Below are 55119 nucleotides of genomic sequence, written 5' to 3' on the forward strand. Positions count from 1 at the left end.
TCAGGAGGAGATGCAGCAGCAGTGGCAGCAGGAGTACGAGTGGGTCACCGGCACTGTGACGGCTCGAACCAGCCGATCATCTTTGGCCGTCGACTACCTACTGCCGAGGAGATGAAGAGAGGGCCGTTCTTCGCGGCGCCAGTGATGATGGCGCCAGGCGAGTCGTATGCGGATGCAGTGAGGAACTGGGCGACGTACGTCTGCCGCAGCAGCAACCCCGGTCCTGGATTCTGCGAATGGTCCGAGACGGTCGGCAACAGTCCCGCGGACGGATGGGACGCCGTGTTCGTGGCCCTCGGTGCGGCCAGCCTCGCTTTCGGCGCCGGTGCCGGTGCCCGAGGCGCCGGAGCGGGGCTGCGAGGGGCAGCTGGCTCGTCGCGACAGGCGGTAGGGAACGGCATCCGGGCAGCGGCGCGCAGTTGCAACAGCTTCCTCGGCGACACACAGGTTTTGATGGCGGACGGCTCGACCAAGCGGATCGACGAGTTGAAGGTCGGCGATCAAGTCTTCGCAACTGACCCAGGATCAGGCGAGTCCGGTGCACGGGAGGTCCTCGCGACGCTTGTCAACGAGGGTGTAAAGGTCCTGGTCGAGATCGAGATCGATGGGGACAAAATCACCGCAACGGCCGGGCATCCGTTCTGGCTGGTGGATCACATGCGCTGGGTGGACGCCAAAGATCTGCGCGTTGGATCGAATTTGCAGACCTCGACCGGCAAGATCGTAAAGGTGGTCGCAGTCAAGAAGCGAGTCGCGCTCAAGCGAGTTCACAACCTGACTGTTGACAAAGTTCACACCTACCACGTGCTGGCGGGGTCTACGTCGATCCTCGTTCACAACAGCAGCTGCGGAGTCGGTCGGCAGCTGCTTGGAGAAAAGGCTTCCACTCATATCATTGACAATCACGCCTATCCTGGGTTGCCTGGAAAGGATGTTTTCCCAAGTGCATGGACTCACGACGAAATCCTGGACGCTGTCGCTGAAGTGGTAACGAGTCCAAATAGTACGCGGGTCTGGAAGACTGGTTCTGCCTACCATGCGGAGAGGACGCTCAAGACCAGGAAAGGCGATCCCACTGTTCAGGCGATCGTTGGCGAGGTGCGAGGTGTTACCATTGAGGTTCGCTATCAGCCGCTTAACGATGAAGTTCTCACGGCCTTCCCGAGATAAGGGGTATGAACAGTGGAGCGATACAAGTATCTCCGAGCTCTCATATCGCAACTCCTTGAGGAATCGCCTCTGATATCGGAGGAGGTTATTGCAGATGTTCATCATTTGATGAACGTGGGTGAAGAAGAGTTGGCTTTCGACACGATGTGCTCGTGGATCTACGAGGATGCTCTCCCCATTTCGAAGGAATACTACGAGCGTCTCGTGGTGGCGGCCATGGAGTTGGGTACGCCGAAGTCGGTGGACAAACTGGATGAACTCATTGAAGGTTAGGTGAGCGAATTCGGTTCGCGATGCGGCCTTAATTGCATTGCGCCGGTGTTGATCGGGGTTAGGAGCAATGCTCCAGTGAACGGTCGGCACCCACCCGGTGTGGTGGGTCTTAAGGGGAAGAACATGAGTCTGAGCTCGCGAGTGTTTTGGCGGTGCTTGTGCTTATGGCGACGGCCACGTGCGGTGTCGATGTCCCTGCAGGTCTCGCTGACAAGGTGAACGTGGGTTGTGTCTCAGCGGGGTTTTGGATGAGCCTGACAAGTCGTGTACGGCCAGCGAGGCTGACAGTGGCAAGTTCGCGGTGCACGGTGTGGCTGTGCGATGGGAAATGCGGTTCGCGGTCTACGGGATCCCTGCGAACGCCGAAGCAAGACTGCGTGATCGGCGGCCATTTTCGTGCGATGGCCGCCGATGCGACGCCTGAGAGGTGCTGCTGTGGACGTACCCCTTGTACGCCAGGCGTTTGCACTCTTGGGCGAGTCTCACGCTGTTCTGTGTGGAGCGAACCTCGAGCGCGACGTAGAGCGGAACGTCGTGTAATGGTGCGCGACTGCACTGGACGACAGGCATGGCATGGGTTGACCAAGTAGTTCGCTGTTGTCGCAGGTCAGATGTTTATTCCCGTCAGGCCGGCAGTGTGAGCGTCAACGGCTCGGGTCTTCGCTTTCCGAGAAGAAGGAGTGGATCTTCGGGCCTGCAATCAACGGCGTGCAACGTACTTGATCAATCGTCAAGTGCGTCGAACTGCGATCAACGTATCTGTCTATGCAGGTCAGCGGCTGGTGGATCCGTATCTGGGGGTCAAGGGGGCGCAGGTTCAAATCCTGTCGTACCGACGGTCTGAAAGATGCAGGTCAAGGCCGGGTTCTCCGCAGTGGAGAACCGGCCCTGATTGTCTCCCCGGAGGCGCTGGGGAGAATCTGGGGAGACGATCATGACCCGCTGCTGCCGGGCCACGACTCGAAGCCCCGCTGAGCACCATCCTGACCTGACTTGCTGACCTTCCGGGCACGCGCCCCTCAGTAGCTCGTCGAGCACGCGGACCGGCGAGCGCGGACACATCGCGAGCCGCGCATCCAACGACGCTTCCCAGTCGCGAGTGAGGTTGTCCAGCAACCGGTCCCACATCTCCCGTGTCACATGGGAGTAGCGGCCTTGGACCGAACCGTCGAGATGGCCGAGGCGGTCATCCATCAGCACCGCCCGCGTCCCGTCTCGCGAGGTTCGAGCGGGGCCTTCGTTGCGGCGAAGGAAAAGGCCAACCACAACTGCGGCCCGCCCGGCGCATCGGCTACACGCGAAGGACGGCACTGGCGTGCACGATGCTGCCATGCCGGACTACGGGCTGCGGCCGCCATCCGGCGCAAGCTCGACGAACTGGACCTGACCCAGGTCTGCCAGCGTGTCAATCTGGGCGGTTTCGACTGTCCTCTTCAGACGGTGGTGGGGCGATCGGGAGCGGCATCTTGCGCGACGGAGGAAGCTGCGGGTCGGAGAGGCTGCCGTCCAGCCGTCGCAGGCGCCGGTATCGGCAGCGACCAGATCCGGGCTGGACGCGCACACGCAGCTCTCCGAGCGTCGGCGGCCTGTCCACCTCCTTGCTCTGCAGGAGATCTCCGGATGGCAGCGGCACCGTCCGGGTCAGGTTGGCACGCGTCCACCAGTTCTGCATCGCACCTGGTTTCATCCTGCGGTCTTCGGGCCCTTTGATTCCCTTGACGACGTAGGTGGTCCCGCTGCCGTAGCGAAGGCGGTGACGAACCACCAGATCAACGAACTCGATCTCACCCTCGAGGCGCCCCCAGTTGACGAGCCGCACCAGCGTGGGGACGTTCAACCCGGTGTGCATTGGGGCCAGGACTGGACGATCATCGATCGAGATAGCTCGTCTCCCGGGTTTGAGCGATCGCTCAAAACGAGGTACCGTCCGGTTTGAGCACTCGCTCAAACCGGGGGGAAGAGATGATCGTTGTTGTTGGCGGCGGAATCGGCGGGCTGGCCGCGGCGGTGGCGCTGCACCGGCAGAACAGACAGGTCGTGGTGCTGGAACGCGCCGCGGAGTTCACCGAGATCGGCGCGGGCCTGTCGCTGTGGCCGAACGCGATGAACGCGCTGGCGACACTCGGCCTGGCGGACCAGGTGCGCGCGATTGGCGCCGTGGAGACGGCGGGCGGTGTGCGTGACCGCGCGGGTCGCTGGTTGTCGCGGACGGACAACGCGGAGATCGAACGTCAGCACGGCTGGCCGCTCGTGGTGGTGCACCGGGCAGACCTGGTACGAACGCTGGCTGATGCGTTGCCGCGAGAGTCGTTGCTGCCGAACAGTGAGACGTACGCGGTGCGGCAGGACAGCGACGGCGTGGTGGTGGAGCACAAGGGTGGGCGCCTGCGCGCGGATCTTGTGGTAGCTGCTGACGGGCTCAACAGCAACGTGCGCGGGCAGTGGTGGCCGAGCGCGCCAGGACCTCGTTATACGGGCTGCACGGCGTGGCGCGCGATCACCTCGCCCGTGCCGGGGCTGCGGGGTGAGGGCTCGGTGATGTGGGGGCGTGGCGAGCGGATCGGCTTCACTGTGTTGCCTGACGAGCGCTACTACCTCTTCGCCGCCGCCACGACGTCTCAGGGCGGGGGAGGCGCCGGGCTGCGAGACCGCTTCGCGGACTGGCCGGACCCGATCCCCGCGCTCCTGGCGGCCACGCCGGACGAAGACGTGCTCCGGCACGACATCTACGACATGGCGCCGTTGCCGACCTATGTGTGTGGACGGGTGGTGTTGCTGGGGGATGCGGCCCATCCGATGAACCCGATCCTGGGGCAGGGCGCCTGCCAGGCGTTGGAGGACGCGGTCACGCTCGCGAGCTGCCTGGACGCGGACGTCGACGTTGCGCTGGCCCGGTACGACCGGTTGCGGCGGCCGCGAACCCAATCGATCGTGCGCCGGTCCGCGCGGCTCGGTGCGGTCGCGCAGTGGTCCTGGGCGCCGGCCGCACTGGCCCGCGACCTCGGTGCCCGGCTGACGCCTGCCCGTGCGACGCTGCGCGCGATGGCGCCGGTACTCGGGTGGACCGCCGATGCCTGACTGGACCTACCACCCGTTGCGTGGTCTCGCCGGGACCTTGCTCGGCACCCGTCGGTCCCAGCGAGCCGCGCTGCGCGTCACCGCGGCGGTTGGCTCGCTGCCCGGTGGCGGACACCTGATCGCCAGGATGCTTGGCCATCGCCACCCGCCGGCACATCTGGCCGGTTCCGTCGCGGGTGTCCCTGTGCACACCAGATTGGGTGCTGTCGTACCACCGTCCGTGGCGCGGGATGCGATGCGCGCGTTGCCACTCGTGGGAGCGGGGATGATCTGGGTGACGCCGGTCGGTCTCGACGATGTCCCAGCGATTCGAGAGGCTGCCGCGGGCAGGCGCGTTCCGCTTGTGGTCGGATCCGACGCACCGGACGTGGTCGCCGCGCTGGCCTCGGACGTCGACGCGATCAGCGGCACCGACAACGTCGTCTACGTGACGTCGCCACTGGTCGCACCGGCCGCTGAAGCGCTGGCCGACCCGAACACGGCGGTGCTGGCGGCGCCGTCGGTGTTGGTGGAGGCAGGGCCGGGCTGGTTCGCGAGAGTTACCGAGGCCGCCACGCTCACGGAAGCACCATCACGTGACGTGGGACGGGATCCGCGCCGGTGGCCTGCGTGGTGGTGGGGTGCGCTGGTCGGTGTCGGCATGATCGTTGCCGGGTTCGGTGCCGCCGCGATCACGCTCGGGCCGGTGCTGCTGTGGTACGACCGCGACTTCCTCGGCATGAACCTCGACCAGTTGCACGCCGTCAACCATCACCTCGTGCACTTCCTGCAGCACGACCGGATCACCATGGCGGGCACGATGATCACTATCGGCGTGCTCTACGCGGGACTCGCGGTCGGTGGCATTCGGCGCGGCTGGCCGTGGGCCCGTGAGGTCTACCTCGCGTCCGGCTGGATCGGGTTCGCGTCGCTGCTCTACTTCCTCGGCTTCGGTTTCGTGGAACCGCTGCACACCGCCGTGACCGTCTTGCTGTTCCCGATGTTCCTGCTCGCGATCCGCCGTACGCCGCACCGGCCACAGTGGACTGTTCTGTCAGAGGGGCCAGAACACCAGCGCCGCAAGGCATTGGTCGGCCAGCTGCTGATGGTGTGCACCGGCGTCGGGTTGTTCATCGGAGGTGCGGTCGTGTCGTACGTCGGTCTCACCGACGTTTTCGTGGCGAGCGATCTGGAATTCCTGCGCACCGGCCCGGACGAGCTGGGTCCCCGGCTGATGTCTTTCATCGCGCACGACCGCGCGGGTTTCGGTGGTGCGCTGATGTCCGCGGCGGTCGCGATCACCCTGCTGAGCGCGTGGGGATGGCGGCGCGGCGAGTCGTGGGTGTGGTGGTCGCTCGCGCTGGCCGCGGTGTTCGGCTTCCTGCCGCCGGTGGTGGTGCACGGTGTGATCCACTACATCGACTTCGGCCACCTGGCACCAGTGTTCGTCGGCATGGGCCTCACGGCGGCAGCGCTGACCCTCGCGCGTCCCTACCTGTGCGCGCGGACATGCGGTGGTGCCCATGGCTGACACCCGGCAACGACTGATCGACGGCGCCATCGAGACGATCCGCCACCACGGCATCGCAGGCACGTCGGCGCGCACGATCGCCACCACCGCGGGCGTCAACCAGGCACTCGTCTTCTACCACTTCGGCAGCGTGCACGAGCTGCTCGAAGCAGCGTGCATCGCCGCCACCGAGGCGAGAGTGGCGCCGTTCCTGGCGCAGCTGGACGAGATCACCAGCGTCCGCCAACTGCTGAGCCTCGGCCGAACCCTGCACACCGAGGAACGCGCAGCGGGCAACGTCAGAGTGCTCGCCCAGCTGCTGGCGGGCGCGCAGGCCGATCCCCGTCTCGCCAAGGCGACCTCCGCGGCGCTGCAGTTGTGGATCGCGCCGATCGAGCAGGTGCTGGCACGGCTGCTGGACGGTTCACCGGTGGCCGGGCTCGTGGACATCGCCGGGCTGGCACGGGCCGTGTGCGCGGGGTTCATCGGGCTGGAGCTGTTCGAGGGCATCGACCGCGCGGGTGCCAACCACGCGCTCGACACCCTCGACCGCCTCGCCGTCCTGGTCGAGGTGGTCGACGATCTCGGGCCGGTGGCACGCCGTGCGTTGCGTGCCAAACTCCGGAAGTCAACCGATTAGCACTTCTGGCGGTATGCCCCTGCTTCCAGCGCTTCGGAGCCAGGACCCGAGCGTCTCCCTGTTGCGCTGATCGTCCTCAGCGGACGGCGGCCCACCCGGTGTGGAAGCGCAGACCTGACGTCCAGCTGCCCGCGCTGATCGGCGGGATGGTCCAAGCCAAACGCGATGACAAGCGGTGGGAGCGTTGTGGCACGCCCAGCGGCTCGACGGGACACTCGGACGATTCACTCCATCGCCAGGTGGCGGGAAGCCGCAGACTTGGGTCCGGAATGGCGGTTTCGGTGATGGGCCTGACACTGTCACTTCCTGGCCCCGACGTCGCGATCCCGCTCATAGTGATCTTGAGATCGTGCACGGGCGAGGACGAGTCGTTGAAGACGTAGGACTTGATGGCCAGGGCTTGCCGTTGCTCTGCGACCGGCGGCGCTTGCCCATCCCGACAGGCCGCTTTCCGCCGCGATGATCTGCGATGTCACGGCCGGCGTGGTGGATCACGAACGTCGCGCCGGTGGGCGATCTGCCGTCGAGTTCATCGTGGGGCAGGCGGGCTTCAAATGCGGTACTACCAGCCGGCCGCCGCCCCCTGGCCTCGCAGGCAGCGGCCGCACTGATCCCGCGCGATGATCTCGGCGATCACCGGCACCGCGGGCGTCGGCAAGACCGCTCGCAGAGCACCGGTCGCATCATTCGTGAAGTGTCAATGATCGGGGTGGCGTCTGGGCTTCTGGTCAGTGCGTGCGCTGGTAGTCCTCCCAGGTCCGGATCGGGATCCGGGGCCCGTCGTCGGGGCGGTGGTTGGCGAGGCCGTTGAAGCCGAGGTAGTAGTCACCGACCTGGTTCTGTGCCTGGGTGGCCTGGTCGGTGTCGTTGATCGCTACAGCGTGGATGTGCCACGGCCAGTCGCCCTGGGCCGGGCTGCGGACCCAGGCGGCGAAGCCGACCTGGCGCAGCGCACGGGCGACGGCGGTGCGAGTGTCGGCGGACATGCCGTCGACCTTGATGTCCACGACGCCGCCACCGTCGTGGGTGCCGGCGGAAGTCGGGTCGCCGCCGGGGTTGTAGGAGCCCTGCGACAGCACGAGGCGACGCCCCAGCAGACGTTCGGTCTCAGTGAGCATCGCCTGGGTACGGGTGTTGACGACGTACCCGCCACGCTGAACCGTCGGGCCTGGTTTGATCACGTGGGAGACGGTGAACCGGCCCTGCCCGAGCGTGGCCAGCGAACTCGCGCCGGGCAGCCCGTTCGCGGCCAGTCCGGTGTGTCCGAGCGAACGCTGGTAGGCCGCGTACGCCTTGATCGTCGTGGTTCCGAAGTAGCCGTCGACCCAGCGGGCGTCCAGCAGATTGCGTGCCTGGAGTGCCCGCTCGACGGCCAGCACGGAATCCTTGGCGCCTGGGGTCAGCGTGTTGTCGGCGCGCCGGGGATCGATCTGGGCGGCCAGGACGGTGGCTTCCATGTTGACGACGGGCAGCGCGGCGGCGGTTTCGGCCGGGGCCGGCAGCGCCCGTGGGGCTCCGGCTGAAGCCTGCGTCGCGCTCAACGTCAGGCAGCCCAGGACAGCGAAGGTCGCCAGCGCCGTAATGGCGCCCTGGGTCTTGATCTTTGTCTTCACGTGGTGTTTCTTTCCGTTCGGTCAAAGCCCGGCCACGGCCTCGGTCCAGCGCCGGGAATCGTGTGGGTGCGGCTTGTCATGGAGGTGCATTTCCCTACGGCCAGGGGTCAGCGGGTCAGTCACACCGTTGATCGGTGTGACCGTCGCTGACGTAGGAGCCGTGGCGGCTGTACGAGGCGCCAGGTCAGCAGCGGAGGTCGGTCAATGTGGTGGCGTCCTTGGGGCTGACAGGGTGGAGGCCTGCGCGGTTCCGGCGGCGCCTACGAGGACGGGCACGGCGACGGCCGCGGCAGTGGCTATTTTGGACATGGTTGTTCCCTTTGTTCTGGCAGTGGGGACAGCGCGAGCGCAGTGCCTTTGGACAAGGCTCGGACATGGTGCTGACAAAGCTCTGACACGGCGATGAGCCGAGGCTGTTCCTTCTGCTGGCAAGAGGCGACAGACCCCTGTCGTCGGGAACCGTTCTGCCTGGTGCGTGGTGACGTCGGAGCTCTCCAGGAACGTCCGGAGGTTCGCCCTTGTCAGGGATCGCCGAGATGTTGGCCGATCCCGCGCCATCACGCGGTTTCGCCACGATGGTGCCGTGCGCGCCGCTGGGGTTGCTCGTGCAGGCCAACGGCAACGACGCCGGGATCGCTTTGGTGTCAACGCGAGCCGGCACTTCTGGTGGAACTGGCGGTCACGGCGTAGTGACGCGCCCGGCGACCACCTCGCCGCCCTGGATCACGTGCCGGAAGTTCTTCGGTTCCGCCAGCAGACGCGCAACTGCGCCTTGGGATCGGCGACTCCTTTACCGCCCCGAATTTGAGCCTTGGAGTGCGCCATTCTCGGGTTGTCACCAGGACGGACGTCAATGTGCGTGCCGCTGACGAGGAGCCTGGGACTCCCTCACTGACACTGTGCTCGTGGTAGTTGGGTCGTCGAGTGCGGCTTCGACCAGTGGCGCCTACCCAACATGACTGGCGGACATCATGATCTGGCCGATGTGGGGGAACCGCCAGCGCAGCTCGCTGTCCGAAGACGCCGCGGTCGACACTGTTCTCAAACGCGGCGGGTCAGTCGATGGCGCGCAACAGCCGGCAGATCTCGGTCACGGCGTCGTGGGCACCGTCGCCGTGGGCGCGGACGGTGATGGTGGCGCCGGCAGTGGCACCAAGGCCCATCACGGCGAGGATCCCTGTCGCGTCGACCGTCCTGTCTTGGTGTGAGATCTCGAGCCTGCAGGGCAGTTGCGCGGCCGCTCTGGCCAGTTTGCCCGCGGGGCGTGCGTGCAGGTGTGCGGGCAGCACGACGTCGATCTCGGCCGTGTCGCCGGTGTGCAGGGACGTGTCAGAACTTGGCGGCATGGCGGGCCTCCTGTGCGGCGCTTGTGACAGTGGCGAGGTCGGCGCCGCCGGCGGCCGTGACGGCGGCGGCGACGGCGCCCTCGACGAACGGGGCGTCCACAAGCACCACGTCAGCCTGGGCGTGGTCATCCAGCACCGCGCGGGTGGTGATGACCGAGCTGCCGAGGTCGGGTAGGACGACGACGCCGCGGCCCTGGTCGGCGTTCTTCACGGCGGCGGCGATCGCGTCGTAGCTGGTGCCGATCCGGCCGTCGGCCGTGCCGCCGGCGGCGACCACCGAACCCGGCTGGACACCGAGCTGGTCTAGCAACGCGCAAAGCCCGGATGCCAGCTCCGCACTGTGCGACACGAGTACGATCCCAACAGGTTGCATGAACGAGATGCTGTCATGCTGAATACTGTTCAGCAATACTGAATCGAGGGTGATTGTGGTCCAGTCGGTACAGCGGGCGGTGCAGATCCTGCGACTGCTGAGCGCGGGCGGTCCACGACTGGGCCTGGCGGAGCTGGCCGATCGGGTCGGGGTCGCGAAGCCCACCGTGCACGCGCTGCTGCGCACGCTGGAGGCGGAAGGGCTGGTCGCGCAGGATCGCCAGACCGGCAGGTACGTGCTGGGTCCCGGCGTGCTCACGCTCGGCAACGCCTTCCTGGAGACGCACGAACTGCGGATGAGGTCGCTGACCTGGGCTGATCTGCTGGCGACCCGTGCCAATGAGGCGGTCTGGGTCGCGGTCCTGACCGGTGACCACGTGCTGGTCGTGCATCACGCGTTCCGGCCGGAAGGGGCGGTGCAGATCCTCGAGGTGGGGGCGAGCATCCCGTGGCACACCTGCGCGCTGGGCAAGGCGATCGTGGCGTTCCTGCCGGAGGGGCGGCAGGCGGAACTGCTCGCTGGGGTGTTGGCGCCACTGACCGGCCACAGCATCGTCGATCCGGATGCGCTGAACGACCAGCTGGCACAGGTGCGGTCGGTCGGTCACGCGCAGGAGGACCAGGAGTCCACGCTCGGCGACGCGGGGATTGCCTCGCCTGTTTTCGACAGGTCCGGGCTCGCCGGCGCGATCGGCGTGGTGGGTCCGGTCGAGCGACTGCTGGCTGACGGGCAGAACCAGGACCTGGCCGTCAAGGTGCGGGAAGTTGCCCGTCAGCTGTCCCGTGAGCTGGGGGCGGGCCGCGCTCCGCTCGCTCGCGCGCTCGCCTGACGTCAACCCTTGACAGTGACCTGGGCCACGCCTACCTTCCTCTCGTTCGGTAATGACGAACGGTGTTCAGTAGGCAGGACCCCAGTTCCCCGCCGAGGAGGTGAGCGCCCGCACTGTCGCGGGCGTCGAACATGGCTGACAACACATTCCCCCAAGCACTGGTCGCCGAGGTGCTCGGCACGGCGACGCTGGTCTTCATCGGCGTCGGTTCCGTCCCCGCAACGCTGATCGTGGGCGGCGACGCCCCGTTCACCATGGCCCAGCTGGGCATGATCTCCCTGGCCTTCGCGACCGCCGTCATCGCGATGGTCCACACGATCGGTCACGTCTCGGGTTGCCAGATCAACCCGGCCGTCACGCTCGCGCTGGCCGCGAGCGGGCGGATGCCGTGGCGGCAGGTACCCGGCTACCTCGCCGCGCAGCTCGCCGGAGCGACTCTGGGAGCGTTCGCCATCGTCGCAGTCCTCGGCCGCAAAGCCGTCGACGTCGGACTGGGCATTGCCGCCTACAGCGCCGACGTCGGTGCCGGCCAGGCGTTCACCGCTGAGGCGATCGGCACGTTCCTGCTCGTGCTGGTGGTGTTCGGCGCTATCGACAAACGGGCTCCGCAGGGTTTCGCCGGGGTGGCCATCGGACTCGCCGTCTTCGCGATCATCATCCCGATCGCGCCGGCCACCGGCGCCTCGATCAACCCGGCCCGCACGTTCGGACCGATGCTCACCGGACAGCTGTTCGGAGGGACCGTCCACTGGGAACAGCTGCCCGTGTACCTGGCCGCCGAGATCGCCGGCGGACTCGCCGCCGCGGCCGTCTACCACCTCATCGCCACCACCCGGCGCGTCGCCGAACAGCCGGTTCCGGTTCAGGCCGAAGGAGTCCTGTCGTGAAGAAGCTCATCAACTCGTCCGAGTCGGTGCTGACCGACGCACTCGCCGGCATCGCCGCCGTCCACCCCGAACTCCGGGTGGACACGGACAACCGGATCATCGTCCGCGCGGACGCGCCGAGAACGGGGAAGGTCGCGCTGGTCTCCGGCGGAGGCTCCGGGCACGAGCCGCTGCACGGCGGGTTCGTCGGCCCCGGCATGCTCGACGCCGCGGTTCCCGGCGAGGTGTTCACCTCCCCGGTACCCGACCAGATCCTGGCCGCGGCCAAGGCGGTCGACGGTGGCGCCGGTGTGCTGTTCGTGGTCAAGAACTACACCGGCGACGTGATGAACTTCCAGCTCGCCGCCGAACTGGCCGCCGACGAAGGCATCACGGCACGCACCGTGCTGGTCGACGACGACGTGGCCGTGCAGGACTCCACCTGGACCGCGGGCAGGCGCGGCACCGGCGCCACCGTCTTCGTCGAGAAGATCGCAGGCGCCCTGGCAGACCGGGGAGCGGACCTGGACAAGGTCGCCGAAATGGCAGAGAAGGTCAACGCGGCCTCGCGGTCGTTCGCCATCGCGCTGACCGCCTGCACCAGCCCGTCGGCCGGGCGGCCCGGTTTCGACCTGCCCGAGGACGAGATCGAGATCGGCGTGGGCATCCACGGCGAACCCGGCCGCAGTCGCGGCAAGCTCCAGCCCGCCAAGGAACTCGTCGGCCTCGCGATGGACGCGATTCTGACCGACCAGCCTCTGGCAGCGGGGGACAAGGCCATCGTGATGATCAACGGCCTCGGTGGCACACCGCTCATCGAGCTCTACGTCGTGGCGGCCGAGGTCGCCGCCGTGCTCGCAGCGCGAGAGGTGCACATCGGCGCGAGCCTGGTCGGCAACTACGTGACCAGCCTGGACATGGCCGGTGTGTCGATCACCGTCTGCAGGGCCGACGACGAGATGCTCGACCTGTGGGCGGCGCCGGTGGCGACGTCGGGGCTGCGGTGGGCGAGCTGATGACGCACTATCGCCACACCGGGCACGATGGCGGCACTGCCGTCCGAATCGAGGAGGATCCGGTGGACATCGCCATGGTCAGCGCGTGGATCCGAGCCATCGCCGCGGCTGTCGAGGAGCATCGCGACCAGCTCACCCAGCTCGATGCCGCGATCGGTGACGCCGACCACGGCGCCAACATGTCCCGCGGCTTCACGGCCGTCCTCGCCGCGCTTGACGACTTTCAGCCGAGCACGGTCGGTGACGTCCTGGTCAAGACCGGCAGCACACTCATGTCCACTGTGGGCGGAGCGTCCGGACCGCTGTACGGCACGGCTTTCCGCGCCGCAGGCAAGGCCCTGACCGGACCGACGGCCTCTCCGCAGCAGCTCATCGCGGCCTTGCACGCCGCAACTGCCGCCGTGACCCAGCTCGGCGCGGCGACCCTGGGAGACAAGACCATGCTGGACGCCCTTGCGCCGGCGGTCACCGCACTCGAGGAGGCCGTCTTCCAGGGCGCCGACCTGGCTGCGGCGGTCGCGGACGCCGCCAAGGCCGCCGAGGACGGAGCACACTCCACCATCCCGTTGCAGGCCCGCAAGGGCCGAGCCTCCTACCTGGGTCCGCGCAGCATCGGCCACCAGGATCCGGGGGCGACGTCCACCGCGTTGATCTTCACCGCGCTGGCCGGGGTGGTGGCCACCCGGTGAACCAGTCGCGCTTCACCGGGCGCGCGGCCAGTCCCGGCACCGCCGTCGGCGTGCTGCGCCGCACCGACCGGCCACTGCCCACCGCACTGCCCTGGAACGTCATCGGCAATCCAGTCACCCAGATCACCGAGACGTTCCAGGCCGTCGCCGCCGATCTGCTGTCCACATCGGAGCGACTGCGTTCGGACGACCGCACCGAGGACGCCGACATCCTCGAAGTCATCAGCTATCTGGCGATGGACACCGATCTGCGCGCACTGGCCGTCCAGCACGCCAAGAGCGGCCTGCCACTCGCGCTGGCCGTGCAGCGGGCGGTGGACCACCACGCTGCGGCGCTGGCAGCGCTGCCCGATCCGACGCTCGCGGAACGCGCGGCTGACGTCCGCCAGGTCGGCAAACGTGTGATCGCCCGGCTGCACGGCCATGATCACGGCCTCGACACCGAGGGCCCGGTGGTTCTGATGGCCGGCGAGATCGGTGCGGCCGACCTGCTCGAGCGGGCGGCCACGGTGGCCGCGGCGGTGTCAGTCACCGGCGGCTTCAACTCCCACGCCGCGATCGTTGCGCGATCGCTGGGCATTCCGCTGCTCGTCGGCGTTCATCCTGCGGTGCTCGACCACGCCGACGGCGCACCCGTCACCGTCGACGGCGAGCACGGCAAGATCATCATCAACCCGAGCTCAGGCGAACAGGCTGCTGCAGGCGAGGCGATGCGTGCCGCCCGGCAGCGCCGGGAAGCCCTTGCCGCGGAACGACATCTGCCCGCACAGACGCGTGACGGCCACACGATCACCTTGCGCGCCAACATCGCCACCGCCGTCGACGCCCGCGCAGCGATCACCGCGAACGCCGACGGCGTGGGTCTGCTGCGCACCGAACTCCCGTTCCTCGATGCCACGGAGTGGCCCAGCGAGGCCCAGCACAGCAGCGTTCTCCGGCCCGTGCTGCGCGCTCTGGCCGGGCACCCGGTCACCGTGCGCACCCTCGACTACGCCGACGACAAACTGCCGGCATTCTTGTCCAGGGGCAGGACTGGCCGGCTGGGTAGGGGTCTGCCGCTCATGCTCGCCGAGCCCGACGCGTTCGCCCGCCAGTTCCGGGCCGTCCTGGCCACCGCCGGCGACTGCGACGTGCGCATCATGATCCCGATGGTGGCGACACCCGGAGAACTCGATGCGTGCCGCCACATCCTCAACCGCGTCGCACACGACCTCGGCATCGTGCCACCACCGCTGGGCGCGATGATCGAACTCCCGGAAGCCGTCGCCGCTGCCGATGACATCGCCGCCCGCGCCGACTTCCTGTCCATCGGCAGCAACGACCTCACCGGTCAGATCCTGGCCCTGGATCGCCGCGATCCCGCGCTCACACCACAACTCGCCGCACACCCGGCCGTACTGCGCGCCATCGCCGACACCATCGCCGCGGCGCACCGCAACCGCCAACGCGTGTCCGTGTGCGGCGACGCTGCCGCACACCCGCTCGTCGTGCCTCTGCTGGCCGGGCTCGACTGCGACGTGCTGTCGATGGCGCCGGCTCACCTCGACCAGGTGCGCGCCACCATCCGCCGTCTCGACCACACGACGTGCGTCAACATCGCGCACCACGCCCTCACCCTCACCACAGCAGAACAGGTCTGGGATGTCGTCCGTGAACACTGCAGCCCGCGACTTCCCTGATCACACGCCGAAACTGGGCCTCGGTCTCGCAGCGCTCGGCCTGCCCGCGTACGTCGATGCGCCGATGCGATGACCGAGCGGGCCAGTTCTCCTCGGATCCGCCGGTGTCCCCATCTCGGGTTCTCTCTGGCGAGCCGCAGGACGAGCGTCTTGATCGCTGCTCGGGAGGGTGGACGTCCGATGCGTCGTCGCGTGGTGAACCAGAACCGGTCCGCCTCACTGCGGTGATGACTTTTCGAGCGGCACACGATCATTCCGCCTCGCCGGCCCTGGCCGCCTCCGCTACGTGACCAGGGCCGACGACGGCGTGAGGCACTCGCGGGCGATGCTGACCTCATGGCCGACCGCACCTCGGGGCCCGGAACGCCCTGGCCGCGCGCCACGATGGGCTCCTCAGCGAGGACCTTCTTGCCGCGGAACCGGAAGCGACACGTCCTCGAGCGGCACGGGTTCGTCCGCCTGCGGCGAGTCGACGACGAATCGCACGGTCACCTGACCGGTGTTCTCCGCGATCCACGCGGTGAGGGCATCGGCTCGACGGGTCGGTCGCCAGCTCTGCACGATGTTGAGCCGGCGGCCGCGCTGGCGCACCAACCTGATGAAGAACTCCGTCAGCCGAACCCCGTCGAACGGGTCGCGTGTGCAGAGGAACAACACCGTGCCCTGAGTGGACACCGCGTACAACATGGAGATCTCGTGGCCGCCAGTGCCCTTGCAGGCCGACGCGCCATCCGAGTGCAGTTGCGGACCGGCCAGCCAATGGGAGGTCGCGTGGTGCGTCCGGAACGTCTCCGCGCCCGCCAGGACGGTGGAGGGGCTCGCCACCGTCTGATCGGCTCGGCGTCCACCGGTCCGCTTGGAGAGAACGGCCTCGGCGAGCACGCCCCAGCGGATGAGGTAGTTGCGCACCGTTGTGGCCGAGAGGGCGATCCGGAACCTGTTGTTGACCAGTTCCGCCAGCGCCTGGTTCGTCCACAGCCAGTACCGGAGCCCGGCCTCGTCCGGACCGCACGTCGTCACGGTCCTGATCGTCCACAGCTGTTGTGCGTACGACAGCGCCAGTTGCTCACCCCGCTGTCTTCCTCTTCGTCTGTTCTGCAGTGCTTCTTCGCCCCTCGTCCGGTATTCGCGGTGCCAGACGCTGATCGTCTGCCGCGACACGCCGAGCATCCGTGCGACCTGCGTGCGGGAAACGCCGGACTCGACCGCGGCGATGGCGCGGCGACGCAGGGCCTCCAGTACGTCTGGAGACAACCTGCGTGCGTCTTCGGGGTACATGCCTCACCATCCGTTCGTTCGGGTCATCACCGCTGACGCGGTTCAGGGAATGCCCACGGAGACATGCACGATGGCCTCATCGACATCAGATGTGCGCACTTTCAACGACATCTCCCAGCGCCCGGATACGGGCAAGGAGAGCGCATCGGAAATGTAATGTCCTGGCACACCGCTGTAACGCAGCGGAACGGTCAACGGCCCCGGTGACCGCTCGGGGTGGCTCAGCGTCGCCCGCACCTCGGCGACCTCCTTCGGCCTTCCTCCCTCGTCCAGCACGGCCAAGTGCACCTCGCTGCTCCCCGACGCGCCGGGTGTCACGAGAGCAGCGACCTTGCCGCGTCCGGCCGCGCCGCCGGCGTCGAAGTCCGCGATGACGGGTTGGCCGGGCACGGGCGTCACCACCTCGGCCGGTCGGCTCTGCGAGGCCAGTTCCGCGGCTGCGGAACTGGTGTTGACCAGGACCGCCGTGAGCCCCAGCACGAGGGCCGCGATGCCGGCCTCAGCGGCGACGACCGCCCCAAAGCGCCGCACCTGGCGGTGACCGGGTCCGCGTGCCGCCCGGCGCCGGTCCGAGGGTGTGACGACGGGGAAGCCGTAGTGGCGCTGAACCCAGCGGCGCGCCGCGGCACCGAACGCGACGAGCACCACGATCAGCGCGACCTTGACCAGCAGCACCCGCCCGTACGAAGTGCCGACCAGGGCCGAGGGAGTGCCGACGAGCCGCCACGACTGGAACACACCGGTGACGACCAGCACGAGGACCGACATCAGTGCCACCTGGGAGAATCGCAGCACCGCCACGCGCATCGCGGACGCGTCCGCGGACCTCACGACGGCGCCGATCACAACGAGGCCGCCCAGCCACACGGCCATCGCGGTGAGGTGGGCCGCGTCGGCCACCACGGCAGGGCCCGTCAGCGCACCGGCCGCGTTGTGCGAGGCGGCGCTCCAGGTGAGAGCGAGTGCGCAGGTCGCCGCCAGCACCGCGGCGCCACGGCGGCGGCGCTGAAGATCGGTGGCCTCGGCGGGTTCCGCGCGGCGGAGCAACCGCAGGAGGGCGGCGCCCACCAGCCCGAGCAACAGCAGGCGCGCCAGCATCGCCAGGCCCAGCCTCGTGCCGGCCGTGCCCGCGATCAACGACGGGTCGGCCGCGGCGGTGAGCGAACGGCCCGTGGCGTACGGCCCGTACAGCAGCGGTACGAGGACTGTGGCAGCCAGCAGGCTCCACCACCCGCTCCACAACAGCACGCGGATCCGGCGACCGGCCACGGGTGTGGTCTGGCACCACACGACGAAGAACGCCGCCCCTGCCAGCAGCGCCAACCCGGCGAAGGACAACCACCGCGCCGTCCCGTACGACAACTCCACGGCTCGGTCGGTACCGGTGTGCGCCTCGGCCGGTGACGTCGCCGCGAACTTCGACGGCTGTCCCACGCTGAACACGAACGTGCCGCGCACCGGATGGGTGTCCGCGGAGGTGACCTGCCAGTTCACCGTGTAGCTGCCGTCGGACAACGCTCGCGGCACTGAAACCACCAGCACCTCGGGCCTGTCCACGGCGTGGACGGGCGCGGCCGTGGTGATCGTGTCGCCGGCGGGACCGAGGATCCGCACGGTCGCCAGCCCGAGCTCCACCGGCTCGCTGAAGGTCAGCGACACCTCGGCGGGTGACGTGCCGAGCACCTCCCAGCCGGCCGGACTGGTCGAGATGACGATGGCGTGCGCCTGGGCGATGCCCTGGCCGCCCAGAAATGGCAGCAACACCAAGGCGAACGTGATGCACGCACGTACGAAGTTGTTGGTCGCTCGTCGCACCGCTCTTCCTCTCACCAGGGGACGGGACGGGCGCGAGGTCGACGACCGGCGAAGGACCGTCGACCTCGCACGAGCTCAGACCCGGACCGCCTCGTTCTCCGGCGTCTTCTCCTGCACCTCAACGCTGTCCGCCGGTGCGGAGGACCGCCGCCGCGTGGTCAGCGCCAGTCCGACCGCGACGAGAGCGCCCAGGAGCCCGGCCGCACCGAGCACCCGGCCGAGCGTGTCGACGCGCGCGGCGGGTGCGGCGGCGAGCGGCGGTGCGGCCACCGACAGCACCGGAGCCGGGTGCTCGGGGCGGAGTCCGCCGTCCTGCTGGACGTCGATCCACCGGACCACCTCACCGCTGGAGTAGGTCTGCACCGCCTTGAACACCAGCTTGGTGTCCTTCTGCGGCAACTTCCCCATGGAGACGGGGAACTCCTGGAACTGCCCCGCCTGCACCGTCCCGCCTTCCCAGACGATGCCCGTCACGACCTCACCCGACCCGTGCTCGCCCGCCCCCGCTGGCGAGTCCGACTTCTCCTTCCGGGTGGTCGCCGTCCAGCCCGGAACCGGTTGCACGGAAACGGAACTGAACCGGTGGTCGGACGGGAAGGACACCTCCAGCCGGGTCGTCGAGGCGTCCGCGCGCTCGTTCGGCACGCGGAACACCACCCTGGCGTAACCGCCCGGCTCCGCGGTGCCCGGCGAGACGGTGACGTGGGCCGACGCGGTCGACGGGAACAGGAGCATGACGAACGCCGCCAGGACGAGGAGCGCGGTGCTGGGCCGGGACATCGGGTTTCCTTCCACAGTGCGGATTTCGCGATTGCCGGTGGTCGTCGTCATGCGTCAGCCGCCCTGTTGAAGGGGCAGCGGAAGGCCGATCGCGGGCGGATCGACGTTGAAGATGGACACCAGCCCGGCCATCCCGTGGTGGGTCTCGGCGTGGGAGAAGATGTGGCAGTGGATCATCCACTTGCCCACCCTGGTCGGTGTCCAGACGATGTCGTAGGTCTGCCCGACACCGACCAGGAGCGTGTCCATCTGCTGCGGTAACGGGAGTCGCTTTCCGTCCTGTGCAACGAGTTCGAAGTGCCCGCTGTGCAGGTGGATGGGGTGGATCATCTCAGGGCCCGCGCCGATCAACCGGATGCGCACCCGCTCGCCCACCCGCGCCCGCAGCGGCACGGTGGCCGGGAAGCTCTTGCCGTTGAACACGAAGCCCAGCGGGCCGTCCCCGATGATCAGCCGGTAGTCGCGGGCGGCGGTGATGTCGCCGAGTCTGGGCACCACCTCCAGCGAGCCGTAGAGCCCCTTGCCCTCTTGGTCTCCGTGCATGTGCGAGTGGTACCAGTGAGTTCCGGTGCTGATCGCCTTCCACTCGTAGGTGAAGCTCTGCCCAGGCTCGATCTCCGGCTGGGTGAGACCGGGCACGCCGTCCTGGTCGTTGGGCAGGTCCATGCCGTGCCAGTGCAGCGCGGTGGGCTCCGGCAGGTCGTTCTGCAGGATGAAACGCACCTGGTCGCCCTCGTTGATCCGGATCACCGGCCCCGGCACGATCCCGTTGTAGGCGAAGGCCTGCCGGACGTTGCCGGGTGAGACCTCCCACGACGTGGGAGCCGCCCGCAGACGGAACACCTTGACTCCGTTGACCACCTCGTACTGCGCGAGGCGGGTTCCGTCACCGAGATCCTCGCCCGCCGCGGCCGGCAGCACCGGGTCCGCAGTGGACTGTCTTATGACACCTGACGCCGTCACCCCCACCAGGGCGGTCAGGACGAACAGGAGAACCATCAACACCGGCAGGACCTTGCGCTGACTGGACGTCCGCGTCGCACCTGCCGTCAGAAACTCATCGCTAACCAACTCTGTGGACATGGGTCGCCTCCCGCAGGGAAGCCGCGGGCAGGGAAGCCGTCCTCGAACGGCTTCCCCGTCTCGCGGTGGTGGTGTCAGCAATCAGTGGCGTAGGTGAGCGGGTGTCGCTGACGGCAGGTCAGCAGGTCGTTCACCGGATTGCTGGGCGCCTTCTGCACCCAGCCTTCGTAGACGAGCGGCACGGCGAGTACACCCATGCCTCCCATGCCCATGTAGTCCACGACCGGGTCGTCCATCGCGGTCGTGGAGACCGAGTCGAGCACCATCTTGCCGACCACGGCGGCGTCGGCGGGGCTGCCGTCGCCGTTCGGGTCGATGTCGATGACCGCCATCGTGTTGGCGAACTTGCTGGAGACGTAGGCGTAGTAGCCGCCGCCCCGCTTCGCGCCGTAGTTGATGCCGTGGCAACCGGAGTCGCAGGGCAGCCACTTCACGATCTCGTCGGTCTTCGGGTCGAGGACGGTGATGTTGGACGACAACGTGTTGGCCACGAGTACCGCGTTGCCGTCCGGGCTCACCGGCAGCTGGATCGGCAGGCCGCCGAACGAGCCGCGGTCACCGGCCACCGGGTCGTAGTTGCGCCACAGGTCGATCTGTTTGTGGTGCACGGTGGCGTTACCGTCCTTGCACGCGTCGGCCTTGAGCGAGATGCAGGACACCGTCGCGCCCATGAAGTTGGCCTCGTACGCCTTCGCGCCGTCGGGCGTGATGCCCGTGGCGATCGGCAGTTCACCGGTGGCTTCCTTGCGGATGTTGCCGGACGCGATGTCCACGACGGTGGAGTCGTAGGTGTTGACGTTCGGCGTGACCATGGTCTTGCCGTCGCCGGTCATCCAGTGGGCGTGCGGATGCGCGACCTTCTCACCCGGTCCCTGGACCGGAATCCGGCGATCGATCTTCGTGGCACCGGGCGAGAGCTCGACCACCGACGCACCGCCGTTGATCGCGACGTGGAGCTGGTCGGTGTCCGTCCTCGTCATCACGTGCGAGGGGTCGGGCCCGACCTCGATCTGCCGGACGAACTGCCCCGTCGCCCGCTCGAAGACGGTGAGCTTGTTGCCGAACCACTCGGTTTGGTAGATGTACCTCTCGTCCTTGTCGGTCCACATGTTGTGCGGGTTGTTCATGTTGATCTGAGGCAGCGCGACCTTGCGGTCGACCTTCCAGGTGGAGACGTCGACCTTCGTCGCGGTACCGGACTTGGTCTTGCCCGCCGTCCGCTCCTTCTGGGTGTCGATCCAGACCTCGCCCACGCCCGGAGTCCCAGGCCGCTGGGTCAGTGCGGGCAGGGTCTTCGGCGTGTTGAACTTGTTCTTGAGGTAGGCGTCCAGCAGCGGGACGAGCTGAGGTGACCCGTTCGAGTCGTACATCAGGATCGGCGCCGGCGGATACGTGGGGTTCCACGTCCGCTGTTCGGTGTTGCTGAACTTCTGCCAGTTGGCCGGTGCGGTGATGTTGAAGAACTTCTGGACCAGTTGCGAGATGATGTCGCCATCGGACGGGACGTTCAGCCCGCGGCTGTTGACCTTGAGCTTCTTGCCGAAGTCGAGGCCTGGCGTGAGCGGGTCGTCCACGACGACCGCACCGAGCATGTACGGGTGGATCTTGCAGACGAACGCGTAGAGACCCGGTTCGGTCAGCTGCGCGGTCGAGCTGCCGACGAAGGCGCCCGGCTGGTCGAACGGGAAGCCCGCCGCACCCTCCGGCCAGATCAGGTTCGTGATGGTGTGCGCCGACTCCGCGGCCGGAGCCTTGATGTCGAAGTTCACCGTCACGGGCAAGCTGATCGTGGTGGTCTGGACGTACCTCTGGATGTCCTCCAGCACCTTCATCAGTTCCACCCCGACCGGCAGATCGAGCAGCGCGGTCTTCGAGTTGGCAGGCCGGGCCGCCATCTGCTGGGAGAGCTGGGTGATCAGGGTGTTCGCCTTGATCGCCCGCGCGTCCAGCAACGGCATCACCTTGCCGATCGAGGTGCGCAGCTTGTCGAGGCCGAGCAGCTTCGCCGGGTCGACACCGAGGCTCTGGAGCGGCGTCGGGCCGTTGTTGAACTGGAGCTGGGTCAACCGCGACAGATCACCGTTGAGCAGGTTGCTCGCGGCCGAGCCGAGCAGAGCGCCGTTGCCCAGCAACGGCAGCCCGTCCAGGGGCACGCCGGGGACGAGCGGGTTGAGCTTCACCCGCGGCAGTTCGGCGACCGCGAGGGAACGCGTGCCGAACAGCTGGAGGTTCGTGTCGTACCAGGACCCCTGGTTGTCCGTGAGGTGGAACGACACCGGAACCGGCCCGCCGCCGATCGGTAGCCCACCAGAACCCGTGGTCGTCGTCGGGCCGGGCGTCTGGGAGCTGGTGGTGGTCGTGGGCACCGTGGTGGTGGTAGTCGGACCTGTGGTCGTGGTTGTCGGTCCGGTGGTGGTTGTGGGCGACGTGCCACTGACCTCGACCGACCCGAGCATGTCCGGGTGGAAGCGGCAGCGGTAGTTGACGGTGCCGGCGGAGGTGAAGGTGAAGGAGAAGGACTCCCCGGCGTTCACATCCGACGACAGCGGACCACCGGTCACGCTGTGCACGACACCGTTGGTCTCGTTGTTGGTCCACCTGACGGTGTCGCCGACGTTCACGTTCAGCGTTGCCGGGTTGTACTGCAGGTTCTGCATCGACACCGTGAACGTGGCCGCGGTGGCTGCCGGTGTGTTCAGCCCGATCGCGGTCAGGGCGAGCAGCAGCGCCGAGCCGAGCGCGAGTGCTCGTGCTCCGCGTCGGCGCCTCCTTCCCGAGGAGAACATGCGTAATACCTGTGGAGAGCGCATCGATTTCCCTTCTGACACCTATTTCGGCACATCGGAAAAACTCCACGCATGACGAACACGCCCCGTTGAGGTTTAGTTCGCCGCACGAGCGCCTAACCGCGCTGCGGTTCACATCCGCGGTGATGAACCAGTCGTCACGTGAAGGCACCTAAATACATCCACGACCAATGTCCGAAGGATTTCCCGGACGTTAACGATCTGTCAACTGGGTCGCACCCGGCACTGCTCGTCGTTGTGACCAACACCTAACAGGATATTCTGCGAAATCCATGCACGACATCTCATTGTGCCGTCGCGAACCGCCATATGTGCAGGTCATGGCACCTATTTTGGACCTATGCAAGTGTGTGTCGAGTGACAGGTATTTGCTTTTTAAGTTGATACTCGACACCGTCGAGCCGTTCGAGACAGCGGCTCTCAAGGGTCTACCCGAGAGGTTCTGGCCAAAACGCCCGCGCAGCTGCCACCATGACTCACGCACACCGCCACGACCGCGCAGCAATGCGCAAACCCGCTCCAGTGAGAGAAAGTGATGGAACATGCCGTCTTCCAGGGGTACGCGCAAAGACGGTCCGCTGATTTCTCCCGCCAGCGGGCCAGGTCACTGGCGAGCCCGGCTGGCAGGCCTTGCCGCGGTCGTGCTCGTCGTGGCCACGGCCGCCTGGGTCGTCGTCGGCCGCGATCCCGACCCCGCCCCACGAACCCACACGGTCGTCTACGAGATCACCGGGCCGGGAGGCAGGTCGCCCGAGATCAGGTTCGCCACCGAGGGAGTGAACAGCACCGAGAAGGCCGAAGCCGTCGACCTGCCGTGGCGCAAGGAACTGACCATCTCCTCCGGCCCTGGTCTCAGCGTGGCGCAGGTGATGGCGGCCAACGGCCAGGGCGAGTCGATCTCGTGCACCATCACTGTCGACGGCCACGTCGTCGCCAACAACACGGCCAAGGGTGAGCACGCCACCGTGTCGTGCTCGAACATGATCACCCCGGCGGTGGCGGGGCAGGGCTGAGAGGGCTCAGAGCGTGCCGGTGGGGGCGGCGCCTGTCGGTCGCGGCCTCGATCTGCTCGGCGGTGCACGGTGGGTCGAGCAGATCGCCGCGCATGGCGTGGCAGCGGAACATGTCCGCCATGTGGTGCACCCGGTCGGGCAGCGCCAGGGTCATCAGGTGCTTGGGTGACTGCCCGGCAGGCCGGCACGCGCCTGGTCGGCCGGCTGCTCGCCGGCGATGACCTGGGTCAGACTGCCCACAAAGGACAGACGCGGGCTACCTGGTCTCGACCGGTTCGGCCGGCATCATCGGTACGTTTGCCGGCGCCTGGGTGTTCAGCGCGATCTTGATCGACTGTTCGTCGACCAGACCGATGACGACACCCGCCGCGACGATGACGACCGGTGCACCGAGGTGCCACCGGTCCAGCCGGGACGCTGCGAAGGAGCGGACCGCCACGGCGATCGCGATCATGAGGAGCAGCGAGTTCATGTGACCGTGCTTCGTGAAGGCGGCGTGACGGACGGGAAACGCACTGTCCGCAAGACCTTTGTGGACACTCAGCGATTCGTCGTCCCCCAGGTGGCGGGTCTTACCAGGTCACCTGGCTGGAAGGTCCAGCTGGTTCGCCGGTGCCGTGCGACGTGTGGCGTGGCTGATGATCGTGGAGCCGGTCCGCGGCGGCGTTTTCGCCTGCCCGGCTTGCGATTTTCAGCCACGAACAGAGAAGACGGAGTTGTTTCACCGTGCGCACCCCGATTGACCGCGCGACCTGGCGAACGCTTCTGGGGTACGCCAGACCGCAGCGGCTCACCATCCTTTTCGGAGGGGCACTCGTCCTGCTGAGCGGTCTTGCCGCCGCCGCACAGCCGCTGGCGGCCAAGGCGCTGGTGGACCGGCTGGGCTCGGGGGACGGGATCACCGGTCTGCTGGCGCTGCTGGTCGGCCTGGCACTGGCCGGTGCCGCGATCGCGATGGTCGGTGACTACCTGCTGGAACGTGCCGCCGAGTCGGTCGTGCTGGTCGCCAGGAAACGGCTGACTCGGCGGCTGCTCTCGTTGCGCGTGCCTGCGGTGCAACGCACCGAGCCAGGAGACCTGCTGTCGCGGTTCACCGGGGACACGACGTTGCTGCGCGAGGTGTGCACGCACGCGCTCGTCGCACTGGTCACCGGCTCGGTGACGACCGTGGTGATGGTCGTGATGATGGGCGTGATGGACCTCGTCCTGCTCGGCATCACCCTGGCCGTGCTCCTGGTGGTCGGCCTGCTCGCTCTGGCCGGGATGCCGATGATCGAGAAGGCGTCCCACGCCGCCCAGAGCGCTGTCGGTGAGACCGGTGCGCGGCTGGAGCGAGTGCTCGGCGCCTTCCGCACCGTGAAGGCAGCCGGCGCCGAGACGAGGGAGATCGCCGCGATCGAGCGCGGCGCCGACAACGCGTGGCGTGCCGGTGTTCGTTCGGCGTGGTGGGAATCGCTGGTGCACGGCTCCAACGGCCTCGCGGTCCAGGCGTCGTTCCTCGCCGTGCTCGGCATCGGCGGCGCGCGGGTCGCGACCGGAGCGATCTCACTGTCCACTTTGGTTGCTTTCCTGTTGTTCCTGTTCTACCTGCACGAGCCGATCGGTCAGTTGCTGCACGCCGGCAGCAGGCTGCAGATCGGGCTCGCCGCGGTGCGCAGGCTGAGTGAGGTCGACCAGATGGAGGCCGAGCCGCTCGGCACCGGTGACAACGAGGTCGCGGGAGAGGGCGGAGCTCGCCTGACCTTCGTCGACGTCCGGTTCCGCTACGGTCCGGACCGGCCGGAGGTGCTGCGTGGCGTGAGTGTCGACGTCCCCGCGTCGGGCATGACCGCGTTCGTCGGTCCTTCCGGTGCGGGCAAGTCCACGCTGTTCGCGTTGATCGAGCGGTTCTACGAGCTGTCGGCCGGGCGGATCCTGCTGGACGGCTGCGATCTGGCGGACTGGGATCTGGCCGCCCTGCGTGCGGGCATCGGCTATGTCGAACAGGACGCGCCGCTGTTGTCCGGGTCGTTGCGCGAGAACCTCGTCTACGGGCGCCCGGAGGCGACTGACGAGGAGATTCGCGATGTGGTGGCGCAGACCCGGCTGGACGCTCTCGTCGAGCGGCTGCCCGACGGGCTGGACACCGCGGTCGGGCATCGCGGCACCTTCCTGTCCGGTGGTGAGCGGCAACGGGTCGCGCTCGCCCGTGCGCTGCTCAGCCGTCCGCGGTTGTTGTTGCTGGACGAGATCACCTCGCAGCTGGACGCCGCGAACGAGATGGCGATCAGGGACGTGGTCACGACCGCGGCGAAGACGATGACGGTGCTCGTGGTGGCGCACCGGCTGTCGACGGTGACGCAGGCGGACCGGATCGTCGTGCTGGACAACGGAACCGTGCGTGCTGCCGGCACTCATGACGAGCTCGTGCGGAGTGATCCGATGTACGCCGACTTCGCCGCCACTCAGCTGCTCACCGGCGAACACGCCCGATGAGCGGGTGCTCGGAGTGCGCCGATCCGGCGCACTCCGAGCGTGGTCATCCGTGTGCTGTGCCGACTGTCGTGATCGGGAGCCGCAGCCGCAGCTGGAAGCCACCGTCGGGCATGGGGCCGGTGTGGAGTTTCCCGCCGAGCAGTGCGGCGCGCTCCTGCAGTCCGACGAGTCCGTGCTGTGCGCTGGGCAGGGCGAGGTTCGGCCGGGTGGGCCGGGTGTTGGTGACGGTGACGGTGAGGTCGGTGTCGTCGTGGCTGATCTCGATGGTGGCGCCGGCACCGGGAGCGTGCTTGCGCACGTTGGTGAGCGCTTCCTGGATGGTGCGGTAGATGGCCCGCTGCACGGGTGGTTCGAGCCCTTCCGGTGCGGCGCCGACCAGCCGGGCGTCGATCGCGCTGTTGCCGATGAGGCGTTCGAGATCGGTCAGCGTCGGCTGCGGGGTGAGCTCGGTCGACGGTGTGCCCGAGGCGCGCAGCAGATTCACCATGTGGCGCAGCTCGTCGAGCGTGTTCACGGACAGCTGCCGCACGTTCCCGGCCGCCTGCTTGGCGTTCGGATCCGTGGTGCTGACCATGAGCGCGCCTGCCTGCACCGCGATCAGGCTCACCTGGTGGGACACGACGTCGTGCATTTCGCGGGCGAGCTGGTTGCGTTCGCGGGCCAGGATCGCCTCCGCGTCGAGCCGCCGCTCGTGCTCGCGTGCTTCCTTGACCTCTTCCAGCCGCAGTGCCAGCTCCCGCTGCGTGTGCAGGAACTGACCGAGCAGGATCGGCGCGACCGCCGTCATCGTGAAGTAGACGACGCCGAGCAGCGTGTAGGAGTCCCAGATCGACGGCGCGAATTCCGTTGTCGGGAAGACGAAGCTGGCCGCGGCGAGGAGGCCGCACCCCGCGAGCAGCCACCAGTCGCGATAACGGCTGGAGACCGCGTAGAGAGCGACGATCGCCGGAACGATCGTGCCGGGGAACAGCACTGCCGGCAGGGTCGCGAAGAAGGACGGCAGCGGCCAGCGTTCGCGCACCAGGAGGGCGAGCACGGCGATCGCGATCGTGACGAGCCCGTACGGGTCGTTCTCGGCGATCGTGGTCAGCACTCCCTCGGCCACGGCGACCGCGAGCAGCACGGCGTCGACGAGCCGGCTGGACGGGCGGGAGCTCACAGCGGCTCCCCGCTGTCGTCGAGCAGGCCGGCCCGCTGCGCCACCAGGGCCGCCTGCACCCTGCTGCCGACGCGCAGCTTGGTGAGGATGGCGCTGACGTGGTCCTTCACCGTGCCGACACTGACGTGGATCCGGGCGCCGATCTCGGTGTTGGACAGTCCCTCCGCGATCAGCACGAGCACCGTGCGTTCGCGTTCGGTCAGCAGCCCGACCTGCTCGGTGGCTGCCGAGCCCGCACCGGAACCGAGGTAGCCGTCGACGACCGTGCGGGTGACCTTGGGGGAGAGCACCACGCCGCCGCTGACGAGCGTGCGCACCATCTGCGCGAGCTGCTCGGGCCCGGTGTCCTTGAGGATGAACCCGGCCGCGCCCGATCGCAGGGCCATGGCGATGTACTCGTCGGAGTCGAACGTCGTCAGCATCGCCACGACCGGCGGCTGCTTGAGGCCCTGCAGCTGACGCAGGATGGTGAGGCCGTCGACGTCCGGCATCCGGATGTCGAGCAGCACGAGGTCGGGTTTGAGCAGACTGATCTCGCGCACCGCTTGCGCGCCGGTGGGTGTGGCGACGACCTCCATGTCTCCGGCAGCCTGGAGGATGAGGCGGAAACCGGTCCGCACGAGCTCCTCGTCGTCCACGACGACCACCCGGATCATTTCACGCTCCTTTGTGGATCCTGCACGCGTGCAGTCTCGCCGAGACCTCCGCGGAGTCGCCATCCGGGACCTGGCGGGTCGGGCCCGGCCGACCGGCAGGTTCTGACCAGCCGGTCGGCCGGGGGCTCAACGGATGTACTTCGCCGGCTTGGTGGCGAGGTTGAGCAGGTACTCCAGCGGTCCCTTGCGGAAGAAGCGAGACCAGATGAAGGCGAACAGCATGGCGCCGAAGATGAACACGAGTACCGGTGTCCAGGACGTCTGGGACTCGGACCCGGCGGTCACGCCGGTCCCGGATGCACCGGAGGCCCCCGACATCTGGGACGACAGCAGGAAGTGACCGACGTAGGCGGTCAGGGACATGGTGCCCACGGCGATGATCGGTGCGGCCAGGCGCCGCAGCAGTGGCAGGCGGTCGATCGCCATCATCGCGAGCACGATCACGGTGATCGCGACTCCGACGCAGCCGATGATGTCGAACGGCATTCCGCTGTGCGGCCCTGAGGTCAGCAACGACCAGGCCGATCCCGTGGTGTTGGGCGGCATCATGTCACCGGCGGCGCCGAGGTCGCCCATGGCGCCGGGGTCCTTCGGTCCCTTGCCCGTGCCCGAGCCGCCGGGCCCCCTGGCGCTCTGCATCTCCGCGGCTTCCCGCACGCCGTCGATCAGCTGGGCCAGCAGCCAGGAGGTGCCGTAGGCGAACACGGCGAGGGCGGGACCGAACACGGCCAGCCGCTTGCGCACGGCGCCGGAGGACACGTCCAGCCGGCCCAGCGCCATGCCGGCGATGATGAACGCCATCCAGGGGATCGCGGGGTAGAAGCCGGTGAGCAGGAGGTCCAGCAGTCCCGCGCCGCCGAGTTGGGCGAGTGGGTCGTAGGCCTTCACGGCAGCCCTGGCCGGTTCGGTGATCAGGGACTTGAGGCCGAAGGCCAGCAGCGGCCCGACGACGGCGATCCCGGCCGCGATGATCGCGAGCGTCTTGGCGTTCAGGCGCAGCAGTGGCATTGCCAGGAGGAAGAAGAGCCCGTAGGAGGCGAGGATCACCACGTCGCCGTAGAACGTGATCATCACGGTGCCCAGGACGAGCAGCATCACGGCTCGGATCGCGATCCGAGCCTTCGCCTGCCGTCCGGCCACACCGGTCTTCGGCTCAAGGCGGCCGGCGATCAGCATCAGCGAGAACCCGGCGAGCGTGGCGAACAGGGCCGACGAACGGCCTTCCGTCAGGTGCCGCACCCAGGCACCGATGCCGCTCGCGTTGGTCGCCGAGGGGCCGAGGTGCACGACGTACATTCCGAACACGGCCAGCGCGCGGGCCAGGTCCACTCCGACCAAGCGCCCCATCGAGGGTGTGGGTTCTGTTGCCGTCTTGGGCTGGGGAGGCGATGTCTCCGGCGCAGCTGAGGTGTCCTGCGGTGGTGGCATCTGTGTCATGCAGCAACTTTGGCGGCGAGGTGGGTGACGGGACCATCCGTCAGGTCGGGGTGCGGACCCCGCCACCCGGCCGGACTCTCCGGGCCGACCGCCTTGGTCCACTGTGGCCGGTCAGGAGCGGCTGATCATCCTGGCGGCGAGGCGGAAACCCTGTCGTGGGGTGACGTGGGGCAGATAGGCACGGCTGACCGCGTTCGCGATGCGGGGCAGTGCGGCGGAGTCCGGGTAAGCCATGTACATCGGCCGGTACACGGGCTGGAACTTCGCCTTGAACGCGAACAGGGAGCGGAACCCGTAGACCGGTTCCACCACCTGTCCGGTGAGGTCCAGCACCCGCTGCAGCAGGCGAGGACGTTCACCGCGGTCGAGCCGGGCGAGCGGTGCGCCGGACAGGCTCAGGAACCGGGTGCCCTCGTTCTTCAGTTCCAGTGCGGCCGAGGCGATCAGGAACTCCATCGTGCCGCGGAAACCGTTGGCACGGCGGCGCATGAAGTCGAGCGTGTAGCCGATGACCTCGCCGTCGGAGTACACCGGCAGCCAGCTCGTGACGCCGTGCACGGTGCGGTCGGCGTCGATCGCGAGCAGGCACCGCACGCCGTCGCCGGTGAGCTCCTCGAGCCCGCCCAGCGTGAAGCCCATCTCGGGCAGACCCTTGTCCGCCACCCACTCCGCCGAGATCGACCGGATCTGGTCGGTGATCGCGGGTGGTGCGTCGGCGTAGGTGCACCACTCGGCGGTGATGCCTTCCTTGGCCGCCTTGTTCAGCGCGGTGCGCACGTCCTGCCACTTCTTGCCGGTGAAGGCCAGCGTGTCGAGCTCGATCACGGTGTCCTCGGCGACCTGCACCACCGGCCAGCCGAGCGGGGCGACCTCGTCTCTGGTCTCGGCGCTGATGCTGTACAGGCACGGGGTCCAGCCGTTTTCCTGGCAGAAGTCGGCAAATCCGCGGACCGCGTCGATCCGGTCGGGCCCGACCGGGTCACCGACGGTCAGCGCGATCGTGGCCACCACCCGGTACGCGATCACCGTCTCGCCGTCCGGGGTGAACCAGTACTCGTTGCCGCGCCACGTCGTCATGTGCGACAACGACGAACCGCCGTGCCGCCGCACCAGTTCGCGGGCGTGGGCCGCCTCCCTCTCCGACGACGACGGCCACGCGCGCCACGACGCCATCAGCAAACCCGCCAGCACGATCAGCCAGAACACCACGCCCGTGTACTCGAACAACAGCGTGCCGGCGAACCCGTTCGCCTTGAACCGCAACGGCACCAGCCCCAGGTAACCAGGAGGCAGGAACCGCGTCGGCAGGTCGGCGAGCAGCTGGAGAAAACCCGGTTGTGGGGTGAACTGGTCGCGCACCAGGTAGCCGCCGAACAAGTACAGCGCGGACAGCAATCCGATGCTGCCCAGCGTGAACCGCCAGAACTTGCGAATCGCGTGCCGGGGAAGCCGCACGGTGAAGTACTTGCGCGACAGCAGCAGCACGAGGGCGATCGCGAGCGGCGCCAGGATCGGCACGCCGTAGGAGAAACCGACTTCCAGTTCACCGCTGTCCGGGAACCGCGCGGTCTGCGCGACGTACCACCCGGTGACCGCCGCGTACGTCGAGGTGCCGCCCAGCGCCGACCACCAGGCGAACCGGCGGCCGCGGCGCAGCCCTTCCGCGAGCACCAGCAGCAGCAACGCCGGCAGCAGTGACATCACCAGGGCGGGGAACCGTCCGTAGGACAGCTGGATCAGCATCGTGCGGCATTGCTCGGCCGCGCCCGAAGCGCACGTGATGGCCACGTCTTCCGGTGCCGGCTGGGCGACCGCCACCACGTCGGAGAACCACGACAGCGGGCCGTTCGGGAACGGTGACATCATCGCCACCACCGGTCCGAGCGCCGATGCCGCCACCAGAAGGCCGACGAGAACCCGCTTCTCCGCCGAGGTTCCCGGCGTGCGGGCAACGTCCCGGCGGAGGAAGAGCACGCCGATCAGCAGTCCGGCCACGCCACCGGTCAGCCGCAGCAGGTCCTCCAGCCAGCCCGAGTACAACGCGAGCACGAGCAGCGACAGGGCGGTCATGAGCCGGACGCGGCGTCGCCACAACACCGGCATCCGGAACGTGCACGCCAGCGCGAGTCCCACCCCGCCGATCGACGGCCCGGCCGCGACCGCGCCCGTGAGCGACTCCAGCCAGGACCAGCCGAGGTTGCTGCCGAGCAGCACCACCCCCAGTCCGAGGAACACCCCGATCACGTGGGAGGCGAGGAAGATCGTCGCGGTGCGCAGGGCACCGAGTTCGCGTTCGGCCAGGGTGCCGAAGACGAGCAACAGCGCGGTGGTTGCCACGTAACCCGTGAGATCCATGGCCCACAGCGCCGAGGAGAGTGCCGTCCACAACGGACTGCCGGTGCCGAAGCCGATCCGCGCGAGCAGTTCCTCGTTCGGGCCACCCAGCGCGCCGGTCAGTGCGCCGACGGTCCAGAACGCGATGACGAAGAAGACAGTCGTCAGCGGAGCGGTCCGGAACAGCCTGCCGACCAGCCTCGTGATCCGGTCCAGTTGCGTGCTCATGTCTCTCGTTTCCCGGTGGTCCCTGCGGTCATCTGCTCAGCCCTGTCCGCGAGGCGAGCCACGGCAAGGAGTCGTAGAGGCCGGGCCGCCACACGTTCCAGTCGTGCCCGCCCGGAAGTTCCTTCCACAGCACGTCGATACCGGCCCTGCGACACGCCTCGAACACCTCGGCGTCCGCCTGGCGGTAGAGCACGTCGTCCCGTCCCGCGACGACCACGCCCGCCGTCTGCGCAAATCGTTCGCGGGCAAGGATGTCCATCGGGTTGACGCGCACGAACGCCGCTTCGTCCCCACCGAACGCGGCCTTGACCGTCTCGGCGCGAGAGCCCAGCGTCGGCTCGCGCTGTCCGGTGAGGTTGATGAAGTTCCCGTACACGTCCGGCGCGCGCACCGCGAGCTGAACCGCGCACGTGCCACCCTGGGACAAACCCGCGATGGTCCAGGCTTCGCGGCGCTCGTCGACCGTCAGTCGCCGCTTGATCCACGCGGGCACCTCACGGGCGAGATATGTCTCCGACTGCCCCAGCTTCGAGTCCAGGCACAGCGGGTTCGCCATCCGTGCGCCGAGCTGGTCGGCCACCACCACGATCGGTGCCAGTCCGTCGTGCTCGTGGGCGAACGCGTCCAGGCGTTCGGTGAGCCGTCCCGCGTCGAACCAGTCGCGCGGCGAACCGGGCTGGCCCGGCAGCAACACCACCACGGGCAATCGCGGACGAGGCGTCGCCGCGTACGCGGGCGGCAGGTAGATCCACGCCGGACGCGCCTTGAACGCACCGGGTATCGGCGCCTCCGAGACCGTGCCCTTCTCCGGCAGGTCCGCGGGCTTCTGCCAGACATCGGCGAGCTTGCCGCCCGCGGGTACCTCGATCACGCTCGACGCCGGCTTGGCGGCCTCGTCGAGATCCACCCGGTTGTTCGTGAGCAGCTCGAGCACCGCGCGTGAGGTGGGGTAGAAGCCGAAGTGCGCGTTCGCCGCCGTGAACGAGCTCGTCATCACGACCAGCACCAGCACCACGCTCAACAGCCGCCAGCACCACCGCCCGGTCCGCAGCCGCGCGACCGCGAGACACACCGCGAGCAGCGCCGCGCCCGCCCAGACGGCCAGGATCGGGGGAAGCGGCTCCGGCCACGGCTTCCACACGTGGTCGAGCAGGAGCTTCAGCCCTGCCGTCAAAGCGGTGCATGCCAGCACGACGGCCGGCACGATCCGGCTCCACCACGTCCGGTTCTTCCGGATTGCCAGAGCGACCAGCGCGAGCACACCGGCGACGGTTGCGGTGACGGGGATCGGCCCGTTGATCAGCGACAGGTCCAATGGGCTGAGCATCCGTTCCTCGGCAGGGAAGGTGCGTGACAGGCGTCCTGAGGGGGAGTTACGCCTGTCACGCGGGTCTCGTTGTGACGCCGGGTCATCCCTCGTCGTCGCTGAAGAACTCCTCGGCCATGCTGCTGATCGCCATGCCACCGAGCACACCGCCGGCGGCACCGGCCGCACCGGCGGCGAGCATGCCGCCCATGCCCGCCCCGCGCCGCTGACCGTGCTGGTCGTAGTCGTCGTGGTCGTAGCCGCGGCGACCGTAACCAGGCTGACCGCCGTACCCGGGCTGACCGCCGAAGGCGGGGTTGTGGCCGTTGTGGCCGCCGAACGCCGGGTTGTGGGCGGCACCGCCGAACGCGGGGTTCGTCCTGCCGCGCTCGGCGACCTGCGTGAGCCAGCCGCTGATGGCCGCGGCCCAGTCGGTGACCTGCGCCTCCTGGTGGGAGAGCCGAAGGTGGCCGGTCGTGTCGCCACCGGACGAGAACCCGCCGCGGCGCCGGTCGGCCTCCAAGATCACGTGCAGCTCGTTCGCGTTGGCCACGAAGGTCAGCTCGACCTGGCTCACCCTGCCCGCGAACTGGGCCGGGGGGAAGAACTCGAGCTCCTGGTAGAAGCCGAACTCGTGCGGTACACCGGGCAGGCGCCCGGCCTCGACGTCGGCGCTGCGGAACGAGAATCCGAGCTGTCCGAACGCGTCCAGCACCTTGTTCTGCGAGGGCAGCGGGCCGACCAGCACCGGGTCGAGGTCGCCCTTGTCGGGTGCGCCCGCGACGATCAGTTCGGTGCGCACACCCACGCTCAGCCCCGGCAGAGCCGCACCACCGACCGCAGTGATCGGCGTTTCCCACGGCACCGGCAGCTGGAACGGGATCGAGACCAGCTGGCCCGCCGGCACCCGCAGTCCCTGCTGCACGACCATCCGGAAGAACTCCGCGACGTCGCCGTGCTCGTCGTCGCCGCCGAAACCGCCGAAGCCGCCACGCTCGACCTCGACCTGGGTGACCAGCGACAGCACGACCTGGCCGATCTCGGCGTCCGAACTGCCGCCCTGGATGCGGACCTGTCCGGTGATCGGCTGGCCGGGCACGGCGTGCGGCGAGTCGAGCACGGTGTCGACGGACGGGCCACCGATGCCGAAGGCGCTCAGCATTCGACTGAACATGCGAAGGTCTCCTCTTTGGACGGATGAGATCAGTTCTGGTGCAACGTTGTTCAGGAGTTGGAAGGTTGTGTGCCCGCACAGTGCCGTGTCCCGGTGTTGTGGGTCGGGCAGGTTGCGCGGTAGGCGTCGTCGAAGGGGTGGGGCGACGCCTACCGCGCGGGCTCGGGTGCGGCTAGCGGTGCCTGCGGCCGTACAGCCCGGCCGCCAGGCTGACACCGCCGGCGGCGAGGGCGATCTGGATGAACAGCTCGATCCAGTCGATGCCGCGGGTGTCGCCCACGCCGAGTGCGTTGGCGGCGAATGTGCCGATCAGCGCGGCGACGACGCCGATCAGGACGGTCAGCCAGATCGGGATGCGTTGCCTGCCTGGCAGGACCAGCCTGCCCAGCGCACCGATGATCAAACCGATGAAGAGTGCGCTGAAGATGCCGGAAATGGCCATGTTGCCTCCTTGGACGTCAGTTCGGCCGAATGGCCGAAGTCGTTCGTGACATTCGAGGAACTTCATGCGCAGCACCGGACATCATGACCGAGAAGCCAAATCTCATTTCGCTGCAACGTCTTCCCGGAATGCCATGACACAAGTGTTGCGGATGCCGGCGTGGTCTCCCAGCTGCCGGGCGTCTGGAGCGACCCCGCTACCCGGCTGGAGCCGCCCCCGCCGATCGACCGGGTTCCACAATGGACCTCCACGCGGAGAAGGACGCTCGCGCTCCGAGGGTCAGTCCGAACGCGACGGTCAGCAGCTGGACGCGTTGCACCAGCCCGGCGCCAGGCTGGTTCACCAGGACTGCGGACAGCACACCCGTCGTGGCCAGCAGCGAGACCACCACTCTGGCGTGCCACCGGCGGGTGCTCCGTTCGAGACCTGCGGCAGCGGCCAGGGCGCTTCCGAACGTCAGCACGCTGGTGACCTGATGCAGCCGGTGCCCGAGCGACACCGACCCGGTCGCCTCGCGGTAGCGGCACAGCGCGTCCACACTCGCCGCGCAGTCCAGTGACAGCACCGTGTCGGCGAGGGTCGCGGCCGCGAAGACGAGCACAGACGCGATGATCAGGCCCCCGCGCATCCGGCGGGCGGCGAGCACCAGACAGCAGGCCGCCAGGGCGTCGGTGACGCGGAACAACCACCGGTACGGCTGGTCATCCGCGAGCAGCTCGCTCACGTAACTGTCCACGAAGGACAGACCGGTCGGCAGCACCAGCTCGAGGAGCCAGGACGAGTACAGGAGTGCGGCCACGACCAGCCACACGCCCGGCTGGTCGAGCCGGCGAGGAACTCGGCTGGAAGATCTTCTCGTCACCACGCTTCCCTCACCCTTCCGTCATGCTGTGTCTTGTGATCAACGCTGTGGGCTCGAACTTGCGCCTCCTGGCGGACGGACCGGTGGACGCGCCGCCGGTCGTGCTCACCTCGGGGCTGGCGGGCGCGGTTGCCGACTGGGACGCCGTGACCCGGCTCCTCGCACCTGCTGTGCGGGTGCTGCGGTTCGACCGGCCAGGCATCGGTGCCAGCACACCGTCGTCGGCGGTCGTGTCGGCGGGGCGAGAAGTGAGCGTGCTGGACGCGGTCCTGGACTTCGCGGGAGGTCCGGCCGTGCTGGTCGGACACTCGCTCGCCGGTCTGCACGTCGAGGCGTACGCGCGGCTACGACCCGCACGCGTGCGAGGTGCGGTGCTCGTGGACCCGAGCCTTGCTCCGTCTGGGATCGGCCGTCCGTTCGACCTCGGCGCAGTGATCGCGGCCGCTCTCGTCCGGTTCGGAGCGGCAGGTCTGGCGGCTCGGTGCGCCAGTCCGCTGCTCCGCCTGGCCGGCCGACCAGCGGCGAGCCCCGCCGTGGTGGAGGAACTCGCCAGGTACCCCGACGTGGTCGCGGAGGTGGACGCGTTGCGCGGCGCACATCCGTTGCCCGACGTGCCGTGGCAGGTGTTCACGGCGGGAGGAACACTCGGAGGCCCGAGGTCCGCGCGCCGCATCCTCACCGCCCACGAGTCGATGGCGACCTTCTCCTCGCGCGGCGTGCACCGCATCGTGCGCGAGGCGACACACCTGGTGCAGCTGGACAATCCCGACGCGGTGGCCGACGCCGTGCTGCGCTGCCTCACACTCTCCTGACCTGCACGAAGCCGTCGCCCCGTCTGCCGCTTCGTGAAGCGACGGCAAGGTGCCCGTGCTTGACATGTCCTGCATTCCTGTCCTGACCGCACATCCGTGACAGCGCCCACCACACCTGTGCAGACCGTGCTCGTGTCCATGACGTGGTGTCGCGGGTGAAGCCGCGGTGGGGCGGGGTGGGTACCGAACCAGGTGGCGCGGCCCAGTACCCACCCCGTGCCGCTGGATCAGATCAGGGGTCCGGTCCAGCGGCGGCGATCACCATTCCGTCCGGTCCGCTCGAAATGGCACCCGTCCCGCTCGGCGGGGCCACAGCCCGCCTTCGCGGCAGCGCACCTCGTTCGCCGTCCGAAGTCGCCTGGACCACTACATCGCGACGGCCGTCGAACCACCCTCCGCCTACTGGCTGGAACTGCCCGCCATCTGGCGGTGATCAGTGAGCCGTCTGGCGACTGGACTCGCAGCCGCAGCCGGAAGACCGCTGTCGGAGATGAGACCGGTGTGGATCCTGTCGTGCAGCGGCGTGGCCGGTCCTGCAGTCCGTGAGCCCGTGGCGGTCTGATCGCACGACGTGGTCGTCAGGCAGGTTCGCGACCAACGCGCAAGCCCGGCCGATCAGGACGATCGCAGGTCGACGTGCCAACTGGCGTCGCGGCGCTTGAGGACCTCGGCCTGGGTCGGCAGCCCGAAACCCGCCCAGGACATGTCGATCCACCGGTGTAGCGGCCGCTGGCCGCAGTCGTGGCGGTGCGGGTGCCGCAGCCGGTGTGGCGGCCTGGGCCGCGCGCTGTAGGTGCCGTGTAGGTGCGCCTTCCCAAGTTCCTTTCAGGGCGCGGAAATCCGCGTTTCCAATGGCATCAGGAGTGGCGCACCGGGGCGACACGGAGGCCACGCCCTTCAAGGTCGAGAAGGACAGCGACGACCAAGGGGGCGTGCCGGAGTTCCCGGAGGAGTGGAAGGCGTTGCTGCGCTTGCTGAAGGAGGGCTGCACCGACGAACAGGCGGCGCGCCGGCTCGGTGTGTCCACCCGCACCGTCGGCCGGATCACCGCGGAGCTGATGGCACAGCTCGGCGCGCGCAGCCGGTTCGAGGCGGGTGTGCTCGCCGCGCTCAAGGGGTGGGTCGACCAGTGACCGGAGAGGTCTGACAGTGCTGTTATATTAGCGCTGTGACATCGTCTGACCCGACGCGGGCCCGAGGCCGGTGGCTGGCGCTGAAGGAACTGCTCGCCGAGGTCGAGGCCGAGATCGAGGACGTCTACCAGGCCCGCGGCCTGCCCGACATGCGTCCGCGGTACGTCTACCCCCTGATCCGGCTGGCCCACACCGGGCCGTTGACGATCCGCGAGCTCGCCGAATCGCTCGGGCACACGCATTCGGCGATGAGTCAGACCCTGGCGGCCATGCGCCGGGACGGGCTGGTCGACTCCGTGCCCGGTGTGGACGCCCGCACGCGGCGGATCACGCTGACCGAGCGCGCCCGTTCGCTGGTGCCTTTCCTCGAAGCGGAGTGGCGGGCCACCGAACAGGCGGTCGCCGAGCTCGACGACGAGGTCATGCCGCACTCCTTGAGCCAGGCGGTGACCGCCACGAGGGAGGCGCTGCGCCGCCGCGGCATGAAAGACCGGATCTCCGACATCCTCGACGCCGCCTCGCCGGCCGAGCTCGCACCTGTGAAGGAGACGTAGTGCGGAAGGGCCTTCTGGACATCAGTCCGCTGCGGACCTCGCCCGCGTTCCGCCGGCTCTGGATCGGGACGACGGCGATCCGGTTCAGCGGGCAGATGGCCGTGGTTGCGGTGCTCTGCCAAGTCTGGGAGCTGACGAAGAGTCCGTTGTGGACGGGTGCGATCGGGGTGGCGACCGCTGTTCCGACGATCGTGCTGGGCCTCTACGGCGGCACGCTCGCGGACACCTACGACCGCCGCCGGGTGATGCTGCTGACCAGTTCCGGTGCGATCGTCGCTGCGGGATTGCTCGCTGCGCAGGCGATTGCCGGGATCGAGTCCGCGCTTCTGGTCTTGGCACTGGTCGCCGCGCAGACGTCCTGCACCGCGCTGGGCTACGCGTCGCGGCGGGCGCTCATTCCCCGGCTGCTGCCGCAGGAACAGGTTCCGGCCGGCGTGGCGCTCGACCTCCTCGCGTTCCAGGTGGCGATGCTGGGCGGCCCGGCACTGGCCGGGGTGGTGCTCGCCGCCGGGGGACCGAGCTGGGTGTACATCTTCGACGCCTTCGCGATTCTGCTTGCGCTTTACGGGATGTCGCGGCTGCCCGCGATGCTGCCCGAGGGTGGCGCGACGCGGGCGGGGCTGGGCGCCACGGTGGAGGGACTCGTCTTCCTCTGGCGGCGCCCGGTGCTGCGCGGGGTGATGGCGACCGATCTGGCCGCGACCGTCCTGGCGATCCCGGTCGCCCTGTTCCCGATCATCAACCAGGAGCGCTTCGGCGGCGACCCGCACACCCTCGGACTGTTCCTCACCGCGGTCGCCGTCGGCGGCACGGCGGCCGGGTTGCTGTCCGGCGCGGTCACCAGCGCCGCCCGGCCCGGCGCGGTGATGCTCGGCGCGGCCGCGGTCTGGGGGCTGGCCATGGCCGGCTTCGGTCTGTTCGACGGCCTCGCCGCGACGCTGGTCTGCCTGGCGATCGCGGGCGCCGCGGACAACGTGTCGGTGACCTCGGGCGGCACGGTCGTGCAACTGGAGACGCCCGACGGGTTCCGCGGCCGGATCACCTCGGCCCAGTACGCGGTCGGTGCGGGTGGACCGGGAATCGGCGACGCACGGGCGGGGCTCGTCGCGAGCCTGCTGTCGGCTTCCGCCTCGGCCGTCAGCGGCGGACTGGCGTGCGTGCTGGCGGTCGGCGTGATCGCGGGAACGCATCCCGCCCTGCGCCGGTGGCGGCGTCAGGAGCCGGTCACCACCGGGGTCTGACGCGTCACGAGCTCAACGTCGGCAGGTGCCGGCCGATCGCGTCCAGGCCGTCCCGGAGCACGTCGTCCGGCCGCAGCAGCGAAAGGCGGATGAAGTTCGAGCTGCGGCCGGGGTGGTTCCAGTAGAAGTGCCGTCCCGGCAGCACCGCGATACCGGTGCTCCTCAACCCGTCGGTCACCTGCAGATCGCTCAGCCCGGACAGCTCGCAGTCGAGCCACGCGAGCGGCAGGACGACCGCACCCCGCCCGGACGTCGACCGGTACTGGGTCCCGGCGAGCGCGGCGTCCACGCGTGCGCGCCGATGACGTGCCTCATCGAGAATGCATTTCGCGACGCCTTCCTCGTGGGTGATGTCGAACAGCTCCGCGAAAAGTGACAACGCGAAGCCGCTGGAGCACAGGAAGATCTCCTCGTAGATCTGCCGCGCCAACGCGGCGATGTCCGCGGAGTAGGCGAGCAGGCTGGCCTTCAGGTCGTGCGTCGGCCACGTCTTGCCGGTGTCCTCGACGGTGAAGTAGCTGACGCCGGAGGAATGCAGGATCTCGTACTCGTCGTACGGTTCCTCCGCGTAGAACCTGAACGTCAGATCGACCACGAGAAGCTTTCCCAGTTTTGCGCACAGGGTGCACAGCTCGGTGAACTCCGCGCGACTCAGGCGGAACCCCGTGGGGTTGTTCGGTGAAACGAGAAAAACGCATCCGACGCGGTCTTGAACAACTCGGTCGCGAAGCCTGTCCAGGTCGAGGAACTCCGCCTCCGGGATGGGGGTGACGTCCACCCCGCGGCGCCGCATCATGAGGTTCAGGTTGTCGAACGCAGGCGTGATGAGGCCGACGCGGACACCCTCCGACGCCATGTACGCGGCCACGATGTCGACGGAGCTCGACGCGGTCGGCGAGATGGAGAAGTGCCTGGAGCTGCGCAGGGCGTCGGAGTGCAGGAGCCTGGCCAGCGCGTCCTTGAACCCGGCTTCGAGGTCGTGCATCTTCCTCGACGCCGTCTCCCGCCATATCTCCGAAAGTCGGTCCTCGACCGACGCGTACATTTTCGGCATCGCGTGGTAGGGGGTGGCCGTCCGCGAAGTTGAACTCCTCGCCCAGTCCGATCACTTCGTAGCGGGTCAAGCTCTGGCCGTCATTCATCGCATAGAACCCCAACTGTGAACCGGCAGACGAATCGAATCAAACCTCGTGGATGTGAGTACCGCGAGTGCCTGGATGTGTCCGGATCCGGACTGGCAGGAACCGGACAGTGGCTCGGCCTTGTTCTGCCGCAGGTCGTGAACAACTATCGACTGCGGCACTCAGAAACTCATCTGGCGCCGGGGGAAATTAAGGAACTGTGCAATGAGAATCGCGGTCGTCGACGGCTTCTCGATGTCCCGGGTCCTCGTGCAGGAGCTCGCGCAGCGCGGCGCGGAATGCGTCCACGTGTGCACCAGACCGGACTTCGGTGAGTTCCACACCCGGCTCTTCGACGCGTCCGTCTACGCGGCCGACCTCGGCTACGCCGCCGACGCGCGGGCCGCCGCCGAGGCGTTGCGCCCCCTCGGTGTCGACGCGGTCATCCCGGGCGCCGAGTCCGGCGTGATCCTCGCGGACCAGATCGCCGACGCGATGGGGCTGGTGCCGACCGTCAACGACTCGCCGTACGACGTCGGAATCGAGATGCTCTTCGACGCCGCGCAGTGCCTGCGGTTCGGCCGGGACATCCTGGTCAACATCGCGACGGACAACCACCGCCTGGCCGTCGAGTGGCTGGAACGCCACCTGGAGGGCCGCTACACCCTCCACCGGATGCACCGGGTGACCGACAGCCACAACGACAGCGTGGTGCTCCCGCTGCGGCCGGGCACGCTGCTGATCCGCTCCCGGCAGTATCTCGACCACCTGCCCGCCGCACTCCAGAAGTGGGACGTGATCGAGGCGCCGGAGCCCAACACGCAGAACTTCCCCCAGTACGACGAGGACGACGTCATCCTCACCAGCCCGTTCATCGACCTGAACGTGCTGTCGATCGACGAGCGCACCGTCATGATCAACGACTCCTGCCCGGAGCTGGGGCGTGTGCTGGAACAACACGGCTTCGACGTCGTGCCCGTGCGCCACCGTCATCGGCGGTTGTTCGGCGGTGGCCTCCACTGCTTCACCCTCGACACCGTTCGTGACGGAGGGTTGGAGGACTACCTCTCGTAAGCGCTCTGCCGCCGGCCCGCTGATTCTGGGTGAAAGCCCAGGTCGGCGGGCTTTTCGTGCGCGCGAAAAGCCCGGTGTGCCATTCCGGAGTAGTGGCCGAGTAGCCTGGGTGAGTATTGTCTGACGGCCTTCGCGCTCATCTTCCCCATTTCTTTCAGGTCGATTGCGAACCTGCCCCCGCCGTGGTCACGATTGACCCGGTGAGTGACTGATGCTTTGTCGTCGATGTTTCACCTGGGGGTTTTGTGTCGTTCGCCAGAACCGTTGAAGACTTCACCGCGGATCCGTACTCGATGTACCGGGCGATGCAGTCCGAGGCGCCGCTGAGCAGGGTCGGCCCGAACGACTTCGTCGTCACCGATCCGGTGCTGATGCTCGAACTGTTCAAGGATCACGCCAGGTTCTCCAGTGCGCGGTGCCTGGAGGGGCAGGTCCCCATCGCGGACGCGGCCAGGGAGGTGCTCGCGGACACGCTGTTCTTCGGGCGTGCGCTGATCAACGAGGCTCCGCCGGGGCACACCGCGTTCCGGCGGACGTTCGGGAGACCGTTCACGTCGGCGGCGGTGGCGGAGCTGGAACCGCGGATTCGCGAGCTCACCGCCGAGATCTGTGGCGATTTGTCCGGACGTAGTGGTTTCGACGTCATCGGGGATCTCGCTTTTCCGCTGCCCATTCGGGTTCTTGCCGAGATCATCGGCATTCCGGACGAGGATCTGCCGCGGGTCAGGCAGTGGAACGACCAGTGGATCGCGCTCCAGGTCCTGCCGATGGCGGAACAGGACCAGGTGCGGGCCGCGGTGGCGGTGCGGGCCTACGAGGACTACATGAGACGGCTGATCGAGGAGATCGTGTCCGCGCGGCGGCCGTGCTTGCTGCTCGACATGGTCGACGCCATCGACGAGCCGTCCGCCGTGCACGATGTCAACGATGTCATCGTCGCGGTGCGGATGATGATCGGTGCCGGGCACGACGTGGCGTCCGGGTTGATCGGCAACGCGGTGGCGATCCTCGTCCAGACCGGGCGCTGGGAGGCGCTGGCGCGGGACCCGGCGAAGGTGCCGGAGTTCGTCGAGGAGACGTTGGTGCTCGACCCGCCGTTGCAGAGCGCGCCGCGGCTGGTCGAGGAGACCACCGAGGTGCGCGGTGTGACGGTGCCGGCCGGGGCCAGGGTCCACCTCGCCATCGGGGCCTACTCGGCGCTCAACGGCAAGCGGGGCAACGGTTCCCACGCGAGCCGGCACATCGGGTTCGGGTACGGCATCCACCACTGCGTCGGTGCTCACCTCGGCCGGGCGCAGGCTCGCATCGTGCTGTCGCACCTGCTGGCCGTCGTTCCCGCCACTCCCCGGTTCGACGAGGAGAACCCGCCTGTCCGGTTGCCGGGCGGCTACGTCTTCCGCAGCTTCAGCTCGCTGCCCGTCCTGTGGTGAGGAGTCACACCGTGGCCGTCAAACCGCCATTGGTGCCGAATGCCAAGCCGATCGTCGGCCACGCACTGGGCATCTTCAAAGACCAGCTCGAGTTCTTCAGCGAGGCGGCGCTGACCGCACCGCTGTCCCGCCTCAAGATCGGGTGGACGGACGCCTACCTGATCGCCAACCACGAACTGCTCTACCACGTGCTGGTGAACGACGCGAAGAAGTACGACAAGGGCGTGCAGTACGAGCGGGCGCGCGCGTTGCTGGGCAACGGTGTTCTGCTCGCGGAGGGCGACTTCCACTTCCGTCAGCGCCGGCTCATGCAGCCCATGTTCAACAAGCCGTCGATCGACGACTACGTCGACGCCATGCACCGCTACAGCACGGCCATGGTGGAGTCGTGGTCCGGCTCCGGCGTCGTGAGCCTCTACCCGGAGTTCTACCGGCTGGCCACCAGGGTCGTGATCGACACGCTCTTCTCCACCCGGATGACCGACGCCGACGTCGCGCTCGTCCAGTCCAGGATGCCCGTCGTCATCTCGGGCATGCAGAAGCGCGGAGCCTTGCCCACCAAGGTGTTCGACGCGCTGCCCACTCCGGAGAAGCGGGCCTTCTACACGGCGATCGGCGAGCTGCGGGCGCTGGGCGACCGTCTCGTGGAGGAACGGCTCGCCGCGGATCGCGAGACGGGCGCGTGGGCCGACCTCATCGACGTGCTCCTCAACGTCGACGACGAGGTCGCCCGCCGGGACAACGACAGGGCGCAGATCCTCAACGAGTTCCTGACCTTCCTGACCGCGGGCTCGGAGACGACGCCGAGCGCCATGGCGTGGTCCTGCTACCTGCTGGCACGGCATCCGGAGATCCAGGAGCAGGTGCGCGAGGAGGTCGCCGGGCTCGACCTCGTCGCGGAGGGCACCGCGCAGGCCCTCCAACGGCTGCCCCTGCTGCAGGCCGTCGTCAAGGAGTCGTTGCGGCTTTACCCGCCCGTGTGGTTCCTCGGCCGCCGCACGCTCGCGCCGACCACGCTCGGCGGGTACGCGCTGCCGACGGGTTCCCAGGTCTTCTACTCCGTCTACACGATCCAGCGCGACCCGGCGATCTACGACGACCCGGACGAGTTCAAGCCCCACCGCTGGCTCGACGGCGGGAAGAAGTACCCGCGCACCGCCTTCCTGCCGTTCGGGGCAGGGGTTCGCAACTGCATCGGTGAGCACTTCGCGTGGATCGAAACGTCCATCACCCTGCTCAACGTCCTGCAGCGCTACCACCTTTCCCTGGCACCGGGTCAGCAGGTGCGGCCGACGACCATGGGGTCGCTCGTGCCCGCCGGTGACCTGCCGATGCGGCTTGAGAGCGTGGTGAAGCGATGACCGACGACGAATCCGTCGCCGCCGAGCTCTCCCGCCGGGTCCGCGCGAACGTGGCCGAGCTGCTCGCGGAGTTCTCCGACCTGGCCGGCAGCTCCGATCTCGACACCAGCGGCCAGATCTCCACGTTCACGCAACGGCTGGCCGACTTCGTCACGAGGTTCGGCAGCATGCGGCGAACGCGGGTGGCGGCGCACGTGTTGCACGGCTACCAAAGCGTCACGGAGCAGGCGCTGGAGAACCTCGCCCACGCCTGTGCCGCGCTGGAGCTGTTCCACGCCGCGGCACTGGTCCACGACGACATCATCGACGAGAGCGACACCCGCAGGCACCACCCCACCCTGCACACCGGCTGGAGCGTCGCAGAACAGCGCAACGGCGACTCGTCCCCGCCGGCCAGGCTCGGGCTCGCGGCCGGATTGCTCGGCGGGGACGTGCTGCTGGTGTTGTGCGCCCGCGCGATGGGCCGCGTCGAGGAACCCGTGCGGGACCGCATGACCGAGGTCTTCCAGGACGTCCAGCTGCGTACCGTGGTCGGCGAGTTCCAGGACGTCCTGCTCGAACGCCGCAGGGCCAGCGCGGACCGCGGGGCGATCACCAGCATGGCGGTGAACAAGACCGCTTGGTACACCGTGATCGCGCCGATGAGACTGGCTGCCTTGTGCGCCGGCGCTGATGACGACGTCATGCCGTTGTTCGACACGGCCGGATCGGCGTACGGGGAGGCCTTCCAGCTCCTCGACGACCTCAACGGGTTGCTCGCCGACTCCACGACGACGGGCAAGAACCCGTTGGACGACATGAACACGGGCAAGGCGACGCTCCTGCACCACCTCGTCCGCGACCACGCCACCGCCGACGAGCTCGCGGTGCTGCGCCAGGTCTACGGGCACGGCCGCTGCACCGGGCCGGACCTCGCCCGCTACCGCGGAATCGTGCGGGCACACGGAGATCGGGTCATCGGCGAGCTGCAGACGTTGCTGGGGCGAGCCCGGTCCCGGCTGCGCGACGCCGGGTTCTCCGACCGCACGATCGACCACGTCGAGCACGAGCTGATTCCGCACGACCGGCTTCCCGTTCTGTTCACCGAGAGGTTCCTGCCGTGGCAAAAAGTCTCAACCAGGCGCTGAGCGGCGAGTACGTCCTGCTGCCGAGTTTCGGTCACTGCGTGCCCGCCGCCGAGAGGCAGGACAGCGCACAGGTCGTCGCGGACAGCCAGCAGTGGTGCCGGCAGGGACTCGCGAACCTGCTGCCACCGGAGGATCTGACGACACTGCTGGCCGAGCGCGCGTCACTGTGGACGGTCCTCGTCCTGCCCACCGCTCCCTACGAGTTCCTGGTCGCGGCGGCCAGGTACACCGAGTACCTGTCCATTCTGGACAACGCGCTCGTCGACAAGGAACGCCTCGGCAGCGACGCGGTGTACGCCGCGACGCTGAAGGCGGCCATCGACGTGGTGTTCGACGGTGGAGCACCCGGCGCCTCCGCCGACGAGGAGATGGCGATCTGGTTCAAGCCGCTGATCGAATGCCTGTCCACCCTGCGCGGGTACCTGACCGACGAGGTGTGGGGGAGCCTGCACCGCGAGGTGTACCGGTTCTTCGCCGGCTGCGTGGAAGAGGTGCGATATCGCAACTCGGCGGACGTGTACGACTTCGACACGTACCTGCGCATGCGGCGCGACAGCGTCGGCATGGGCATGTACTTCGCTCTCGGGGAGGCGCTCGCACCACCGTTCCCCGGCGGGGAACGCAGCGGTGCGGAGCACAAGGAACGGCTGCTGGCGCACGCGCTGGACCACATCGCGCTGGCGAACGACCTGTACTCGTTCCGGACCGAGGCCGAGGCCGACGACGTCGTGAACGCCGTCGCCACGCTGATCCTCAGCGAGCGGCTCACCGTCCAGGAGGCGTTCGACCGCGTGGGGATCGAGGTGCTGCGCAACGAGAACGCCTTCCGCAAGGAGCTGCGCGACACCATCGCCGAGCTGGGAGCCGGGCACCCCGTGAGCGTCTACGGGGGACTGCTCTGGCACATGATGTGCGGGAACGTCGAATGGTCGTACCGCACCACTCGCTACAACGGAGAAAGGCATGAGTGGGATGGCCGGTACCCGCAGGTCGTTCAGCTTCTACCGGGCAGCACGCGCTTTACCGGCAAGGCTTTCCGGGACCTCGTGGCGGAAGGACTGGTCTGACCGGGCCGCGGGCCACCGCGTCCGCCTGTACCGGGGCGCGAGCCTGACCAGGGCGGTGGTCCGGCTCGCCCGCGACCCGCTGGCGTACGTCGCCTCGCTCAACGACACGGCCGGCGTGCACGTCTTCCACGCGTTCGGCCAGGACCTCGTGCACCTCACGGATGCCTTGCTGGTCAAGGAGATGCTCGTCGACCGGCGCGGGGACTTCGAGAAGGGCGTGTTCTTCGACCGGGTGCGGCGCCTGGTGGGCAACGGGGTCGTGACCGCGAACGGGGCCGAGCACCGCAGGCAGCGGGTCTACCTCGACCGGTTCTTCAAGCGAGAGCACGTCATCGGCCTCGCCGGGCTGATGACCGAGGTGGTGCGCTCAGACCTCGCGGGCTGGGACGGCACCGTCGACCTCGACGCCGCGCTGCACCGCGTGGCGTTCAAGATCCTGGGCGCCACCATGTTCGGCACCGAGCTCGACGCCGCGAAGTTCGACGGCATCCACGAGTGGCTGGCCGTCGTGCTGGAGTCGGCCATGCTGCGCACCGTGGTCCCCGGCTGGTACCTCCGCGTGCCGACGAAGAAGAACCGGTTGCACGACACCGCGATGGACCGACTGAGGTCGGCCATCGTCGCGGCCATGCAGTCGCATTCGGGGGCCACGTCCGACCGGCTGGACCTCGTCTCGGTCATGCGGTCGGTCGACGGTCCCGACGGAAAGCCGTTGAGCTCGGAGGAGATCGCGGACCAGATCGTCTCCGTGACGCTGGCGGGCGCGGAGACGGCCGCCACGGCACTCGCCTGGCTGACCGTGGAACTCGCCGGCGACCAGGCGCTGCAGGACGACCTGCGGGAGGAGCTGGCCGCCGCCAGGGCGCGCGGCGTCGAGTACGGGCCGGATCTCGCCGAGACACCGTTGCTCAAACGGGTGCTCTCGGAGGTGCTGCGCAGCCGGCAGCCGATCTTCGCGATCTCGCGGCGCACGATTCGCGACACCTCGGTCGGGGGCCTAGTCCTGCCCGGTGGTACCGAGGTCCTGTACAGCCCGTGGGCCATGCATCGGGATCACGTCAACTTCCCGATCGGCCCGTCGTTCGACCCGTGGTCCTCAGGGGCGAGCGGTTGCCCGATCTCCCAGGAGACGGCGTTCATGCCGTTCGGGCTCGGTCCGCGGCATTGCGTGGGTGAGCGGTATGCGTGGCAGATGATGTGGATCGTGGTGGGGGAGGTGTTGGCTGCTGTTCGGATTGAGGAGGCTCGGGCGCGTTATCCGCACGGCCGTCCACTTGCGACGGTCATTCCCGGGGCTGTTGACGCGACGGTGCGGCGGTTGGCGCGTTGATCGTCAGCCCTCGGGGGTGTCACTCCGTGGTCGGGGAGGCGCTGGGCGCCGTTGGTGTCGAGGAGGTGCGGGCGGGTTGTCCGCGTGGTCGTCCACTTGCGACTGTCGTCCCCGGGGCTGTTGACGCATCGGTGCGGCGGTTGGCGCGTTGATCGTCAGCCCTCGGGGTGCCACTCCAGGAAGTGGCCGCGGGACCAGCAGCGGCCCACCGCGTCGGCGTGCACCTCCGACCGGTGGCACACCGTCACGCCGAGAATGCTGTGGCCGGAGGCGCGGCGGTCGCCGAACGTCGAGATCGCCGGTGCGACGCCTACGCCTTCGGCCGACACCCACGCCACCGGGCGGTCGGTCGCCGCTTCCTCCAGGTGCTTCAGGAAGCGGTGGCGGCCGTCCACCGGGAGCTTCGACAACGCCCACGTGGTGGTGACGACCGGCAGGGCGTTCGCGGGCACGCGGGTGAGGGCGTCGGGCAGCACCTTGAGGACGTTGCCCCGCAGCAGCGTCGGAGGCGCTGTCGCCGCCAGCGCCATCTCCGCTTCGAGCCTTGCGGCAGTTCGCTCCTGCGCGTCCGGTGGCAGGCATGCTCGCAGCCAGCGGGCGTCGTCGGTGTCGGTGACGTCGATCGGGTCGGGGTCGATGTTGATCCTGGCCACGACCTCGGGGATCGGCCGCTGCGGGACGGGCCTGCCGTCCACGACCGAGCACCACCACCTCAGCGGGGACGACGGGTCGCCGAGGACCTGTCCTGTGCTGTAGGTGATGCCGACGCGGTCGACGTTGAGGTTGAACCCGGCCGAGGTGCCGAAGTCGATCAGTCCTACCGCGTCTGCGCCCGCCCGGCGGGCCGCTTCGGCGATGGCCGGGTACAGCACGCCGTAGCGGCCCGTCTCGCCGGTCTTCGTCTTGCGGCGGGAGGCGATGGCGACGACCTCGTCGGCCAGGTCCAGCACCGTGTCGACGGCGGCACGGGCGGCGGCGTCGACGTCGGACTCGGCGTAGGCCTTGGCGAGGGCAGGGGCCTGCCCGGCGAGGACGAGGTCGTGCAGTGCGGCCAGGACGACCTTCGGGTGCCGTTTCTGCGCCGGTGCCGCCTCGATCGCGCGCAACGCCTCGGCGGACTCGCTCAGCGCGACGGCCACGCGTTCGTACAGCGGCGACATCTCGGCCGCGTCGGCCTCGGCGAAGCGCCGGTACACCTGAGCGAGCGGGCGGGCGCTTCCTGCGGTCGGCTTCGGCACTCGGCCGATCCTAGCCCGTCCGCAGGAAGCGGTGATCTTGCGACCTCAGCGCCGCGGAGCCTCCCACCAGCAGGCGGTGGTGTGGTTGCGGCCGTCGGTCGCCGCCAGGGCGTACCCCGCGGTCCGGCCGGAGGCGTTGATCGCCACGACGTACGAGCCGAGGCCGTTGTCGCGGAGCTCGGTCGTGCGTCCCCGCAGCGGTTCCCAGACGACCGAGGAGAACGGGAAGGCCGTCGAGCCGGGGAAGTCCTTCGCGCCGGCGATCTGGCCGCGGTCGTTGACCTCGGACGCCACGCGACCGGGCAGCTCGACGGGGTCGGCGGTGCGCGACGGCCAGTAGACGGCGGTGGGCTGGGCGCCGTTGGACCGCCAGCCGACGACCATCCCGCTCTCGTTGCGGTCGGAGGCGAACGTGTCGGTGGTGCCGCCGCTGGTGAGCGTGTGCGGGGTGCGGGTGCCGGGGTCCCACACGACCGCCGTGTGCCGCCAGGCCACCGCGTCGATCGGGACGATCACGCCGCCCGCCGCCCCGCCGCGTGCGTCGAGCTTGCGCGCGAGGGCCACGGCGCCGGGCACCGACGGGTCGGGCGGCGGCAGCTGGGTGTACGTGCGCGTGGCCGGGTTCCACAGGAACGAGCCGATGGGGAAGTTCAAGCCCGGCACGTTCGGGTCTGGAACGTCGTTGGTGCCGACGACGAGAACGGTGCCCCTGTCGTTGATGTCGACGGACAGGGCAGCGAACGCGCCGGGCGGCAGCGGCAGGACGTCGATCCCGGTCCGCGCGCTCCAGACGAAGGCCCTCGTGGGCTCGTTCGCCCGCTCCGCCGCGCCTGCCACGCCGCGCATCAGCCGCGCCTGCGCCGCCGCTCCCGACGACGGCGGGAGGCCGAGGCCGAGCGTGCCGGCCACGACTCCGTACCGGTTGACCGCGTCGGCCCGCGAGCTGCGCGGCTCGGACGGCATGAGGTCGAACAGCCGGCCGCCCTCAACGCCCGGGTTCATGATGAACGCGTGGCTCACGGCCGTGCCGGGGAGTGCGGTCACGCCCACGACGTCGCCGCGGTCGTTGATGTCCGCGCCCTCGCTCGCCGTGCCGGGACCGGCGAGCGACCCGATGTCGTGGAAGCCCGTCCGGGTACCGCGCGAGTCCGGGGCGGCGTGAGCCAGGCCGGGCAGGGCCGCGACTCCGGCGGCACCCGCCGCGGCGATCAGCAGACGGCGCCGCGAAATCCCTGCGGTGCTGGGGTTCATCGCCATGCCTTTCGGTGAAGTGAGAAGAGAAGGGGGATCACAGACTGCGCAGCAGGGAGGCCCGGTCGACCTTGCCCGTGTCCGTCAGCGGCATCTCGTCGAGTGCGACGATGCGCGTGGGGACCATGTACGACGGCAGGATCGCCTGGAGGGCACCGACGATCTCCGCCTTGGCGAGTGGTTCCGCCGTCGGGACGTAGAAGGCGGCCAGCGTCCGTCCACGCGGTCCCGAGGGCGCCACCACCGCGGCCGCCCGGATGCCGGGGCACTGCAGGAGCGCGCTCTGCACCTCGCCCAGCTCGATCCGGTAGCCGCGCACCTTGACCTGGTCGTCGAGGCGCCCCAGGAACTCGACGTTCCCGTTCGGCAGCCAGCGGGCGCGGTCACCGGTGTGGTACATCCGCTCGCCGGGGCGGTCGGCCCACGGGTCGGGCCGGAACTTGACGGCGGTGAGGCGGCTGGCGGCGGCGTAGCCCACGACGACGCACTCGCCGGAGATGTACAGATCGCCCTCCTCGCCCACGGGGCAGGGCCGCAGGTCGCCGTCGAGCACGTAGTAACGGGCGTTCTGCATCGGTTTCCCGTACGGGATGCTCGGCCACGAGAGGTCGACTTCGCCCACCGGGTAGTGGTTCGACCAGACCGTGCACTCCGTGGCACCGCCCAGCCCCACGACCCCGGCGCCGGGGAAGGCGGCCCGGATCTGGTCGGGCAGCGGCACCGGAATCCAGTCGCCGCTCAGCAGGACGAGGCGCAGCGTGTCACGGCCCGCGGGCTCGCGGACCCCGGCGAACGGCATCACCATCGCCAATGCCGCGGGGGCCGAGTCCCAGATGGTGATGTCCTCCTGCTCGAGCAGGTCCACCAGGACGTCCGGCTCGGCGATCTCCTCCGCTGACGCCAGCCGCACGCAGGCACCCGCGGCGAGCACGCCGAAGATGTCGTAGACGGAGAGGTCGAAGCAGAAGGACGTGACGAAGAGGATCTTGTCGGCAGGTCCGACCTCGTAGGTGCGGTTCAGCCAGTCGACGAGGTTCACCACCGACCGGTGGTTGACCACGACTCCCTTGGGCGCACCGGTCGAGCCGGACGTGAAGATGACGTAGGCGATGTCCTCGGCCACCGGCCCCTCGGGCAGCGGATCGGCCGGGCGGGCGGCGACGTGGTGCCCGGTCCACAACGGCTCGCGCTCCGCCGCGCGGTCGGGCATCAGGCGGATCACGGCGTCGTAGCGCCGGGCCAGCTCGCCCGCGAACGCCTCGGCGTCGCGACGGTGGACCTCGGCCTTGGCCACCCCGGGCAGGAGCTCGGGCAGGCGCTCGATGAAACGCGGTGACACGCGCAGGCCCGCGGTGTCGCCGGACTCGGGGTCGACGAGGTCGGCGAGCACGATCACGCCGTCGTCGCTGATCGATCCCCGCAGGGACGCGAGGACACCGGCCAGGTAGTCGAGGTCCGGCAGGAACTGCACGGTGCTGGCCAGCACGACGACGTCGAACGGCCCCCGCACCTTCTCGGCGGCCTCGTCGGCGAAGCACACGACGCCCTCGACCCCGGCGCGTTCCCGGCTGCGCGCCACGGACACCGGTGACGGGTCGACGGCGACGTAGCGGGACGCGTGCGCGGCCAGGGCCTCGGCGATCAGGCCGGACCCGCACCCGATCTCGAGGATCGCCGGCCGTTCGACCGGCGCCGCGGCCAGCACGAACGACGCCACGTGGTCGCGATAGCCCCGCACGTCCTGCTCGTCGAAGGGCCGGTCCGAGCGGCGCAGGTTGAAACCGGCGGCCTCCAGCTCGTCGGAGGACTCCGCCACGAAGTCGAAGAACTCCGCGACCCGGTCGCGCTTGAGAGTGGCCGACCACGAGTGCTCTTCCGGGATGCCGGGACACACCACGTGGCGCAGCGACGGCACCTCCCACCGGAGCTCCTGCACGGAACCCAGCCGGGGCCGGTCGGTCAGCACGGCGGTCACGTGGAGCTGGTTGAGCAGCCCGACCACCCGGCGGGCCGGCCACGCGGGATCGAGCGGGACGTAGGCCGCGCCGCACTTGAGCACGGCCAGCAGCCCGGCGAGGGCCCACGGGTCGCGCCCGCTGAAGAGGGCCACGGTGTCGCCTCGGCCGAGTCCGAGGTCGCGCAGCAGCCGCGCGAGCCGGTTGGCGCGGCGGTCCAGCTCGCCGTGGGTCAGGACCTGCCCGTCCGACGTGATGATCGCCGGGCGGTCCGGGTACCGCTGGGCGGCCTCCGCGAGCAGTTCGGGGATCGTGGCGTCGCCCCGGAACGGGCGCGTCGTCTCGTTCCAGCCGCTCCACGGTGCGACCGGGGTGGCGGCGCTCATCGGCGCGACCCGAGTGCCTGGGCGGAGGCCAGCGCGTCGGTCAGCTCGTTCACCGTCGGGTTGTCGAAGAACAGCCGCAACGACAGGCGGATACCCGCCTTCGCCGCGAGCTCGGCCATGATGTCGGCGATCAGCAGCGAGTGCCCGCCGATCTCGAAGAAGTCGTCGTCGTCGCCGAAGCGGTCGTGCGTGAGCGCGGAGACCCAGCCGGCCCGCACGTGGGCACGCAGCAGCTCACGTTCCGAGCTGTCGTGATCGGATTCGATGTCGTTCACCACTCGCTCCCTGCCATCAGCCGTCGGGGAGCCAGTCTCGCCACGGCCCCTGGCCGCGTCCGTGGATCTTTCAGAGGTCAGTCAGCGTGGACGCGCCCGAGTCGCACGCGCTGTCACCTTGGTCGCAGACGTGGTGTTTCGCTGCGACAGAAAGGAACGGGGAGACTTTCCTCAGGTGCATGGGAACGAACACGAAGAGTCGTTGGTTCGTCGGTGTCTCTCCCGGCGGGAACAAGAGTTGTGCGCTGTACGCGTTTCCCCACGCGGGAGCGGGGTCGACCGCGGTGCGCCGGCTGTGCACCGAGCTCGCGGACGAGTTCGACACCTTCGGTGTGCGCCTGCCGGGTCGTGAGTCCCGGCTCAGCGACCCGGTGGAGACGGTCATGGCGGAGCTCGCCGACAAGCTCGCGGACGAGCTGGTCCGCCACGCGGACGGCCGGCCGGTGGTGCTGTACGGCCACTGCGCCGGTTCGGCGATCGCGTACGAGGTGGCGCGCCGCCTGGACCCCGCCCAGCTGCGGGGACTGGCCGTGTCCTCCCATCCCGCGCCGGGGAGCATTCGGCGCGAGCCGACGTGGGCCCTGCCGCGGGCGGACTTCCTGCGCCAGGTCGAGACCGACGGGTACCTCCCGCCCCAGATCCTCGGCAACGAGGAGATGCTGGAGATCTACGAGGCCGTCGTGCGCGCCGACTACGAGCTCATCGAGACCTACGAGCTGGCGCTGTTCGAGCGCGGATCTGTCGACCCCGTCTCGGCTCCGACGGTGGCCGTCTTCAGTCGTGACGACCACACGATGGAGCGCGCGCACATCGACGCGTGGTCGGCGTTCACCACCGGGCCGTTCCAGGTCGTGCCGCTGGAGTCGGGAGGTCACGACCTGCCGGGCACTCAGCCGGTCGAGCTGGCGCGGGCCGTGCGGCAGGGACTCAAGACCGGTTTCTCCGTGTAAGAGAGACGAAAGATCGCGGATTGGCGGTCTTCTGGCCGTGTCATGATTCCGCCACGGATGACCGGACTTTGTCGGCGCGAGTGGCCATGGGTCATTCAGCACGCGTGCCTTGTTGAAGTGATCAATTTACCGGTGCGCTCATCAGCGAGGGAGCGGCAGCTTGGGCACTCTGACCTATGCGGACTATCTGCGGATGGAGACCCTGCTTTCGTTGCAGGAAACGCAGATACCTCCGACGGCCAATCGCGCCGTGGTGCTGGCCGAACAGTTCTTCATCATCGCACACCAGTCCTGCGAGCTGTGGCTGAAACAAATCGGGACGGACCTGACCTGTGCGGCGGAGGCGCTTCTGCCGCCGTGTGACGTCGGCGATCTCGAACAGAGCCTGGAGTACCTGCTCAGAACGGGGGAGATCCTCCGGCTGTTGCACGGTCAGCTGCTCGTGCTGGAGAAACTGCCGATCCGGTACTTCGCCGAGTTCAGGCCGTACCTGGGAACGGCGAGCGGGGTCCAGTCCACGCAGTTCCGGCAGATGTCGCGGTTGCTCGGCGACGACGAGAGTCCCGAAAGCCTGTACAAGGTGTTCGAGGCGGCCGTGGAATATCACGGGCTGTCCGTTCAGGACGTGTGCGTGCAGGGCGTCGGCGCAGGGGCTCTGCACCGAGTCGCCGAGGCGTTGCTGGAGATCGGCAACGGCTACTGGCACTGGAAGGTGGCCCACCTGGCGCTGATCTCGAAGATGGTCGGGAGCAACGAGGGCACGGGCGGCACGAGCGGTGTCGACTTCCTGGCCCGGCGGGTCACCATGCCGTTTCCGACGCTGCGCCGGGTGCGGGGCCAGTCGATCGAGAGATAGACCCCGCCTGACCTGCGGCGGGGCAAAAAGCGGCCGGGGGGGGGGGGG

48 protein-coding genes are annotated in these 55119 nt (G+C 68.7%); 24 read left to right on the forward strand and 24 right to left on the reverse strand.

Annotated elements, in window-relative coordinates; genetic code table 11:
* Positions 1-111 precede the first annotated feature (111 nt).
* Both LFM09_RS39765 and LFM09_RS39770 read left to right on the forward strand, forming a co-directional pair.
* On the forward strand, positions 112-1170 hold the full coding sequence (locus LFM09_RS39765; protein WP_414101799.1) for a polymorphic toxin-type HINT domain-containing protein: 1059 nt from the start codon (positions 112-114) through the stop codon (positions 1168-1170).
* Positions 1171-1182: 12 nt separating this feature from the next.
* Entirely contained in the window at positions 1183-1443 is a 261-nt protein-coding gene (locus tag LFM09_RS39770; RefSeq protein WP_414101800.1) for a MafI family immunity protein, read from the forward strand.
* Positions 1444-2848: 1405 nt separating this feature from the next.
* On the opposite strand, the gene LFM09_RS39775 is transcribed toward LFM09_RS39770, so the two are convergent.
* Positions 2849-3262, reverse strand: a complete 414-nt coding sequence (locus tag LFM09_RS39775; protein WP_414101801.1) for a hypothetical protein — start codon at positions 3260-3262, stop codon at positions 2849-2851.
* Positions 3263-3405: 143 nt separating this feature from the next.
* Between LFM09_RS39775 and LFM09_RS39780 the strand changes: the two genes are divergently transcribed.
* Genes LFM09_RS39780 through LFM09_RS39790 form a run of 3 tightly spaced genes read left to right on the forward strand, consistent with a single transcriptional unit; the run spans position 3406 to position 6650 of the window.
* Complete coding sequence (locus LFM09_RS39780) at positions 3406-4521, forward strand: FAD-dependent monooxygenase (protein WP_414101802.1); 1116 nt, start codon at positions 3406-3408, stop codon at positions 4519-4521.
* Entirely contained in the window at positions 4514-6031 is a 1518-nt protein-coding gene (locus LFM09_RS39785) for a hypothetical protein (RefSeq protein ID WP_414101803.1), read from the forward strand. Before LFM09_RS39780 ends, LFM09_RS39785 begins: the two co-directional genes overlap by 8 nt.
* Entirely contained in the window at positions 6024-6650 is a 627-nt protein-coding gene (locus LFM09_RS39790) for a TetR/AcrR family transcriptional regulator (protein ID WP_414101804.1), read from the forward strand. The genes LFM09_RS39785 and LFM09_RS39790 overlap by 8 nt, the downstream gene beginning before the upstream one ends.
* Before the next feature lie 728 nt (positions 6651-7378).
* Here LFM09_RS39790 and LFM09_RS39795 read toward each other — a convergent pair.
* From LFM09_RS39795 to dhaM, 3 genes are all read right to left on the reverse strand, one after another.
* On the reverse strand, positions 7379-8263 hold the full coding sequence (locus LFM09_RS39795) for a peptidoglycan-binding domain-containing protein (protein ID WP_414101805.1): 885 nt from the start codon (positions 8261-8263) through the stop codon (positions 7379-7381).
* A gap of 1055 nt (positions 8264-9318) precedes the next feature.
* Positions 9319-9609, reverse strand: a complete 291-nt coding sequence (locus tag LFM09_RS39800; protein WP_414101806.1) for an HPr family phosphocarrier protein — start codon at positions 9607-9609, stop codon at positions 9319-9321.
* Entirely contained in the window at positions 9593-9982 is a 390-nt protein-coding gene (gene dhaM, locus LFM09_RS39805; protein ID WP_414101807.1) for a dihydroxyacetone kinase phosphoryl donor subunit DhaM, read from the reverse strand. Before dhaM ends, LFM09_RS39800 begins: the two co-directional genes overlap by 17 nt.
* A gap of 49 nt (positions 9983-10031) precedes the next feature.
* On the opposite strand from dhaM, the gene LFM09_RS39810 reads away from it, so the two are divergent.
* The 5 genes from LFM09_RS39810 to LFM09_RS39830 all read left to right on the forward strand — a co-directional run bounded on the left by LFM09_RS39810 (position 10032) and on the right by LFM09_RS39830 (position 15061).
* The gene (locus LFM09_RS39810; RefSeq protein WP_414101808.1) at positions 10032-10811 is read left to right on the forward strand and encodes an IclR family transcriptional regulator; all 780 of its coding nucleotides are present in this window, start codon (positions 10032-10034) and stop codon (positions 10809-10811) included.
* Positions 10812-10942: 131 nt separating this feature from the next.
* Positions 10943-11698, forward strand: a complete 756-nt coding sequence (locus tag LFM09_RS39815; RefSeq protein ID WP_414101809.1) for an MIP/aquaporin family protein — start codon at positions 10943-10945, stop codon at positions 11696-11698.
* Positions 11695-12693, forward strand: coding sequence for a dihydroxyacetone kinase subunit DhaK (gene dhaK / locus LFM09_RS39820; protein WP_414101810.1), 999 nt, complete (start codon positions 11695-11697; stop codon positions 12691-12693). The genes LFM09_RS39815 and dhaK overlap by 4 nt, the downstream gene beginning before the upstream one ends.
* Positions 12693-13382, forward strand: coding sequence for a dihydroxyacetone kinase subunit DhaL (dhaL, locus tag LFM09_RS39825; protein WP_414101811.1), 690 nt, complete (start codon positions 12693-12695; stop codon positions 13380-13382). The genes dhaK and dhaL overlap by 1 nt, the downstream gene beginning before the upstream one ends.
* Positions 13379-15061, forward strand: coding sequence for a putative PEP-binding protein (locus LFM09_RS39830; RefSeq protein ID WP_414101812.1), 1683 nt, complete (start codon positions 13379-13381; stop codon positions 15059-15061). Before dhaL ends, LFM09_RS39830 begins: the two co-directional genes overlap by 4 nt.
* 393 nt (positions 15062-15454) lie before the next feature.
* Here the strand turns inward: LFM09_RS39830 and LFM09_RS39835 are convergent, their stop codons facing one another.
* The 5 genes from LFM09_RS39835 to LFM09_RS39855 all read right to left on the reverse strand — a co-directional run bounded on the left by LFM09_RS39835 (position 15455) and on the right by LFM09_RS39855 (position 22803).
* Complete coding sequence (locus tag LFM09_RS39835) at positions 15455-16339, reverse strand: helix-turn-helix domain-containing protein (RefSeq protein ID WP_414101813.1); 885 nt, start codon at positions 16337-16339, stop codon at positions 15455-15457.
* Between the two features lie 42 nt (positions 16340-16381).
* Positions 16382-18154: a copper resistance CopC/CopD family protein gene (locus LFM09_RS39840; protein ID WP_414101814.1), complete on the reverse strand. Its 1773-nt coding sequence runs from the start codon at positions 18152-18154 to the stop codon at positions 16382-16384.
* 75 nt (positions 18155-18229) lie between these two features.
* Positions 18230-18934 carry a YcnI family protein gene (locus tag LFM09_RS39845; protein ID WP_414101815.1) on the reverse strand — a complete coding sequence of 235 codons (705 nt, stop codon included), beginning with the start codon at positions 18932-18934 and terminating at the stop codon, positions 18230-18232.
* A gap of 54 nt (positions 18935-18988) precedes the next feature.
* Entirely contained in the window at positions 18989-19933 is a 945-nt protein-coding gene (locus LFM09_RS39850) for a multicopper oxidase family protein (protein WP_414101881.1), read from the reverse strand.
* Positions 19934-20091: 158 nt separating this feature from the next.
* Entirely contained in the window at positions 20092-22803 is a 2712-nt protein-coding gene (locus LFM09_RS39855) for a cupredoxin domain-containing protein (protein ID WP_414101816.1), read from the reverse strand.
* A 563-nt stretch (positions 22804-23366) separates the two neighbouring features.
* Here LFM09_RS39855 and LFM09_RS39860 point away from each other — a divergent pair.
* Positions 23367-23837, forward strand: a complete 471-nt coding sequence (locus tag LFM09_RS39860) for an MmpS family transport accessory protein (RefSeq protein WP_414101817.1) — start codon at positions 23367-23369, stop codon at positions 23835-23837.
* Here the strand turns inward: LFM09_RS39860 and LFM09_RS39865 are convergent.
* Entirely contained in the window at positions 23809-23991 is a 183-nt protein-coding gene (locus LFM09_RS39865; RefSeq protein ID WP_414101818.1) for a hypothetical protein, read from the reverse strand. The two genes, LFM09_RS39860 and LFM09_RS39865, sit on opposite strands and share 29 nt — an antisense overlap.
* Before the next feature lie 102 nt (positions 23992-24093).
* The gene (locus LFM09_RS39870; protein WP_414101819.1) at positions 24094-24309 is read right to left on the reverse strand and encodes a hypothetical protein; all 216 of its coding nucleotides are present in this window, start codon (positions 24307-24309) and stop codon (positions 24094-24096) included.
* A gap of 254 nt (positions 24310-24563) precedes the next feature.
* On the opposite strand from LFM09_RS39870, the gene LFM09_RS39875 reads away from it, so the two are divergent.
* Positions 24564-26312 (forward strand): ABC transporter ATP-binding protein, encoded by a 1749-nt coding sequence (locus LFM09_RS39875; protein ID WP_414101820.1) that lies wholly within the window; start codon positions 24564-24566, stop codon positions 26310-26312.
* A 43-nt stretch (positions 26313-26355) separates the two neighbouring features.
* Here the strand turns inward: LFM09_RS39875 and LFM09_RS39880 are convergent, their stop codons facing one another.
* From LFM09_RS39880 to LFM09_RS39915, 8 genes are all read right to left on the reverse strand, one after another.
* Positions 26356-27471: a sensor histidine kinase gene (locus LFM09_RS39880; protein ID WP_414101821.1), complete on the reverse strand. Its 1116-nt coding sequence runs from the start codon at positions 27469-27471 to the stop codon at positions 26356-26358.
* Positions 27468-28127: a response regulator gene (locus LFM09_RS39885; protein WP_414101822.1), complete on the reverse strand. Its 660-nt coding sequence runs from the start codon at positions 28125-28127 to the stop codon at positions 27468-27470. The genes LFM09_RS39880 and LFM09_RS39885 overlap by 4 nt, the downstream gene beginning before the upstream one ends.
* A gap of 126 nt (positions 28128-28253) precedes the next feature.
* Positions 28254-29474, reverse strand: coding sequence for a DUF418 domain-containing protein (locus tag LFM09_RS39890; protein WP_414101823.1), 1221 nt, complete (start codon positions 29472-29474; stop codon positions 28254-28256).
* Positions 29475-29675: 201 nt separating this feature from the next.
* The gene (locus tag LFM09_RS39895) at positions 29676-32126 is read right to left on the reverse strand and encodes a phosphatidylglycerol lysyltransferase domain-containing protein (protein WP_414101824.1); all 2451 of its coding nucleotides are present in this window, start codon (positions 32124-32126) and stop codon (positions 29676-29678) included.
* A 28-nt stretch (positions 32127-32154) separates the two neighbouring features.
* Positions 32155-33453: an alpha/beta hydrolase gene (locus tag LFM09_RS39900; RefSeq protein WP_414101825.1), complete on the reverse strand. Its 1299-nt coding sequence runs from the start codon at positions 33451-33453 to the stop codon at positions 32155-32157.
* An 82-nt stretch (positions 33454-33535) separates the two neighbouring features.
* Positions 33536-34606 (reverse strand): sporulation protein, encoded by a 1071-nt coding sequence (locus LFM09_RS39905; RefSeq protein ID WP_414101826.1) that lies wholly within the window; start codon positions 34604-34606, stop codon positions 33536-33538.
* A 172-nt stretch (positions 34607-34778) separates the two neighbouring features.
* A complete protein-coding gene (locus LFM09_RS39910) occupies positions 34779-35048 on the reverse strand; it encodes a GlsB/YeaQ/YmgE family stress response membrane protein (protein WP_414101827.1) in 270 nt (89 codons plus the stop codon).
* Positions 35049-35244: 196 nt separating this feature from the next.
* The gene (locus LFM09_RS39915) at positions 35245-35910 is read right to left on the reverse strand and encodes a DUF998 domain-containing protein (protein ID WP_414101828.1); all 666 of its coding nucleotides are present in this window, start codon (positions 35908-35910) and stop codon (positions 35245-35247) included.
* Between the two features lie 23 nt (positions 35911-35933).
* Here LFM09_RS39915 and LFM09_RS39920 point away from each other — a divergent pair, with 23 nt between their 5' ends.
* The 4 genes from LFM09_RS39920 (at position 35934) to LFM09_RS39935 (ending at position 39650) form a co-directional block, all read left to right on the forward strand.
* Positions 35934-36722 carry an alpha/beta fold hydrolase gene (locus LFM09_RS39920; protein ID WP_414101829.1) on the forward strand — a complete coding sequence of 263 codons (789 nt, stop codon included), beginning with the start codon at positions 35934-35936 and terminating at the stop codon, positions 36720-36722.
* Between the two features lie 851 nt (positions 36723-37573).
* The gene (locus tag LFM09_RS39925) at positions 37574-37855 is read left to right on the forward strand and encodes a helix-turn-helix domain-containing protein (protein ID WP_414101830.1); all 282 of its coding nucleotides are present in this window, start codon (positions 37574-37576) and stop codon (positions 37853-37855) included.
* A gap of 35 nt (positions 37856-37890) precedes the next feature.
* Complete coding sequence (locus LFM09_RS39930) at positions 37891-38409, forward strand: MarR family winged helix-turn-helix transcriptional regulator (protein WP_414101831.1); 519 nt, start codon at positions 37891-37893, stop codon at positions 38407-38409.
* Positions 38409-39650, forward strand: a complete 1242-nt coding sequence (locus LFM09_RS39935; RefSeq protein WP_414101832.1) for an MFS transporter — start codon at positions 38409-38411, stop codon at positions 39648-39650. Before LFM09_RS39930 ends, LFM09_RS39935 begins: the two co-directional genes overlap by 1 nt.
* 4 nt (positions 39651-39654) lie before the next feature.
* Here LFM09_RS39935 and LFM09_RS39940 read toward each other — a convergent pair whose 3' ends face one another.
* A complete protein-coding gene (locus LFM09_RS39940) occupies positions 39655-40695 on the reverse strand; it encodes a pyridoxal phosphate-dependent aminotransferase (RefSeq protein ID WP_414101833.1) in 1041 nt (346 codons plus the stop codon).
* Positions 40696-40996: 301 nt separating this feature from the next.
* Between LFM09_RS39940 and LFM09_RS39945 the strand changes: the two genes are divergently transcribed.
* The 6 genes from LFM09_RS39945 (at position 40997) to LFM09_RS39970 (ending at position 48160) form a co-directional block, all read left to right on the forward strand.
* Positions 40997-41845, forward strand: coding sequence for a hypothetical protein (locus LFM09_RS39945; RefSeq protein WP_414101834.1), 849 nt, complete (start codon positions 40997-40999; stop codon positions 41843-41845).
* 245 nt (positions 41846-42090) lie between these two features.
* Positions 42091-43275, forward strand: a complete 1185-nt coding sequence (locus LFM09_RS39950; RefSeq protein ID WP_414101835.1) for a hypothetical protein — start codon at positions 42091-42093, stop codon at positions 43273-43275.
* 11 nt (positions 43276-43286) lie between these two features.
* Complete coding sequence (locus LFM09_RS39955; protein ID WP_414101836.1) at positions 43287-44636, forward strand: cytochrome P450; 1350 nt, start codon at positions 43287-43289, stop codon at positions 44634-44636.
* Entirely contained in the window at positions 44633-45763 is a 1131-nt protein-coding gene (locus LFM09_RS39960; protein WP_414101837.1) for a polyprenyl synthetase family protein, read from the forward strand. Before LFM09_RS39955 ends, LFM09_RS39960 begins: the two co-directional genes overlap by 4 nt.
* Positions 45736-46830, forward strand: a complete 1095-nt coding sequence (locus tag LFM09_RS39965; protein ID WP_414101838.1) for a terpene synthase family protein — start codon at positions 45736-45738, stop codon at positions 46828-46830. The genes LFM09_RS39960 and LFM09_RS39965 overlap by 28 nt, the downstream gene beginning before the upstream one ends.
* Positions 46727-48160, forward strand: coding sequence for a cytochrome P450 (locus LFM09_RS39970; protein ID WP_414101839.1), 1434 nt, complete (start codon positions 46727-46729; stop codon positions 48158-48160). The genes LFM09_RS39965 and LFM09_RS39970 overlap by 104 nt, the downstream gene beginning before the upstream one ends.
* Positions 48161-48315: 155 nt before the next feature.
* Here the strand turns inward: LFM09_RS39970 and LFM09_RS39975 are convergent, their stop codons facing one another.
* Genes LFM09_RS39975 through LFM09_RS39990 form a run of 4 tightly spaced genes read right to left on the reverse strand, consistent with a single transcriptional unit; the run spans position 48316 to position 53265 of the window.
* Entirely contained in the window at positions 48316-49398 is a 1083-nt protein-coding gene (locus LFM09_RS39975; RefSeq protein WP_414101840.1) for a DUF2332 domain-containing protein, read from the reverse strand.
* 45 nt (positions 49399-49443) lie between these two features.
* Positions 49444-50649 (reverse strand): hypothetical protein, encoded by a 1206-nt coding sequence (locus tag LFM09_RS39980; RefSeq protein WP_414101841.1) that lies wholly within the window; start codon positions 50647-50649, stop codon positions 49444-49446.
* A 37-nt stretch (positions 50650-50686) separates the two neighbouring features.
* On the reverse strand, positions 50687-52990 hold the full coding sequence (locus tag LFM09_RS39985) for an amino acid adenylation domain-containing protein (RefSeq protein ID WP_414101842.1): 2304 nt from the start codon (positions 52988-52990) through the stop codon (positions 50687-50689).
* Positions 52987-53265 (reverse strand): acyl carrier protein, encoded by a 279-nt coding sequence (locus LFM09_RS39990; RefSeq protein WP_414101843.1) that lies wholly within the window; start codon positions 53263-53265, stop codon positions 52987-52989. Before LFM09_RS39990 ends, LFM09_RS39985 begins: the two co-directional genes overlap by 4 nt.
* 179 nt (positions 53266-53444) lie before the next feature.
* Here LFM09_RS39990 and LFM09_RS39995 point away from each other — a divergent pair, with 179 nt between their 5' ends.
* Together LFM09_RS39995 and LFM09_RS40000 are read left to right on the forward strand one after the other, a co-directional pair.
* The gene (locus LFM09_RS39995; protein WP_414101844.1) at positions 53445-54215 is read left to right on the forward strand and encodes a thioesterase II family protein; all 771 of its coding nucleotides are present in this window, start codon (positions 53445-53447) and stop codon (positions 54213-54215) included.
* Between the two features lie 124 nt (positions 54216-54339).
* Positions 54340-55071 (forward strand): tryptophan 2,3-dioxygenase family protein, encoded by a 732-nt coding sequence (locus tag LFM09_RS40000; RefSeq protein ID WP_414101882.1) that lies wholly within the window; start codon positions 54340-54342, stop codon positions 55069-55071.
* Positions 55072-55119: the final 48 nt, after the last annotated feature.

It is taken from the genome of Lentzea alba, assembly GCF_047445655.1.
Taxonomy (GTDB): domain Bacteria; phylum Actinomycetota; class Actinomycetes; order Mycobacteriales; family Pseudonocardiaceae; genus Lentzea; species Lentzea alba_A.

Bases quoted from the DNA above. Each gene is read 5' to 3' on its own strand.
- LFM09_RS39960 (WP_414101837.1), top strand. From the start codon at position 44,633: ATGACCGACGACGAATCCGTCGCCGCCGAGCTCTCCCGCCGGGTCCGC.
- LFM09_RS39890 (WP_414101823.1), bottom strand. From the start codon at position 29,474: ATGGGGCGCTTGGTCGGAGTGGACCTGGCCCGCGCGCTGGCCGTGTTC.
- LFM09_RS39780 (WP_414101802.1), top strand. From the start codon at position 3,406: ATGATCGTTGTTGTTGGCGGCGGAATCGGCGGGCTGGCCGCGGCGGTG.
- LFM09_RS39800 (WP_414101806.1), bottom strand. From the start codon at position 9,609: ATGCCGCCAAGTTCTGACACGTCCCTGCACACCGGCGACACGGCCGAG.
- LFM09_RS39910 (WP_414101827.1), bottom strand. From the start codon at position 35,048: ATGGCCATTTCCGGCATCTTCAGCGCACTCTTCATCGGTTTGATCATC.
- LFM09_RS39900 (WP_414101825.1), bottom strand. From the start codon at position 33,453: ATGCTCAGCCCATTGGACCTGTCGCTGATCAACGGGCCGATCCCCGTC.
- LFM09_RS39985 (WP_414101842.1), bottom strand. From the start codon at position 52,990: ATGAGCGCCGCCACCCCGGTCGCACCGTGGAGCGGCTGGAACGAGACG.
- LFM09_RS39885 (WP_414101822.1), bottom strand. From the start codon at position 28,127: ATGATCCGGGTGGTCGTCGTGGACGACGAGGAGCTCGTGCGGACCGGT.
- LFM09_RS39850 (WP_414101881.1), bottom strand. From the start codon at position 19,933: ATGGTTCTCCTGTTCGTCCTGACCGCCCTGGTGGGGGTGACGGCGTCA.
- LFM09_RS39855 (WP_414101816.1), bottom strand. From the start codon at position 22,803: ATGTTCTCCTCGGGAAGGAGGCGCCGACGCGGAGCACGAGCACTCGCG.
- dhaL (WP_414101811.1), top strand. From the start codon at position 12,693: ATGACGCACTATCGCCACACCGGGCACGATGGCGGCACTGCCGTCCGA.
- LFM09_RS39835 (WP_414101813.1), bottom strand. From the start codon at position 16,339: ATGTACCCCGAAGACGCACGCAGGTTGTCTCCAGACGTACTGGAGGCC.
- LFM09_RS39970 (WP_414101839.1), top strand. From the start codon at position 46,727: ATGAGTGGGATGGCCGGTACCCGCAGGTCGTTCAGCTTCTACCGGGCA.
- LFM09_RS39785 (WP_414101803.1), top strand. From the start codon at position 4,514: ATGCCTGACTGGACCTACCACCCGTTGCGTGGTCTCGCCGGGACCTTG.
- LFM09_RS39845 (WP_414101815.1), bottom strand. From the start codon at position 18,934: ATGTCCCGGCCCAGCACCGCGCTCCTCGTCCTGGCGGCGTTCGTCATG.
- LFM09_RS39865 (WP_414101818.1), bottom strand. From the start codon at position 23,991: ATGACCCTGGCGCTGCCCGACCGGGTGCACCACATGGCGGACATGTTC.
- LFM09_RS39940 (WP_414101833.1), bottom strand. From the start codon at position 40,695: ATGTACGCGTCGGTCGAGGACCGACTTTCGGAGATATGGCGGGAGACG.
- LFM09_RS39905 (WP_414101826.1), bottom strand. From the start codon at position 34,606: ATGTTCAGTCGAATGCTGAGCGCCTTCGGCATCGGTGGCCCGTCCGTC.
- LFM09_RS39995 (WP_414101844.1), top strand. From the start codon at position 53,445: ATGGGAACGAACACGAAGAGTCGTTGGTTCGTCGGTGTCTCTCCCGGC.
- LFM09_RS39790 (WP_414101804.1), top strand. From the start codon at position 6,024: ATGGCTGACACCCGGCAACGACTGATCGACGGCGCCATCGAGACGATC.
- dhaM (WP_414101807.1), bottom strand. From the start codon at position 9,982: ATGCAACCTGTTGGGATCGTACTCGTGTCGCACAGTGCGGAGCTGGCA.
- LFM09_RS39815 (WP_414101809.1), top strand. From the start codon at position 10,943: ATGGCTGACAACACATTCCCCCAAGCACTGGTCGCCGAGGTGCTCGGC.
- LFM09_RS39860 (WP_414101817.1), top strand. From the start codon at position 23,367: ATGCCGTCTTCCAGGGGTACGCGCAAAGACGGTCCGCTGATTTCTCCC.
- LFM09_RS39895 (WP_414101824.1), bottom strand. From the start codon at position 32,126: ATGAGCACGCAACTGGACCGGATCACGAGGCTGGTCGGCAGGCTGTTC.
- LFM09_RS39925 (WP_414101830.1), top strand. From the start codon at position 37,574: ATGGCATCAGGAGTGGCGCACCGGGGCGACACGGAGGCCACGCCCTTC.
- LFM09_RS39765 (WP_414101799.1), top strand. From the start codon at position 112: ATGAAGAGAGGGCCGTTCTTCGCGGCGCCAGTGATGATGGCGCCAGGC.
- LFM09_RS39945 (WP_414101834.1), top strand. From the start codon at position 40,997: ATGAGAATCGCGGTCGTCGACGGCTTCTCGATGTCCCGGGTCCTCGTG.
- LFM09_RS39870 (WP_414101819.1), bottom strand. From the start codon at position 24,309: ATGAACTCGCTGCTCCTCATGATCGCGATCGCCGTGGCGGTCCGCTCC.
- LFM09_RS39980 (WP_414101841.1), bottom strand. From the start codon at position 50,649: ATGAACCCCAGCACCGCAGGGATTTCGCGGCGCCGTCTGCTGATCGCC.
- LFM09_RS39920 (WP_414101829.1), top strand. From the start codon at position 35,934: ATGCTGTGTCTTGTGATCAACGCTGTGGGCTCGAACTTGCGCCTCCTG.